This is a genomic window from Paenibacillus sp. UNC499MF (assembly GCF_900107975.1).
In the GTDB taxonomy this organism is placed as follows: Bacteria; Bacillota; Bacilli; order Paenibacillales; family NBRC-103111; genus Paenibacillus_F.
In genome coordinates this window covers 230686-288356 of sequence record NZ_FNVF01000004.1, presented here as the reverse complement: position 1 = coordinate 288356, position 57671 = coordinate 230686, and the positions used below count along the sequence as shown (strand labels likewise).

At 55.1% G+C, this 57671-nt stretch carries 49 protein-coding genes (2 of these 49 only partly in view); 13 read left to right on the top strand and 36 right to left on the bottom strand.

What is annotated here, in order from left to right; genetic code table 11:
* Both C4S74_RS12065 and C4S74_RS26985 read left to right on the top strand, forming a co-directional pair.
* Positions 1-1155 carry the 3' portion of a hypothetical protein gene (locus C4S74_RS12065; RefSeq protein WP_103995572.1) on the top strand. The gene continues 126 nt to the left of window position 1, outside the view, so only the last 1155 of its 1281 coding nucleotides appear in the window; its start codon lies off the left edge, out of view; it ends in the stop codon at positions 1153-1155.
* On the top strand, positions 1152-1682 hold the full coding sequence (locus C4S74_RS26985; protein ID WP_258042465.1) for a hypothetical protein: 531 nt from the start codon (positions 1152-1154) through the stop codon (positions 1680-1682). The genes C4S74_RS12065 and C4S74_RS26985 overlap by 4 nt, the downstream gene beginning before the upstream one ends.
* Positions 1683-1980: 298 nt before the next feature.
* On the opposite strand, the gene C4S74_RS12055 is transcribed toward C4S74_RS26985, so the two are convergent.
* Positions 1981-2745, bottom strand: coding sequence for an MBL fold metallo-hydrolase (locus C4S74_RS12055; protein WP_103995571.1), 765 nt, complete (start codon positions 2743-2745; stop codon positions 1981-1983).
* 145 nt (positions 2746-2890) lie between these two features.
* Between C4S74_RS12055 and C4S74_RS12050 the strand changes: the two genes are divergently transcribed.
* On the top strand, positions 2891-3313 hold the full coding sequence (locus C4S74_RS12050; protein ID WP_103995570.1) for an Lrp/AsnC family transcriptional regulator: 423 nt from the start codon (positions 2891-2893) through the stop codon (positions 3311-3313).
* An 80-nt stretch (positions 3314-3393) separates the two neighbouring features.
* On the opposite strand, the gene C4S74_RS12045 is transcribed toward C4S74_RS12050, so the two are convergent.
* Positions 3394-3594, bottom strand: coding sequence for a cold-shock protein (locus C4S74_RS12045; RefSeq protein ID WP_016423690.1), 201 nt, complete (start codon positions 3592-3594; stop codon positions 3394-3396).
* A gap of 311 nt (positions 3595-3905) precedes the next feature.
* Here C4S74_RS12045 and C4S74_RS12040 point away from each other — a divergent pair, with 311 nt between their 5' ends.
* The 3 genes from C4S74_RS12040 (at position 3906) to C4S74_RS12030 (ending at position 6022) form a co-directional block, all read left to right on the top strand.
* The gene (locus tag C4S74_RS12040; RefSeq protein ID WP_009675854.1) at positions 3906-4163 is read left to right on the top strand and encodes a GlsB/YeaQ/YmgE family stress response membrane protein; all 258 of its coding nucleotides are present in this window, start codon (positions 3906-3908) and stop codon (positions 4161-4163) included.
* 254 nt (positions 4164-4417) lie between these two features.
* Positions 4418-5332, top strand: coding sequence for a stalk domain-containing protein (locus tag C4S74_RS12035; protein ID WP_103995569.1), 915 nt, complete (start codon positions 4418-4420; stop codon positions 5330-5332).
* A gap of 204 nt (positions 5333-5536) precedes the next feature.
* Entirely contained in the window at positions 5537-6022 is a 486-nt protein-coding gene (locus tag C4S74_RS12030; RefSeq protein ID WP_103995568.1) for a DUF4385 domain-containing protein, read from the top strand.
* On the opposite strand, the gene C4S74_RS12025 is transcribed toward C4S74_RS12030, so the two are convergent.
* The 5 genes from C4S74_RS12025 to C4S74_RS12005 form a co-directional block, all read right to left on the bottom strand.
* A complete protein-coding gene (locus C4S74_RS12025) occupies positions 6019-8634 on the bottom strand; it encodes an ATP-dependent DNA helicase (protein WP_103995567.1) in 2616 nt (871 codons plus the stop codon). The two genes, C4S74_RS12030 and C4S74_RS12025, sit on opposite strands and share 4 nt — an antisense overlap.
* A 550-nt stretch (positions 8635-9184) precedes the next feature.
* Positions 9185-9661, bottom strand: coding sequence for a signal peptidase II (lspA, locus tag C4S74_RS12020; RefSeq protein ID WP_103995566.1), 477 nt, complete (start codon positions 9659-9661; stop codon positions 9185-9187).
* Between the two features lie 116 nt (positions 9662-9777).
* Positions 9778-11652 carry an ABC transporter ATP-binding protein gene (locus C4S74_RS12015; protein WP_103995565.1) on the bottom strand — a complete coding sequence of 625 codons (1875 nt, stop codon included), beginning with the start codon at positions 11650-11652 and terminating at the stop codon, positions 9778-9780.
* Position 11653: 1 nt separating this feature from the next.
* Positions 11654-13597, bottom strand: coding sequence for an ABC transporter ATP-binding protein (locus C4S74_RS12010; protein ID WP_103995564.1), 1944 nt, complete (start codon positions 13595-13597; stop codon positions 11654-11656).
* Between the two features lie 173 nt (positions 13598-13770).
* Positions 13771-14406 carry an NAD(P)-dependent oxidoreductase gene (locus C4S74_RS12005; protein WP_103995563.1) on the bottom strand — a complete coding sequence of 212 codons (636 nt, stop codon included), beginning with the start codon at positions 14404-14406 and terminating at the stop codon, positions 13771-13773.
* 883 nt (positions 14407-15289) lie between these two features.
* On the opposite strand from C4S74_RS12005, the gene C4S74_RS12000 reads away from it, so the two are divergent.
* Positions 15290-16420 (top strand): DUF3298 domain-containing protein, encoded by a 1131-nt coding sequence (locus C4S74_RS12000; RefSeq protein WP_103995562.1) that lies wholly within the window; start codon positions 15290-15292, stop codon positions 16418-16420.
* A gap of 203 nt (positions 16421-16623) precedes the next feature.
* Here the strand turns inward: C4S74_RS12000 and C4S74_RS11995 are convergent, their stop codons facing one another.
* The 14 genes from C4S74_RS11995 to C4S74_RS11930 all read right to left on the bottom strand — a co-directional run bounded on the left by C4S74_RS11995 (position 16624) and on the right by C4S74_RS11930 (position 28660).
* Entirely contained in the window at positions 16624-17805 is a 1182-nt protein-coding gene (locus tag C4S74_RS11995; RefSeq protein ID WP_103995561.1) for an NAD(P)/FAD-dependent oxidoreductase, read from the bottom strand.
* A gap of 36 nt (positions 17806-17841) precedes the next feature.
* A complete protein-coding gene (locus C4S74_RS11990) occupies positions 17842-18267 on the bottom strand; it encodes a DUF1641 domain-containing protein (RefSeq protein ID WP_103995560.1) in 426 nt (141 codons plus the stop codon).
* 357 nt (positions 18268-18624) lie between these two features.
* Positions 18625-19203, bottom strand: a complete 579-nt coding sequence (locus tag C4S74_RS11985) for a uracil-DNA glycosylase family protein (RefSeq protein WP_181024390.1) — start codon at positions 19201-19203, stop codon at positions 18625-18627.
* 269 nt (positions 19204-19472) lie between these two features.
* Positions 19473-19898, bottom strand: coding sequence for a threonine/serine exporter family protein (locus tag C4S74_RS11980; RefSeq protein ID WP_103995559.1), 426 nt, complete (start codon positions 19896-19898; stop codon positions 19473-19475).
* 15 nt (positions 19899-19913) lie between these two features.
* Entirely contained in the window at positions 19914-20675 is a 762-nt protein-coding gene (locus C4S74_RS11975; protein ID WP_103995558.1) for a threonine/serine exporter family protein, read from the bottom strand.
* 55 nt (positions 20676-20730) lie between these two features.
* Positions 20731-21420, bottom strand: a complete 690-nt coding sequence (rluF, locus tag C4S74_RS11970; protein ID WP_103995557.1) for a 23S rRNA pseudouridine(2604) synthase RluF — start codon at positions 21418-21420, stop codon at positions 20731-20733.
* A gap of 231 nt (positions 21421-21651) precedes the next feature.
* Positions 21652-21954 carry a hypothetical protein gene (locus C4S74_RS11965; RefSeq protein WP_258042464.1) on the bottom strand — a complete coding sequence of 101 codons (303 nt, stop codon included), beginning with the start codon at positions 21952-21954 and terminating at the stop codon, positions 21652-21654.
* 148 nt (positions 21955-22102) lie between these two features.
* The gene (locus C4S74_RS11960) at positions 22103-22999 is read right to left on the bottom strand and encodes a diacylglycerol kinase family protein (RefSeq protein WP_103995555.1); all 897 of its coding nucleotides are present in this window, start codon (positions 22997-22999) and stop codon (positions 22103-22105) included.
* A 144-nt stretch (positions 23000-23143) separates the two neighbouring features.
* A complete protein-coding gene (locus C4S74_RS11955; RefSeq protein WP_103995554.1) occupies positions 23144-24013 on the bottom strand; it encodes a DMT family transporter in 870 nt (289 codons plus the stop codon).
* 168 nt (positions 24014-24181) lie between these two features.
* Complete coding sequence (locus C4S74_RS11950) at positions 24182-24922, bottom strand: ABC transporter permease (protein ID WP_103995553.1); 741 nt, start codon at positions 24920-24922, stop codon at positions 24182-24184.
* A gap of 1 nt (position 24923) precedes the next feature.
* Positions 24924-25637, bottom strand: coding sequence for an ABC transporter permease (locus C4S74_RS11945; protein WP_103995552.1), 714 nt, complete (start codon positions 25635-25637; stop codon positions 24924-24926).
* Complete coding sequence (locus C4S74_RS11940; protein ID WP_103995551.1) at positions 25634-26548, bottom strand: ABC transporter ATP-binding protein; 915 nt, start codon at positions 26546-26548, stop codon at positions 25634-25636. Before C4S74_RS11940 ends, C4S74_RS11945 begins: the two co-directional genes overlap by 4 nt.
* 76 nt (positions 26549-26624) lie before the next feature.
* Complete coding sequence (locus C4S74_RS11935; RefSeq protein WP_103995550.1) at positions 26625-27986, bottom strand: sensor histidine kinase KdpD; 1362 nt, start codon at positions 27984-27986, stop codon at positions 26625-26627.
* Positions 27983-28660: a response regulator transcription factor gene (locus tag C4S74_RS11930; RefSeq protein WP_103995549.1), complete on the bottom strand. Its 678-nt coding sequence runs from the start codon at positions 28658-28660 to the stop codon at positions 27983-27985. The genes C4S74_RS11935 and C4S74_RS11930 overlap by 4 nt, the downstream gene beginning before the upstream one ends.
* Positions 28661-28886: 226 nt before the next feature.
* Between C4S74_RS11930 and C4S74_RS11925 the strand changes: the two genes are divergently transcribed.
* Positions 28887-29798, top strand: a complete 912-nt coding sequence (locus C4S74_RS11925) for a protein kinase (RefSeq protein ID WP_103995548.1) — start codon at positions 28887-28889, stop codon at positions 29796-29798.
* 3 nt (positions 29799-29801) lie between these two features.
* On the opposite strand, the gene C4S74_RS11920 is transcribed toward C4S74_RS11925, so the two are convergent.
* The 3 genes from C4S74_RS11920 to C4S74_RS11910 form a co-directional block, all read right to left on the bottom strand.
* A complete protein-coding gene (locus tag C4S74_RS11920) occupies positions 29802-29981 on the bottom strand; it encodes a hypothetical protein (RefSeq protein WP_103995547.1) in 180 nt (59 codons plus the stop codon).
* Between the two features lie 258 nt (positions 29982-30239).
* Entirely contained in the window at positions 30240-32660 is a 2421-nt protein-coding gene (locus C4S74_RS27195) for a TPM domain-containing protein (RefSeq protein ID WP_103995546.1), read from the bottom strand.
* A 101-nt stretch (positions 32661-32761) separates the two neighbouring features.
* Positions 32762-33634, bottom strand: a complete 873-nt coding sequence (locus tag C4S74_RS11910; RefSeq protein ID WP_103995545.1) for a LysR family transcriptional regulator — start codon at positions 33632-33634, stop codon at positions 32762-32764.
* A gap of 97 nt (positions 33635-33731) precedes the next feature.
* Here C4S74_RS11910 and C4S74_RS11905 point away from each other — a divergent pair, with 97 nt between their 5' ends.
* Positions 33732-34682: a DMT family transporter gene (locus C4S74_RS11905; protein ID WP_103995544.1), complete on the top strand. Its 951-nt coding sequence runs from the start codon at positions 33732-33734 to the stop codon at positions 34680-34682.
* A gap of 99 nt (positions 34683-34781) precedes the next feature.
* Here the strand turns inward: C4S74_RS11905 and C4S74_RS11900 are convergent, their stop codons facing one another.
* Complete coding sequence (locus tag C4S74_RS11900; protein ID WP_103995543.1) at positions 34782-39800, bottom strand: glycosyl hydrolase family 18 protein; 5019 nt, start codon at positions 39798-39800, stop codon at positions 34782-34784.
* A gap of 547 nt (positions 39801-40347) precedes the next feature.
* Positions 40348-44445 carry a bifunctional 2',3'-cyclic-nucleotide 2'-phosphodiesterase/3'-nucleotidase gene (locus tag C4S74_RS11895; protein WP_103995542.1) on the bottom strand — a complete coding sequence of 1366 codons (4098 nt, stop codon included), beginning with the start codon at positions 44443-44445 and terminating at the stop codon, positions 40348-40350.
* 266 nt (positions 44446-44711) lie between these two features.
* On the opposite strand from C4S74_RS11895, the gene C4S74_RS11890 reads away from it, so the two are divergent.
* Complete coding sequence (locus tag C4S74_RS11890) at positions 44712-46172, top strand: alpha-amylase (protein WP_103995541.1); 1461 nt, start codon at positions 44712-44714, stop codon at positions 46170-46172.
* A 159-nt stretch (positions 46173-46331) separates the two neighbouring features.
* Here the strand turns inward: C4S74_RS11890 and C4S74_RS11885 are convergent, their stop codons facing one another.
* From C4S74_RS11885 to C4S74_RS11845, 9 genes are all read right to left on the bottom strand, one after another.
* The gene (locus C4S74_RS11885; RefSeq protein ID WP_181024389.1) at positions 46332-46493 is read right to left on the bottom strand and encodes a histidine phosphatase family protein; all 162 of its coding nucleotides are present in this window, start codon (positions 46491-46493) and stop codon (positions 46332-46334) included.
* A 297-nt stretch (positions 46494-46790) separates the two neighbouring features.
* Positions 46791-47177, bottom strand: coding sequence for a helix-turn-helix transcriptional regulator (locus C4S74_RS11880; protein ID WP_103995539.1), 387 nt, complete (start codon positions 47175-47177; stop codon positions 46791-46793).
* Between the two features lies 1 nt (position 47178).
* Positions 47179-47601 (bottom strand): SRPBCC domain-containing protein, encoded by a 423-nt coding sequence (locus C4S74_RS11875; RefSeq protein ID WP_103995538.1) that lies wholly within the window; start codon positions 47599-47601, stop codon positions 47179-47181.
* A gap of 26 nt (positions 47602-47627) precedes the next feature.
* The gene (locus C4S74_RS11870) at positions 47628-48014 is read right to left on the bottom strand and encodes a hypothetical protein (RefSeq protein ID WP_103995537.1); all 387 of its coding nucleotides are present in this window, start codon (positions 48012-48014) and stop codon (positions 47628-47630) included.
* Positions 48015-48131: 117 nt separating this feature from the next.
* Positions 48132-48629, bottom strand: coding sequence for a GyrI-like domain-containing protein (locus C4S74_RS11865; RefSeq protein WP_103995536.1), 498 nt, complete (start codon positions 48627-48629; stop codon positions 48132-48134).
* A gap of 65 nt (positions 48630-48694) precedes the next feature.
* Positions 48695-49642, bottom strand: coding sequence for a YafY family protein (locus C4S74_RS11860; RefSeq protein WP_308458018.1), 948 nt, complete (start codon positions 49640-49642; stop codon positions 48695-48697).
* A 180-nt stretch (positions 49643-49822) separates the two neighbouring features.
* Complete coding sequence (hxlB, locus tag C4S74_RS11855) at positions 49823-50380, bottom strand: 6-phospho-3-hexuloisomerase (RefSeq protein ID WP_103995535.1); 558 nt, start codon at positions 50378-50380, stop codon at positions 49823-49825.
* 6 nt (positions 50381-50386) lie between these two features.
* Entirely contained in the window at positions 50387-51019 is a 633-nt protein-coding gene (gene hxlA, locus C4S74_RS11850; RefSeq protein WP_103995534.1) for a 3-hexulose-6-phosphate synthase, read from the bottom strand.
* Positions 51020-51313: 294 nt separating this feature from the next.
* A complete protein-coding gene (locus C4S74_RS11845) occupies positions 51314-51673 on the bottom strand; it encodes a helix-turn-helix domain-containing protein (protein ID WP_103995533.1) in 360 nt (119 codons plus the stop codon).
* 563 nt (positions 51674-52236) lie between these two features.
* Between C4S74_RS11845 and C4S74_RS11840 the strand changes: the two genes are divergently transcribed.
* The 3 genes from C4S74_RS11840 to C4S74_RS11825 all read left to right on the top strand — a co-directional run bounded on the left by C4S74_RS11840 (position 52237) and on the right by C4S74_RS11825 (position 56384).
* Positions 52237-53268, top strand: a complete 1032-nt coding sequence (locus C4S74_RS11840) for an LLM class flavin-dependent oxidoreductase (protein WP_103995532.1) — start codon at positions 52237-52239, stop codon at positions 53266-53268.
* Between the two features lie 318 nt (positions 53269-53586).
* On the top strand, positions 53587-54792 hold the full coding sequence (locus C4S74_RS11835; RefSeq protein WP_103995531.1) for a cytochrome P450: 1206 nt from the start codon (positions 53587-53589) through the stop codon (positions 54790-54792).
* Between the two features lie 746 nt (positions 54793-55538).
* Positions 55539-56384, top strand: coding sequence for an alpha/beta fold hydrolase (locus C4S74_RS11825; protein ID WP_103995529.1), 846 nt, complete (start codon positions 55539-55541; stop codon positions 56382-56384).
* A 252-nt stretch (positions 56385-56636) separates the two neighbouring features.
* Here C4S74_RS11825 and C4S74_RS11820 read toward each other — a convergent pair whose 3' ends face one another.
* Positions 56637-57671, bottom strand: the 3' portion of a protein-coding gene (locus C4S74_RS11820) for a DUF4179 domain-containing protein (protein WP_103995528.1). 468 nt of this gene lie beyond the right edge of the window; 1035 of the gene's 1503 nt are visible here — the last part of the coding sequence; the start codon falls outside the window, past its right edge; the stop codon is at positions 56637-56639.

Genomic DNA, 57671 nt, shown 5'->3' with positions numbered 1-57671 from the left:
CTCGCGACCGGTCCGGTGTACCTGGCCGTCACTTTCCGTCATTTCTGGGCCTACTTGTCGCTCCTTCTTATTGCTCCGGGCCTGTGGCTCATCCGGTTCTCCATCCTCACGTTAAAGGCTTATGTCTGGAAAAACCGGCACCTGGACCGCTACAGTCTGTATAAAGACGAAATCCGCTACCTGCATTATGAGTATGGCGAAAAAGAAGAAGGCTCCGTCCGCCTGGATGAAGCGGACCGGGTATACATAGCGTACTATGTCGCTCAGTACCATTACGCTTACAAAAAGACGAGGTGGTTCGAAAGCCAGTCCGTCTTCCACCTGCTTCCCATGCTGTATGTCCGTTACCGGAGAGATGCACGGGAGCGGATACTGAAAGTTCCTTTCTACGAACTGCCGGATATGAAAAAATGGCTGAAGCACCTCAAACAGCGGGGAGCTGTCGAAATTTGGGTGACGGATCTTCTGCTGGAGCGGAAGACGGAAGCCGAGCAGCTATCCGCCCTTCGGGAGCCCCTCGATACCGCTCCTTTCGACATCGAAAGAAAGGGCTTCAAGAAGCGGCTCGACAACCTGCTCTACGAGCTCGGCCGCAAGCGCGGCGAGCGGGAACGCGCGGGACAGGAAGCCGCGGCGGTAAGCCCGGGAGGCTCCGAAGCTCCACGGTCGGCAAGCACCCGGCTTCAGCCTCAGCGGCCGTTTTATCGCGGAGGAGCGGCCGTCAGAGAGAACGGCTCCGGCCAAGGGCCGGGGCGGGAAAGCTCAAGGAAGCCGCGCATGTCCACTGTCGTGATCTTCGCGCTGCTGTTCGCCGCCCTGTACGTGCTGACCGGTTTCGTTGTCGACGGCCGGGTATCCCAGGATAACATGTGGATTTGCATCGGCTGCTTCCTGGCCGCTGCGGCTTCCTACTTCGTCATGGCCGACCGCTTGACCTTCTGGCATGCCGGCCGGTTTATGATCACCGCCTTTATCGGGTGGGTGCTCATCGGCGCTGTCATGCCTCTGACGGATACCGGGGCCGGAGGAGAATTTTACAGCACGGCTATCGGCGCGACGATCCTGCTGCCCTTGACGATCTGGCTTCCCTTCGGGATGGTCTGGTGGCTCCGGAGACAGTTCGGTCTTAACGAAGAAGAGGAGGCCCCCTTATGAGCCTGTATGCCGATATGTTTATTTCAAAGTGGCATTTGATTACGCTCGGTCTTATTCTCATCGCCTGGATCGCCCTCATCGCGGGCGGTTACGACAAGCGGACGATCCTCCGCAGCGGCGGCGGAGCCGTGCTCCTTTTGTATGTCGTTTCGACCATTCCGATCGCTGCCATCACCCACGGAGCCCATAAAATCGACGAATCGATGCGTTCGGAGCTCGACCGGCATTACCAGGACCGGGTGAACAAGTCCGAGGTCCGGGAAGATATCGACCGTCTGGCCGTTGCCGCGGGCGCTTTTGAAGATGACGGCGATACCTACGATATCCGGGTGTATGCCGGGAACTATAGTTCCTCGTATACGTTCCAGGGCAGCCTGACCTTCACTACCTATGATGCCCAGGGACAAGTCGTTCATGAAAAATCCTATGACAACGTCATCCTTGCGCCGGGCGAGAAAAAAAAGCTCGACAACTACTACACATCGGGCACATTCTCCACGTACCGGTATACCTTTACAGCCCGGTAACGGGCATTAAGGATGGAATGAATGCCTGTTTCTTCAGCCCTTCAATAATTGACTCCCCCTGCAGCTCGATTTGGATTGTGGCTTAATGGGAGCGACAATGCGGTTCACGTCGTCGCGGCTTCATCCTGCTTTTCCGGCTTTTCTTGCTAAGCGTTATTCTGCCGTATTTGTAAAAAGGCATCGCCGAAGAAAAACACGCATGATGCCGATTGTCACGGCTGGCGCCTGCTGCTCGCCCTGTTCGCAAAAAACGGCAAAAACAAAGAAGGTTCCGGCCATTTAGACCGGAGCCTTCTTTTTAGTGCCTCGCCGCGATCTCAAGCCACTGCCCGTCCGCCGGAACATCGGTCCGTGCCGACAGCCCCTCCTGCTCCAGGCGCGCGAGAAGAGCCTCGCGCGTCAGGAGACAGTGGTTGATCGCCTCCATGTGCACGGCGATCACCCGCGTTTGCGGCGCCTTGCGGCAAACGGAGACCACGTCATCGGCCGTCATCGTGATCGGATCGCCGGTCGTGAAAACGGCCCCTCCCGCGTTCACGACCGTTACCGCAGGTCGATGTCTCTCCAGCGCCTCCACCACTTCGGCGCAGTAGATCGTATCGCCGGCGATGTATACCGCCGGCTCCCCTTCCGCGCGGAGCACGAAGCCCGATACGGGACCCATCGCGGCGCCGATGTCGCCGGTTCCGTGCCGGCCGGATGTGCGCGCGATGTGCAGGCCGCCCCAGGCCGTCTCCTCTTCAACGGCCGCCGCAGCCGTGAAGCCCTGCCCCGCAAGCGTCTCCGCGTCCCCCGGCTGGCAAAGGACGGGCGTTCCCTTGGGCAGCCTCGCGGCGGCTTCCCCGTCCCAGTGGTCGCGGTGCAGATGCGTGACCAGCACCAGGTCCGGCTCCAGCAGTTCTTCCGCCGGCACCGGGAGCGGCACGAGCGGATTACGCCGGTCGTTGGCCGTGTTCGGGATCGCCGGATTGGCCTCGGCCGCACTCAGCATCGGGTCCACCAGAATGTGCCGGCCTCCGTATTCCAGCCACAGCGTTGCGTTTCGTATCAACCGGATTTTCATAAAATCGCCTCCGTAATCGCCAATATCTTTTTATAGGAGCATTTGATACAATTTTATAAAAAGAGAAGCGGCTCCGGAAAGGACCCCGTGAAAGATCTGAGGTTATCCCTTTTTCACCATGAAAGTATTCGGAGGGCGGATGGACATGTTCGGCATTGATGAGACGGATCACATGATTTTGCAGTACCTGCTGGAGGACGCGACCCGCTCGAATAAAGAAATCGGCCTCAAAGTTCATTTGACAGGCCAGGCGGTAGGCGCAAGAATCCGGAAGCTGGAGGATTGGGGTATCATCGAAGGACGGACCCTCAAATGGAATCCGGAGAAGCTCGGCCTTGCGGTGCATGCCATGGTCACGGTATTTCTGAAATCCCAAAACGCTCACGGCGACCTGCAAACGTTCGCCTCCCGGGACTCCCGCATTCTGGAAGCCCACCGCGTAAGCGGGGAAGGCTGTTACTGGCTGCGTGTGCAGGTCGGAAACAACGAAGATCTCAATGCCTTTCTCGACGATTTACTCAAGTACGGCAATTATAAAGTCAGTTTGTCCATCGGCAGAATCAAATAACGTCCCAGCAATTGCCGGGATAAAACAAAGAAGCTGTCCACAACATAAGGTTGTGAACAGCTTCTCTCGTTTAGCTGATATTACAGCTTAACAACGTTCTCAGCTTGCGGTCCGCGGTTGCCTTGAACTACGTTGAACTCAACGCGTTGGCCTTCGTCCAGGGACTTGAAGCCTTCGCCTTGGATTGCGGAGAAGTGTACGAATACATCGTTGCCGCCTTCAACTTCGATAAAACCAAAGCCTTTTTCAGCGTTGAACCATTTAACTGTACCAGTTTGCATGTGTGGTACCTCCTAGAAATTTAAATTTAACATGTTCTTTTTACTCTTGAAGCAAATAAAAATTCACATATTATAAAAGGCTCCATCTCACAAATGATAACCCTTTATAATAAGTGAATTCCAGGTTTCAAATACTCGATTGACTTCATCTTACCATAGGCAATTTCCAAGTGCAAGTTATTTTCCAATTCTTTTCGGAAAACATTTTTTGAGGTAACTTTTGCAAACCTGATTAAAGAAAAAGCAATGAGGTTAATACTAAGCAACCACGTAACACAAACTAAAACATAAACATTTAGGAGGTAATCTAGATGAGTTTCTTATGGTCCTTAATTATCGGTGGTATCATCGGTTGGTTAGCCGGCATGATTATCGGTAAAGATATTCCCGGCGGCATTATCGGCAACATTATCGCAGGTTTCTTGGGTGCATGGCTCGGCGGTCTGCTGCTTGGCAACTGGGGTCCTGAAGTCGGAGGTTTCTACTTCTTCCCTGCTTTGATCGGTGGTATCGTACTGGTATTCATCGTAAGCCTCATCCTGCGTTCTATGGGAAGCAAACGGGCATAACCGTAAGCTAACCTGAATTTCAGGATAAAAAAGACTACGCGAAATATTCGCGTGGTCTTTTTTTGCGCTTGTAGGCATTATTCGACGCATAAACGGCAAACAGTTTAGTCGTTGTACGGGTTTGCATCCGTTCACTGCATGCGCGTTCTTAAATTTCGCAGCTTTTTGCGGCCCTGCTGCAACATTCAGAAATTTTCATCCGTTCTAAATATAGAGAAATCTTCCAATAGGAACCATAAGGAGAGCTGTCTGTCATGAAAAAATATGTAATCGGTTTTGCCGTCGGAGCGATTGTGTCCGTTTCTACGGTAGCTTATGCGGGCAATACGATACAAGCCGTGCTTTTTCCCGCAAAATATCAGGTAAACGGCGAGTCGAAAACATTACCTGACGACTATAAAACATTAAACGTGGACGGACACGCTTACGTGCCGATCCGCTTCGCGGCGGAAAGTCTTGGCGCCGTAGTCGCATACGAAGGCAAAACAAACACCATTTCCATCGATAACGGGTTCAACGTGACCACTATGGACAGCACCATCCGCGCCGGCCATCTGAAAGTATCCGACGCCGCCGCAAGCACGGTGGAAGGACAGCTTTACATAGGCCAGGACCACTGGGACCGCATGGCGCAAGCGCGGAACAGCATTGAGCCCGGCTCGGAAGTGGACGTGGAGGGAACTATCCTGTTTTTTGACGCTCAAGGAAAACCGCTGGGCCAAGCCCCGCTTAAGACCAAGTTTACGGCTGAAGGCGATCAAATCAAGCCCTTCAAAGCGGTTGCCGATCACAATGTAAGCGGCTATGCCTTCGCTTCGCTTCAAGCCGGACCCGTGCCGCATCCGCTCCCCGTTCCTCCGAATTTGTCGGTCTCCGACGAGAGCGGCACACTGGGAATCGGAACGCTGAAGCTGATCAAACAAGACGGTTTCACCAAAGTCAGCGGCTGGATCGGCGTGAAGAAACCGGGCACGCTCCGCTTCGACGCGACTCTCCAGTTTTATGATGCGGAAGGCCGGGAGCTGGGCACTGCCGCTGTAAAAGGCACAGGCACCGGAGCCACGGGAGACAGCGTCTCGGCCACCACGTTCGAAACGGCAGGCAAAGGCGATCTCACCGGCTATAAATCCGTCAAAGTAAAGCTTAACTCCGCCGAGCCCGCCAAGTAAATTCGGATTGTTAAGCAGCGGAAATGAATATGAGACCATGAAATTTTCGAGTTAAACAAATTATCCCCTTCAAGTGAACAGTGCCGATAAACGCGGCGCCGTAAAGTTTACTTGAAGGGGATTTTTTCGCGGCAATATGCGGCTGTCGGGGTAAGGATAAGACATATCCAATCTTTCCGAAGACCCGAAAGGAGGCTGTTTCTCATGGCTAAAAAATTTGACTATTCACTGGATTACGAGCATCTCGACCTCCGCCAGAAACCTGAGCTCTACACCGTCGGACGCGGAGAACAAGGCGTCCTGCTCGTCGAGCCCTACAAGGGCGAGATTTTGCCGCATTGGCGGTTTAAGACGCCGGAAATCGCGAAGGAATCTTCCGAAAAAATTTATGCCATGTTTCTGGATTATAAAAAATCAGGTGATTTTATCGGGATGGACATGGCGAGAAAGTTTCTCCAAATGGGTTACACGCGCGCCAGGCGCTATACGAACCATAAGGGCGGCCGGAAATATTCGAAAGAAGACGGTTCGATCCTGCCCTATCAGAACGATCCCGTAAAGGCGGAATCCGCCGCTATATTCAAAGCCCAGTGGGAAATCGCGAAGACAGACGAGGATTATATCCGCATGAAGAAAGAACATCAGGATAAATACGAGAAGGAGAACAAAGAGCAGTCTCGGGAAGATTAACGATTCCTTTCTTCGTCCTGTCCGGGAATCGTGAAATGGCGCCATTCCGGCGGGAGCAGAGACTGGTAGCGTCTCTGCAGAAACCGGTCGTCGATAAGAACAAGCGTCCCGTAATCGTTCTCCGTCCGGATCAGACGGCCGCCGGCCTGCATGACTTTGTTGATGCCGGGAAACACATACGCGTAATCGAAGCCGCTGCGGCCATCCCGGTCAAAATGGTCTTTGATAATATTCCGCTCCGGTCCCACCTGGGGCAGTCCTACCCCCACCACGACCACGCCCGTAAGCCGGTCGCCCCTCAGATCGATTCCCTCGGAGAAAATCCCGCCCATGACGGCAAAGCCGATAAGCGTATGGGGAGGGTCCGCCCGGAAGGAAGCGAGAAAGGATTCCCGCTCCTCCTCCGGCATCGACGGCTGCTGGACCAGGATGCGCAGCATCCGGCTGCCGTCCCCGCTCCCCGCTTCCTTGCCGGAGCCGCCGGGCTCAGGTTTCTCCGCCAGGCTGCCTGCGTCTTGATTCTCATCCGAAGCGGGCAGCCTATCTCGAAGCATGACTTCCACCGCTTCGAAAAGGCTTTGTCCCGCTTTGTCTGAGGCGGCTCCACCGGCAGTATTAGCGGCGAGCTCCGGGGGTGCTGCAGCAGCCGCCGGAGCTTCGCCATCCTCAAATGCCGCTGCAGCCGTTTCCGTGCCCTCCGCTCCTCCGTCAATCGGAGCGGCGGATTGCGGCCCCCTCTCCTGTTCCAGGAAAAGGGCAGCCACTTCCCTCATATATTCGTAAGAAGGAAAGAAGACGAGATAATTGCCCGGTTTCTCGCGGACGAGCTTTCCCAAAAGCCGGGAGATGGGCAGCTTCGTCTTGTCCCGGTCCTTGTAGCGGGTGGAAAGCGGCTCGATCCATACGTCGAGCTGCTCCTGCCGGAAAGGCCACGGGATCGATACCGTGAAATCGTCTTCGCCGCCGCCCAGCATATCCATGTAGTAGGAAAAGGGCGAGAGCGTCGCGGAGAAAAACACATGCGCGCGGTAGCCCTTCCCCATCTGCGCCAGCAGGGCGGAAGGGTCCAGACAGAGCAGCTTGAGCCGCACATCGCTGCGCTGCACCTCGGCGAAGGTGACATACCGCTCGTCGTAGTACTTCGCCGTGCGCAGGAAGCTCTGCGCCGCGAAGTAGGTGTCGAGCAGAAGCTGCTGCTTCTCGCCGCCCTGCCCCGGAGCGGAGAGCTCCCGTTCCGCCTGCTGCGCGAACGCCTCCAGCAGGACCGGCAGCTCTTCTGGCACTTCCCGCAGCACGAAGCTGCCTCCACCGCCCTGCTCCTTACGGAAGGCGATGAAATAGTCGTTCACGGCCTTGGCCGCGGCTTCCACGGCTGAGTTTCGCCCCTTGAAATCCCTTTTCAGCTGCAGAAAAGGGGCTTTCGTCAGCTCTGCGGAAAACATCTCTCTGCCGCGGTCCACCAGATTGTGCGCCTCGTCGATCAGGAGCGCCGTTTGCTTCTTCACTTCTTCCGGCAGCCGTTTGAGGTATACCTTCGGATCGAAAATATAATTATAATCGCAGATCACAGCGTCGGCCGCATAAGCCGCATCGAGCGAAAACTCGAACGGACAGACTTTGTGCTTGCGCGCGTATGTCTCGATGACACTCCGGTTCATCAGCTTCTCATGCGTCAGCATGTCCAGAACCGCTCCGTTCACCCGGTCGTAATACCCGTCGGCAAACTCGCACATTTCCTTCCTGCAATCCACTTCTTCACGGAAACAAATTTTGTCTTTCGCCGTCAGCGTGACGGTACGCATATGGAGCCCCCGCTCGATCATGAGGGAAAAAGCTTCTTCAGCGGCCGTACGCGTCAGCGTCTTCGCCGTCAGATAGAAGATCCGCTGAAGAAGCCCTTCACCTACCGCTTTGACGGACGGGAACAGAGTGGAAATGGTTTTCCCTGTACCGGTAGGCGCGTTCGCGAACAGCTTGTGGCCGTCTTTGATCGTTTTGTAAACCGATCCGGCGAACTGCCGCTGTCCTTCCCGGTAGGCCGGATACGGAAAAGGCAGCTCCCTGATGCTGGCGTCCCGTTCCCGGCGGTTATGCAGCTGCATCGCCGCATAAGGAGCATAAAGCCGGACGGCTTCCAGCACGGCGGCCTCCAGTTCTTCATAGGTGTATTCCCTGACGTACCGCTGCTGCTCCTCCGTCCCGACCTGGACGTACGTAAGCTGCACTTTCATGCGGTTCCGCGAGTTCTGCTTCGCGTATATATAGGCGTAACAGACCGCCTGGGCCCAGTGGACGGGATGCCGGTTTTCCTCCACTAGCCGGGGATCTCCCGTCGAAGATTTGATCTCGTCGATCGTTACCTCGTCGCCGTCAGGGCCGAAAAGCAGCCCGTCGCAGCGTCCCTCCAGCACAAAGACAATCCCTTCCCGGAGAATCTCCGTTTGCAGGAAAACTTCCTTCTGGTCGCTGTCCCCGTAAGTTTTCTGCACCTTCTGGTGAGCCTTGGTCCCTTCGGTTAAAGCCGTGGCGGTCCGGAAACCGGATTCGATGCTTCCGCTCCGGTAAGCATATTCCACCAGGGCGCGGACTGAAATTTTCACTTCGCCGGTCATTCATTCACCGCCCTTTTTTACAATACCCGCTCCGCGAACGTTCGTTCTATCCTCCGATTATATCATTCTCCGGTTTTTTTCCCAACCATAGTAAACCCGAAAGCGCCGGCAGACTTCAGCCTTAACGGCCCCTAATAACCGTCAAACCCTTCCCCACGAATCTTAACTTTACCGGCATCTCCGGAGCAAGGACCTTCAATCATGACACCGGCCGGCCGCAAAAAAGACTCCTCCGGAAATCGGAAAAGTCTGAAAGTGTTGGTTCATCATTGACCACTGTCATGTGACGCCGAGCACCGCGTGCCGGAATCTTCGCGCAGTGCGGTGCGGGAAGAGCTTCATTTTCTTATCGGAAAATGGTTCTGACCAACTGATGCCATAAGCGGCCGCCTGATAAGGACGGAGACACCACCTGCCGGTCACTATTTTGCTCCCCCTGCTTTTGAAGGATACTCTCACGCCGCACGCAGTTACTGCACCCGTATGACGCCGCCATGGGACCGTCATTCACAAGCCGTGCCATCAGAGGCTGGACCAGCGGCAGACCATGCTACCCCTGTTCTTCCCCGGCCGTAACCGGTTTTTGCCTTTTGCGGTAATAGTCCAGAACGCCCGCGATCAGGAAAAGAACAACACCGATGTTGATAGCGATATCGGCCAAATTCAGAATGCCTCCGCCGGGACGGAATTCAAGAAAGTCGGTCACTTTGCCGAACCAGAAGCGGTCGATGGCATTGCCTGCGGCACCGCCCGTCAGAAACCCCATGCTCATATTCATCAGCGGCCCTTGAACTTCCCCTTTCCGGCGATAGTAGAGCACAATAGCGATGAACACGACGGCCAGCACGGCGAATACGCGCGCGTACCCTTGGAACCTGCTTCCCGCCATCCCGCTGTTCTCGTAATGCGTAAGCGCCATATCCCCCCAGAACGGGACGGATTCCCCGACCGCCATCGTGGCGCGGATCAAAGCTTTGGCAAACTGGTCGACAGCTGCAACCAAGGCGGCGGTGAAATAAAACAGCATAGCAGCTCTCTCCTTTCCGTACGGCAAGCTTTATATCGTTAACGGCATAAATTGTTCCACAAGGAACAATTTTGCTATCTCCCCGATCGTTTCAGTCGTTGGATTCAGGCATCGTTTTAAACGGCGCCTTCTATATTTTTGAACTGATTGTAGAACATCCGGTAATAGACGCCCTGCTGTCCGATCAGTGAATCATGGGCGCCTTTTTCCACTATTTCTCCATGATCAATGACCATAATCGTATCCGCATCCCGGATCGTGTTCAGCCTGTGCGCGATAATAAAGCTGGTCCGGTCCTGCATAACCTTGAGCAGCGCGTCCTGGATATGAAGCTCCGTCCGCGTGTCGATGCTGCTTGTGGCTTCGTCCAGGATGAGAATAGACGGCTTTGCCAGAATAACCCGGGCAATCGCCAAAAGCTGCCGCTGTCCCTGGCTCAGGTTTCCGCCGTTCTCCGTCAGCATAGTCTCGTATTTCGCCGGCAGGCGGCTAATGAACACATCCGCGTTAGCCATGGCCGCTGCGGCTTCAACCTCGGCATCCGAAGCGTCCGGCCTGCCGTATTTGATATTTTCCTTGATTGTTCCGGAAAACAGATACGTATCCTGAAGCACGATACCGAACGTCTTCCGCAGGCTGTCGCGCGTATACTCCCGTATATCCCGTCCGTCGATCAGAATACGGCCCCCGGTTACGTCGTAAAACCTAGTCAAAAGGTTGACGATAGTCGTTTTGCCCGCCCCTGTGGGACCGACAAGAGCCGTGGAGCTGCCTTGAGCGGAGTCAAAGCTTACGTTTTTCAGAATAGGCACGTCCGGACGGTAGCCGAAGCTTACATTCTCAAAAACGACGTGTCCCTTCGGATGAAGAAGCTCGGCCGCCTCAGGGGAATCGGACGGCTCTTCCTTCTCGTCGATGACCTCGAACACCCGCTCCGCCCCCGCCACGCCCGACTGGAGAATGTTGAAAATGTTGGCGAGGTCGTTCAGCGGCCGGACAAACTGCCGCGAATAGCTTAAAAAGCTGGCGATAACCCCGACGGTAATATCCCCGCGAACGGCCAGAATTCCCCCGACGAGAGCCACGGCGGCAAAGCCGATGTTATTAATGACGTTAAGCAGAGGCATCAGGAAACCGGAGCGGATTTGAGCCTTGAGCCCGACCTCGCACAGTTCGGCATTCACCTTCTCGAACTCGGCGATCGCCTTTTCTTCGTGATTGAACGCTTTAACGACCTGGAGACCGGAAATGGTCTCTTCGATATGTCCGTTCAGTTTGCCGAGCTGGATCTGCTGATTCTTGAACAGGACGCTCGTTTTCTTCGTAATGGTCCGCGTCAGTATAAACAGGATCGGCACGGTAACCAGACTGGCCAGCGTCAGCGTGGGACTGAGTACGAGCATCATGACCAGAGAGCCGGCAATCGCGATGACACCGCTCATAAGCTGCGTGGTGGACTGCGAAATCGTGCTGCTCACATTGTCGATGTCGTTGGAGAGACGGCTCATCACTTCCCCGTGAGGCCGGGTATCGAAATAAGCGACCGGCAGCTTCTGAAGCTTGGCGAAAAGAGCTCCACGCAGACGCATCACAATCCGCTGGGATACGCCGGCCATAAGCCAGCTCTGGACGAAGGTGAACACCGCGTCAATCAGATACGCCAGAAGGAGTACGAGCACCATCGTCCGCAGAATGCCGAAATCGACGCCTTGCTCCGGATGAGACATCGCATCCACGGAGACCCCGATCAGATAAGGCCCTGCCAAAGTGAGCGCCGCCCCGGCCAGAATCAGGCCGAAAATGACCGTCAGCAGCTTCCGCTCGCTGCCGAAATAAGCCCAGAGCCTGCGCAGCGTTCCTTTGAAGTTCTTCGGCTTCACGACCGGTCCGCGGCCGCGCATCCCCCCGTGTCCCCGCCCTCCTCTGGGCGGAACTGTCACGGGGCTGCCGGGAGGAGTCTGCCCGCCCGGCCGTTCTTGGGAAGCTGCCATGTCAGCCTACCTCCTTTCCCATTTGCGACTGGAAGATTTCCCAGTAGACCCGGCAGCTTCCGAGCAGCTCGTCATGCGTGCCGGAGCCTACAATCTCGCCGTGATCCAGCACGACGATTTTGTCCGCGTCCATGACGGACGTGATCCGCTGGGCGATCAGCAGGCAGGTGAGCCCCTCGGCGTATTTCTTCAGCGCGTCCTTGATCCGCGCTTCCGTTGCGGCATCGACGGCGCTGGTGCAGTCGTCGAGGATGAGGATCTCCGGCTTTCTCACGATGGCCCGCGCAATCGAAAGCCGCTGTTTCTGGCCGCCGGAGAAGTTCACGCCTCCCTGCCCGAGCCTGGTTTCATAGCCTTCGGGCGAAGCGGCTATGAACTCGTGGGCCTCGGCCATCCGGGCCGCATGCTCCATCTCCTCCGGCGAGGCGTCTTCTTTGCCCCAGCGGAGATTGTCGGCCACCGTGCCGGTGAACAGCACGGTTTTCTGGGGCACGACGGCGATCTTCTCGCGCAGACGGCTTGGCTCCAGCTCCCGGACATCGGCGCCGTTCACCCTGACGGTTCCGGACACCGCGTCGTAGAAGCGCGGAATGAGGCTGACGAGCGTGCTTTTGCCGGAGCCCGTGGAGCCGATAATGCCGACCGTCTGGCCCGGCCCGCAGGAGAAGGTGATCCCTTTAAGCACCGGCTCGCCGGATGTTCCCTCGTACGAGAACGTGACGTTCTCGAACTCGACGCTGCCTCCGGCAGGCGGGGCGGACGGAGCCGCATCCGGGTTTCGGCCCGCGGCCGTGAAGCCTTCCCGACAGGCTGCCGGGTCGGCGACGGCCCCGGGTGCGGCTGCCTGACCGGCCGCTATCGTGCCGGAAAGCGGGCCGGGCTGCGTCCCCGCATGTGCGCCTCCGGGCCGGGTTCCCGCCTGCTTGCCGGATACCGGCTCATCCGCGGAGCTTGCCGTGGCACTGGCGGCTGCAGCGGAGGCCGGAATTTGCACCGTCATCGTGTTGTCCTCCGCGAAAATTTCGCCGATCCTGCCCGCGGAAGCCCGCGCGCGCACGAACATGTTGAACACCATGGAAATCAGCATGAGCGAGAACAAAATCTGCGTCATGTAATTGACGAAAGCGATAATATGGCCGGCCTGCATCTGGCCTTGGTCTACACGGAGGCCGCCAAGCCAAAGCACAGCCACAATCCCGAAATTGACCGTGAGCGTAATGGCCGGGTTGAAGGCCGACATGACCCTCATGGCCTTAACCGACCGGGAACGGTACTCCTCGTTTGCCCCGCCGAACTTGCCGACTTCGTAATCAAACCGGTTGAAAGCTTTGACGACCCGGACCCCGGACAAATATTCCCGCATAATCCCGTTAACCCGGTCGAGTGCCTGCTGCACTTTGATAAAGTAAGGAAAGCCGACCTTCATATTGATTGCGATGAGAATGCCGACAAAGGGAACGACAACCGCCAGGATGACGGAGAGAGGCGGGTTCAGACGGGCCGCCATAATCAAGCTTCCGATGCAGAGCAGCGGCGCTTTGACGAATACGCGCATCAGGCCGTTCACGAACATCTGAACCTGCGTAACGTCGTTGGTAAGCCGGGTGACCAGGGAGGCGCGGTCGAACCGGTCGATATTTTCAAAAGACAGGGACTGGATTTTCCGGAACAAATCCGATCTGAGCTCGGCCCCGAACTTCTGCGAAACATGGCTCGAAATTACGTTGCGGACCGAGGCCGATAGGGCCCCCAGCGCCGTCACCAGCAGCATGATCCCCCCGACCCGCCAGACGTAATCCATCTGCTTGCCGGCTACGCCCACATCAATGATTTTGGACATCAGCGTCGGCAGCATAAGATCGCACAAGGCTTCCAGGGTCAGAAAAGCGACGGCGGCGCTAAAGGGCTTCCAGTACTTCCTTATGTATTTTCGCGAAATGGGCATCCTGTCTCACCTGTCCGTCCTCGTAAACTGTAAGTAAACCGCTATGGAATAGTTCTATTATCCACCATACTCCGCTCCTTTTCAAAAGTCACGAGCTTCTCTTTTTTACGTGAAATCCGGCAAAAGCAAAAAAGAACCGCCGGTGCGCAGGGCACTGGCGGCTCTTCCGTATATTAAGATTCGGAAACGACGGTAAAACGCTCATTTTCATGCTTCGGCTGTTCGATCTCGTCCAAAACGGCGGCCGCAAAATCTTCATAGCTCACGTAGCTTTTACCTTTGGAGTTAACGAGCAGGTTATCTTTGCCCGTACGGTACTGCCCTGTTCTCTCGCCGATCGCGAAAATCGCGGACGGACTGACGAACGTCCATTTGATCCCCTCGGTCTTTTGCAGGATTTCGAGGTTTTTGCCCTGATTCGATGCCGTTGCAAAATAGGCGGCCGGGAAATCCGGCGTTTCCAGCACGCGCGTCGTTTTCGCTTCATCCACGAACAGGCTGCCCGCTCCCCCGACGACGATCAGTTTGGTCTCCGGTGCGCCTTTCAGTGCTTCGATCAGCACGTTGCCCGCATCAACATGGAGATGTTCCTGTCCCGGAGCCGCTCCAAAAGCGTTGACGACGATATCGAAAGCTTTCAGATCGGACGCGGTCAGAGAGAAAACGTCCTTTTCCAAAAGGGCTGTGCCTTCCGCGCTTACTTTAGACGCGTCTCTCACGATTGCGGTAACTTCATGCCCTCTGTCCTGCGCTTCTTTCAAAATTCGGCTGCCGGCTTTGCCGCTTGCCCCGATAATAGCTATTTTCATAACGGATTCCTCCCGGAAGATGATTTCGAATTAGTTTGCCCCTTACATGTAACCATTATAGTTACAGGATATCGGTTTTGTCAACAGTAGCTTGAATCGGCTATTATTCAAACTCCGCAATGCGGGAGATATTAAACATCTCGCTCAAGTCATTTTGTGCCCGCCATTAGACAATATTTTATGCGAACAATGCACCTAACCAACTTCTCCCGTTCCAAAAATTATGCTATAATGCGTATAAGGAATACGTACTTGTAGTATTCTCAATTATGTTTTATCGTATGAAGTTACTTCTTGCTATCTATACTAAAAAAGAGCCTTCACCGTTGGCGCGGTGAAAACTCTTTAGGACCCGAAAGGCTGTGGAACACCACGGCGCGCAAAGCACAACTAAATGTAATGCAAGCGAAAACCACCGATGAGGTCTCCTAACCTACTTAGCGGTGGTTTTTTCGCTTGTTCCGGAACTTACGACGCGCCCAGCGATAGAGCTTACGGATACCGAACACAAGGCTCAGTAACGTTACGATCCAGCGCAGTACGTCATAAAACGCCACAAGTGCGACCATCGGCCTCACCCCCTTTCGGGAAGCTGCGCCGCGGTCTGAAAATCCACCACTATTCCTAGTCCATGGAACCGATTATAGCATGTCCCTTCCAGCTTGCTCCATTGAACTTTTGTTTTCGGATGCCGAAAATTTCAGGAGAAAAAGACCAAAAATAATCGTATATTCGATCTTTCCGGAACCCTTCTACCCTATCCTTCAAAAGTTAAAATCCGGTTACAGTTTGCCTCCGGATGGGTAATGTTACCTCTCTGTAACCCACCTTGATGCAAAGGGTGCCTATAATAAAACCGGACAACCTAGGAGGGATACTTATTATGAAAAAATCATTCAAACTTCTGACACTCAGCCTGGCAGGCTCCTGTCTGCTTGCGGCCTCAGCCGGAACTTCTTATGCGAGTAGCGCGGTACAGCCGTCTGCAGCCGCTTCTGTATCCGCTGCGGCGGAACCGGCAGCCACTCCGGTTAAAAACGGAGCTGTACAGGTGACAACCAAAGAAATTAAGGAAGAATCCCCCGAACTGAGCGTGAATCTCCAGATTCCCGTTATACAGGGTATGAAAGATAAGCAGTATCAGGACGAGCTTAACGATATTATTTACCGGCACGCCATGAAAGATGTCGAGGCCGTACGCAAACAGGCCCAAGGTGACCTGGCAGCCGCCAACGGTTCCGCAAGCGAGCTGGCCATGCCTTATTCGGTCGATTCGGTATTTGAAGTAAGCGCATCGGGTGGTCAGAAAGACGCGAACCGCCTGTCGCTGCGGGTGGTAACTTCCGTTTTTACGGGAGGCGCTCACGGAATGCCGCGTGTGGATACCTATAACGTCCTGAATGAGGAGGAAGCTCAGCTAGTTGAGCTGAAAGATTTATTCGGGGACAACTATAAAGCGGTTATCGACAAGCAGATCGGTCAGGAAATCGCCAAACATCCGGATGATTTCTTTGAAGACGCGTTCTCCGGCATTACCGACACGCAGTCTTTCCAGATCAAGGACGGTAAAGCGGTAATCGTGTTCTCGCCTTACGAAATCGCCCCTTATGCCGCAGGTATCCAGGAGTTCTCCATCCCTATCTCCCAAGGAGGCAGCTCTTCCGCACCTTCCAGTCTCGTAGTGGGCGGCGAAGTGCTGTCGGCGAAGCAGGGCTCTCTCTACACCACGGCGGCGGGCACTACCATGGTTCCACTCCGCGTTGCGGCCGAGAAGCTGAGCTTCCAGCTTAAATGGAACCAGGAGCAATGGGCAGCCGAGTTGTCCAAAGGTGCGGTATGGACAAGCGTCTACAAGGGAAAAGATGCGTATACCATCAATAAAATGGCGCCGTTCTCCCTTGGCGAAGCGGCCGTCATTAAAGAAGACGGCAACATGTACGTGCCGGCATCCTTCTTCTCCAAGATATTGAATGCCGATGTAACCGTAAACGGCGATCAGCTTGTAATCAAATAAAGCGGGCCTTCACAGCGGCCTGCCCGGAACATTTAAATAGCCCGTTTAAAGAAGCGCTGCCGCTCTTTAAGCGGGCTTTTTTTGTGCTGCCAGCCTGTTTCTTTCTCTTATAAAAAAATAAAAAAGCCCCGCCACTCCCCCGAAGGAGAATGCCGGGACTTAGGATTGGACCGGTTGATTCCGAATGCGATTCCGGACCGCTCTTAGTAAGCCAGTGCAAACAGGCCATGAATATGAGACAGGTAACGGATGTTACTCGCTTCTTTCATGAGCGTTGCAGGCAGGCCTTTCAGGCGGGTTTGATTGCCGCCGATCGAACCGATTCCGTCTTTGCGGCCCAGACTTCCGAGCGTACCGGAGAATACCGGCGTGAAGACGTCCATCGGAGCGCCTTTCAGTGCCGCGAAGAGGTTGTAACCGACCACTTCGCCCATCTGCCAAGCCAGTTGTGCGGTTGGCGGGTACGGACGCTCTGCGCCGGCCGGGAATACAACCGCGCAGTCGCCTGCGAGGAATACGTCCGGGTGGGACGTGGACTGCATGAACTCGTTGACCGTCGCACGGCCGCGGTTCACTTCGATGCCGGAGTTAGCGACAACCGGAGTTCCTTGTACGCCGCCTGTCCAAACGAGCGTGCTGGTTTCGATTGTGCTTCCGTCTTTCAGGGAAACGACGGATTCCTGCATTTCGGTAATCGCAACGCCCGTCAGGAACGTTACGCCGCGCTTCTGCAGGCTTGTCGTAGCGCGCTCGATCAGTTCCGGATGGAAGCCCATCAGGATGGAAGGAGCCGCCTCTACGCAGTACAGGGAGACGTCGTTGAAATCGACGCCTTTGCTGCGGCACAGGCCCGGAAGCATGTCGGCGAGTTCGCCCACAAGCTCAATGCCGGTCAAGCCGCCGCCGCCGACCACGAATGTAGCGTCCGCTTTGTTCTTGGTCTGGCTGTAAGCTTCGATGCGCGCTTCCACGTGCTCGCGGATGCGGTTGGCGTCGTTAACGGATTTCAGCGTGAAGCTGTGCTCCTGGAGGCCGGGAATACCGAAGAACGCCGTTTCGCTGCCCAGGGCAACAACGAGCTTATCGTAATCGAACGATTTGCCGTTCGACAGGATGACGCGCTTGCTGTCCGCGGAAATCGTTTCGACCGTGCCGATTTCCAGGTTGATGTCTTTGCCGCGCAGGAGCTTTTCCAGAGGCAGGGCAACTGCTTTCTCGTGCAGATTACCTACGGCCAGTCTGTGCAGCTCGGTAATGATTTGGTGCGTAGGAAAACGGTTGACAACCGTAATCGTAGCTTCTTCCGCAGTCAAGTGTTGACGGGCCGTCAGTGCGCTGAGCAAGCCGCCGTAACCGCCACCTAAGATCAAAATATGCTTGGACATACTCATCCTCCATTCTTGTTTCAGCTTACCTTATGATTAACGCTGTTGCTGCCGTTCGGCTTGAACATCCAAGAATGCCTGTACGAAACGGAATGTCTTTTGTACTTGCGGGTCTTTCAGCATTTTGAGCAGTCCGAACAGACCGATTGTGGAGTGCTCCGCCTGAGCGCGGTCGTTTGCTTCGATTACGGAAGCAGCCACGCCTTTCGCTTTCTCGGTGATCGGCTTAACAAATTCGTTCATACCGCCTTTGAGGTCGTCGATCAGAACTTGGTCGCTCGCAACGCTTTGAGCCAAGTCGTAAGCTTTGGTAAGAATCGTAACCATTTCCGCCAATTTCGGCAGATTCTCCACGAGAACGGTTAAAGACTCCTGAACCTCTGGCTTCATCAACTGATCAAGGACATCCTGGGGTTCCCTTTTTTCGGTAGTGCTTGGGGTTGGATTGGATGTTTCTGACATAAGCTAACGTCCTCCTTTACTTTGAAATAGAAGCCCGTTTATTTTTCGATCCCTGCCTAGCCATCGAGACGTCTTCTGTCTTCGCATAAGTTTCCCTATTCGTGATAAATGAAACCGCGCGGCCTGATAAGATTGTAACATTTTTCACATAAAAGGAAGAAGGTTTTTCTTGGCTGCGAGTCCATTACTTGCAAGTTCGGGAAAAATGTCGAACAGGTCGAAACGGAACCCTATGTACCTCTATTATACCTCCGTCTTGCGGACATGAGAAAAACAATTTTTTACACATGTGAATAATTTGTGACAAAAATCACTTTTCTTTTCACCCCCGCACCTAAAGCAGGGATACGTGCTTGTTTATTCCAGTAATTCCTCGGATTTTATTGCCAGCAGGGACAAGTCTTCGATAAAATATTTCATCAAAACCGGCCGCCGCCGGACCGCTAAAGGATGATAGGAAAAAGCTATCGGCAGCCCCATTACGGTATGCCATCCGCCCCTTAATCCTTTGACGTCTTTCTCTTCGTCCGCAAACAAGGTTTGGACGACCGTGTTGCCGAATCCGAACAAAATTTGCGGATTTTTGGCTCCGAGCTGGGCCTTCAAATGAGGAAAGCACGCGGCCCTTGCCGCAGGCTTGTCATACGCTCTGACCGGACGGCACTTGAGCAGATACGTGACATACACGGAGCGGATATCCACCCCGGCTTCATACAGGCCGGCCTGCAGCGTTTCCCTCGTTCCGCAGAGGAACGGGTCGCCTTCCCGGTTCTCCCGGGCGCCCGGGTTGTCCAGAATCAGCACGATTTTCGCCTTCGGGTCCCCTTCTCCCCAGACGACCCGCTGCCGCTGATCCGCCAGCTCGCATAACCTGCACCCGGCTGCATGGGACGGGGCCTTTTCTTCCGGCAGGATAGAGGGTGTAAAAATCGCCATGGGCACCACACCGCCCTTTCATTCGGTTTTGGAATTAGTATGGCCCTGCCCTTCTTGCTTTACTAACCTGTCATTCTCCATGTTTGCCGCGGCAAATCGCCGGCAAGCTCATGGTGAGACAAGCGGCCCGCGTAAAAAACGATCCTTCGTCCGAAAAAACGGCCGTTTTCCAAACACCTCATCCGGCCAACAAAAAAACCACCCGTGAACTCAGCGGATGGTCGCGGGTGCGGCGGCAAAGCGCTGCACCTCCGTATTTTAAGTCCGGGCTATATCTTCGGCCTTTTAAAAAGCTGGTTCATCACCTCGGAGAAAATAAGACCGGCGGCAATCGAACCGGAAATCATAAACGCTTTGGCGGCGAGCTGGACGGCAAGATTATAGTCGTTTTCCACGAAAGAGCGCATCGCGTCATAGGCCATGCCTCCCGGAACGAGGGGGATGATCCCCGCCACGCTGAAAACGATAATCGGGGTTTTGTAGAGACGGGCAAATACCCGGGATATGACCGTTACGAAGAAAGCCGCGGCCAAGGTGGCCACGATGGCGTTGGTATCGCTCCGCACGAGGGCGATATACACGAGCCAGCCCATCATTCCGACGAAACCGCACTGGATCAAGGTATTCCGGGGAACATTAAAAATAATGCCGAAGGCGGCGGAGGCAATATAACTCGTCACGAGCTGTGCAATCATTGAGGGATTCCTCCGTTAATAAAATGAAAAGACGACCGCGATACCGGCCCCGATGGCAAACGCCGTCAAAAAAGCTTCCGCGCCCTTGGACAAGCCGGACACGAGATGCCCCGCTATCAAATCCCTCACGGCATTCGTGATCAGCAGACCCGGTACAAGCGGCATGACGGAGCCGATAATAATTTTGTCCAGCTCCTGTCCGAGCCCTGTCCATATAAACAGAGAAGCCAGCATGCCGATAATGAAGGAAGCCAGAAACTCGGCTACGAACTTGAACAGCACATAGCGGTGAAAAATAAGAAACCCGATAAAACCAAGCCCGCCCGTGACGACGGCCGGAATAAAATCGAGCCACCCGCCGTTGAACATGATCGTAAAACAGCCGCTGGACACGGCCGCCGCCGCAATCTGCAGGGCCACGGGATAGGCCAGATTGGCTTTATCCACCTTAAGAAGCAGCCGGTGGGCTTCCTGAAGGTCAAGCTGCCCGTCGCTTATTTTGCGGGAGAGCCCGTTGACCAGCGTCACTTTGTGCAAGTCGGTGGACCGCGTAGAAATCCGGACCAGCTTGGTCGGATCGCTGCCGTCCACGGAGAAGATGATGCCCGTCGGGGTCACGAAGCTGTGGGTATGATGAAGGCCGTAGGAGGCCGCGATGCGGGTCATCGTATCTTCCACCCGATACGTTTCCGCTCCGTTCTGGAGCATGATTTTACCCGCCAGCAGGCACACATCTACGATTTTATAAGTCTGACCGGGACTGGACGCCTGTTCCATCGCGCACCTCTTCCTGTGGATGTAGATAAGACGCTGCCCTTCACTGCCGCCGTTTTCAATCCAGCAGCTCCATGAGCCGGCTAAACTCGGATTCGCTCAGGTCTCTCCATTTTCCTTTGGGAAGCCCGTCCAGCTTGACATTCATGATGCGCACCCGCTGCAGCCGGTGCACCTGATACCCGAACGCCTGGCACATGCGCCGGATTTGCCGGTTCAATCCCTGCGTCAGGATGATCCGGAAAGTATGGTCGTTGATCCGGGTCACCTTGCACGGTTTCGTCTTCGTTCCCAGAATGCGGACGCCCGTGGACATGCCCTGCACAAAGGAGTTTGTGATCGGCTGATTCACGGTGACGATATATTCTTTCTCATGATTATTTTCCGCACGCAAAATTTTATTGACGATATCCCCGTCATTGGTCATGAGGATAAGGCCTTCCGAATCTTTATCCAGACGTCCGATCGGGAAAATTCTCTCCGGGTGGCGCACAAAATCGACGATATTGCCTTGAATGTGGCGTTCCGTCGTGCACGTGATGCCAACCGGTTTATTCAACGCTATATAGACGGGCTTCTTCTTAGTACCCAGGGGCTTGCCGTCGATTCTCACATCGTCCCCCGGCTCGGCCGTACTGCCCAGCTCCGCCGGAGCCCCGTTAATGGTCACACGTCCGGCTTGTACAAGCTCGTCCGCTTTTCGTCTGGAGCAAATGCCCGTTTCGCTAATGAATTTATTGATCCGCATGAAGCTGCTGTCCCCTTCTTTTGCCTGTTAGGTTGTGAGTTCCCACCGATTTATATGCCTGTATTGTACCATAACCGGAGGCAATTCGCGCCGCCGCTCTTTCACAAAAACGGACCTTCGGGGGAGATGCTTATTCCGTTAGGAAGGAAACGGGTATCAAGATGGAAGGGGACCGCCGGAAATGCCATATAGCAGGGAACAGCAAAGGACTTGAGAAAATAGCGGACTAAACTAGGGCTCCCGGAACCCGGCAAAAACCGTCAGCAGCAGAGCCCCAATCAAAGCCCCGGCGACCAGGAAGATGCTTCCCGCTGCTACAAATTTCAGAAAGCCCCGCTCCTCTTTCAGCATGCCCGCATAACCCAGCACAAGACTGGCGGCAAGCGAACCGATGGCGGTATAAAAAAGCAGCCGAATGCCCGCCGATTCGCTACCGGCAGGATTCTCCGAGATCAGGTAGCTCCCGACAAGCATCAGAACGCCCAAAATGCTTAACAGCGTTGAGCCGGTTCCGACCTTCTTTTTCGATTTCATGGCAGCCTCCGTAATCATGAGTTTTCTTCCCTATACACCATTCATACGAAACGGAACGAAGAAGTTGCCGGATGCCTGCCAAAAAAAAGGAACGCCCGTCTCTTTGGAGGAGATACGGGCGTTTCGGTCTTCCGGCTGCCGCTTGTTTTCACGGCTGTTCTTCCCCGACGAGGAAGGTCAGCTTTTTCCCGAGAACCGAGATATCCGCCGGAGTCTGCACATAAATTTCCCCGTCCATATCCGCCTGCATAGGCTGATCCGTAGTCAGCTTCAAAGAAGTCGTGCGGATAAACTCGAAGCTGCTTTTCTCCGAATCCCACTCCTGGAAATTTTTGATTTTGAAAAGCTCCTTCAGAAGCGGAAGACCCGCCTCACGGATGATCGCCACATCCAGGACGCCGTCGTAAAGAGCATCCGAAGCCAAGGGCAGCGGCCTCGTGCCGAGAAACCGGCCGTTGGCGACGAAAAGCATAACTGCTTCCCCGCCCGTCTGCCCGCTGTCGTGCTCCAGCGTAAAGCGGAAAGGATTTGCGGACGTTACCGTCTGGAGCGTGCTTATAAAATAACTCAGCTTGCCGATCGTTCCTTTCAGCTGCGGGTTGATGTTGACCGAAGCGTCGGTAATAAGGCCGATACCGAAAAAGTTCGAGAAGTACCGGTCGTTCGCCCGTCCGATATCTACCGCCTGTGTCTTCCCCCGCATAAGAGTCTCTGCGGCCCGTTCCAGCTCTTGGGGAATTTGGAGCGCCCGGGAGAAGTCGTTGCATGTCCCGCCGGGCAGAATGCCGACGACGGGCGGATCTTCCAGCGGCGCCAGCCCGTTCACGCATTCATGGACAGTTCCGTCGCCGCCCAGCACGAGGAGAAGATCCGTCTCCCCGCCGCGTTCCCGGCAAATCCGCTCCGCATCTCCCGGTTCCTTCGTCTGTACCAGCGTGAGTTCTTCAATCCCGGCTGCAAGCGGACCGATCACCGCTCCAAGCCTGCTGCCCGTCTCCGCCTGTCCGGCGCTGCCGTTATGAATCAGAATCGCTTTTTTGAACATGCCCACCGCCTCCTCCGCTTACGCCAATTTCCATCTCTAGCCTGTACTTACCCCGCTAGAGAAATTCAGATCACCTTTTCTGAAAACCCCTATCCGGTTTTCGCCATCCCGCATGCCCGGGGTTGCCCCGTGTGCACGCGGCCCTTATCCTGCCGCACGTTCTTCCTTGCGGATTGGCTTTTTTGAATTGACGAACCAGATGCCGATCAGTACGAAGACGATGCCCGTCACCGTGCCCTCCCTCAAGGTTTCACCCAGGAAAAGAACGCCCGACAGAACGCCTATGACCGGCACCAGCAGCAGGGAAACCGACGCTTTGCCCGCCTCGGCACGCGATAAAATATGGAACCACAGGACGAAAGCGAACGCGGAAGCGACAATCCCGGCAAAGCCGACATAAACCGCGGGCATAAGTCCCCAGTGGCTCTCCCCGTGTTCAAAAACGGCCGAATACAGAAACAGACCCGCCGCTCCCGCTACCATCTGCCAGGTCGTAAACTGCAGGTTGTCGCAGTGGGCCAGCTTGCGCTTGATGATGACGTTGGAGACGGCCCAGGCAAGTCCAGACGACAGAGCCAGCAGCATGGCCCAGAAGCTTCCTCCGAGACGCACGTCCAAAGCGAAGAACATGCCGATGATTCCCGCGATCAGTCCGATCGTTTTGCGGGTCGTAAGCTTTTCGCCCGGAATGAGAAAGTGCGCCATCAGCGTCAACCAGAGCGGCATACTGTACGTTAGCACGGAGGTAAGCCCCGCGCTGATATCCTCCAGCGAGATCTGGATCGCGAGATTGAAATAAGCCGTCTGAAGAATTCCGCACAGGATGAACCATTTCAAATCTTTCCGTGACGGAAGCGGGACCTTTTTGAACAGACAGAACAGCAGCAGAGCGGCCGCCCCTACTCCGAAACGGTATCCGGCAAACAGCACCGGAGGAAATACACCGTTTGCGAGCTTCATAATGACCCAGTTGTAGCCCCAAATGAGGCATAAAAGTCCGATTAACCCGTTCAACTGCCAACACCTCTTTAATCGAATCACACCTTACGGAGCTTTTCCGAAAATTTTTTGCCCCGTGCACCTCCGCCTCCCTAAACGAAAAAAAGAGAAGATGCACCTTTGAGGCACCTTCTCTCATTCTATCATTTATCCAGAAAATGGGGAGAAATCCGTAAAATCTCATCAAATTTCTTTTCTTTGAAAATAGCGTAATCCTGACAGGAAGAAAACGACGAAACCTCCCAGAATGACATAGATCAGCGTTTCGAAAGAAACGTGGAGAGACCCCAAGCTGTCTTCCGTCGCCGGGAGCATCGCCAGGAACGGCTGCGCCCACGGGTAGAACGGGCCGTACGTTTCGGAATTGGCCACCAGAATGTTCGGCAGCGTGAAGATAACGTTGAGCGCAAGCGGAGCGGCGAAGCTCACCCAGGCTACGGATACCGAGAGCTGCAGAGCCGCCAGCGGCAGAGTAGCGAGCCAGCCGCCGAAGACGGGCCACAGCAGGTGGCTCCAGGGAATGCTGGCGCCGAGCCCTTTGACGAAGCCCGCTCCGAGCAAGCCGCCGAGGAACAGCAGCTGAGTGACGGCGAGCAGTCCGGTGACGAGCAGGAGCTTGGCGATGAACAGGTGCGAACGCGACACCGGCAGGGCCAGCACCTGCTTCCAGCCTCCGCCCGTATGCTCGTAGCGGCATACGTAAGCCGCAAAGACGCCCGTCAGCAGCGGGAGAAACAGCATCGCATGTATGACGGCCATCGTGCTGAGCAGAAGCGCCCATGCGATCAGGGGTTCATTCGCCGGCACTGTCATAGCAAGCCCGGCCGCGAAAGCGAGCAGCGGAGAGATGAAAATCAGCAGCCAAATGTTCGTTTTGCGCAGCTTCAGCCATTCGGCACCCAGTATGTTAAAGAAAGCGGCCATCTCAGTTCACATCCTGTCTTGTAAAATGAGTCAGCCCGATCAGGAACACGACGATGCCCGTGGCGATTCCAAGCCACACGTTAAGCTCGGGCCGTCCGGCTTCGTTCACGAGCAGGGGCCATTTCCACAGGAACCAGTCCGGCAGCCGGATCGAAAAGAGGCTCAGGACGGTTCCCAAAATTCCGGCCGTCAGCGGGATGGCCTGATTCCGGACCGCTACGGACAACCACAGCTGAACGGCCAGGATGGGGGTGCCGGCGAGAAGCGGGAACAGGCTGATGCGGATGACGTGCATAACGGGAACGTTCATCCCGAAGCCGAGCAGGAAGCCGAGCAGCACGGACCCCGCCGCCAGCAAGAGGCACGACACGAGCAGCAGGATGAGCACGAGCAGCAGTTTTGACGTGAAGACGCTGAAGCGGGAAACCGGCAGGGCCAGCAGCTGCTTCCAGGAATTTCTCTGATGCTCGTAGCCCGCGATCATCGACGTCAGCAGCGTCATGCCGAGCAGCAGGGCCGGGGCCGCGAGAAACTGGACGTTCGAGAGCAGCCCGTACCAGAGATCGTTCGCGTACGCCTTGATCAGGTAATCGTAACGCAGCCCGAAGTTGACGGCCTGGAGACCGACCACGCCTACGGGACCCAGCAGCACGAGGAACCAGACAAGCGTCCGGCGGATTTTCAGGAAATCCGCGGCAAGTACTCTGCCGGTCATAAGCTGTCTCCCTCCCCTACCAGGTCCAGGAAGAAATCCTCCAGCGATTTCTTCTTCTCTTCTACCCGGTAGACGGAATGTCCCGCCTGGACCAGACCGGCCACAACCTGCGCGATCTTCTCATCGGGAGCTTCCTCGAGAAGAAGCGAAGACTCGTCGGCCACCGCGAAGCAGCCGGACGAAGCGGCGGTGCGCAGCGCCTGCTGGGGCGCGTCCACCGCAATGCGGATTTGGCCGCCCGCCTTTCTTCGAAGACTCTCGATCGTGTCTTCGAAGATCATCGAGCCTCCACGGATAATGCCCACGCGGCTGGCCATCTGATCCACCTCACTCAGCAGGTGGCTCGATACGAGAACCGTCACGCCGTACTGCTGCGGCATGCTTTTGATCAGCTCCCGGATCTCCAGGATGCCGGACGGGTCGAGCCCGTTCGTGGGCTCGTCGAGCACGAGCAGCTCCGGGCTGCCCAGCAGCGCGGCGGCGATGCCCAGACGCTGCTTCATGCCGAGCGAGTAGCCCTTCACCGGGCGCTTCGCTTCCTTCGTCAGGCGGACAATCGCCAGCACTTCGTCGATCCGCTGTTTCGGCACGTCGAGAATGCGGCGGATCGCCTCCAGATTTTCGTAAGCCGTCAGATGACCGTAATAGGAAGGGTACTCCACCAGGGAGCCGACCTTGCGCAGGATCGCCAGCTTTTCCTTGCGCAGATCTTTGCCGAACAGCTGAACCGTCCCTTTCGTCGGGCGGATCAGGCCGAGCAGCATTCGGATGGTCGTCGTTTTCCCCGCCCCGTTGGGCCCCAGAAAGCCGTAAATATCTCCTTTGCGGATTTGGAGATTCACGTTGTCCACGGCAGATCTCAATTTGTATTGTTTGGACAACCCGAAGGTTTGAATAATCATTTCGTTCATGGAAAATCACCTCGCCCCTTATATTAAAGAGCGAAGGTTAATCCCAGGGTGCGGATTGTTTAAGATTCGTTTAAAATCACCGGTCACGCGGGAACAAATAGATCGCCGTTCCTTCCGGCGAGCTGACGACCTCCCAGCCCAGTTGCATGTCTTTCACCATCAGCGCAACGATCGTGAGCCCGATTCCCGCCCCCTTCTCCGCCGACGGCGCCTTCATGCCAGGGCCCTTGTCCTCGATCACAAGAGCGGTCCGGCCGTCTCTTTCTTCGATGCGCAGGCCGATATATCCACCCGACTTGGCATGCCGGAGCACGTTCTGGAACAGATTGTCCAGAATCCGGTTCATCCACTGGGGATCGGCCTTCCAATATACGGGGTACTCCGGCACGCCGACGTCCATGAATATGCCTTCTTCCTCGAACACGGGATACCAGGCGGCGGCGGAAGTCCGGGCGAGCCGGGCCACGTCGATTTCGGTCCGCTGGAGCGGGTACTTCCCGGCGGAAAGCAGCGTGTACGACAGCAGGTTGTCGATGAGCCGGTTCAGATCGTCGGACTTCGCCTCGATCAGCGTCAGCGAAGTTTTGCCTGACGCAGAAATCGGCTCCTTCTGCAAAGAATAAGCATGGCTGCGGATAATCGTCAGCGGCGTGCGCAGATCGTGGGACAGGTTCGCGATCAGCTGCTTTCGCAGGCCCTCCTCTTTGCGCTCCCGCTGGCGGCTCGTCGTCAGCTCCTCGATCATCCGGTTGAAGGCCAGCTCCAGCTGTCCGATTTCGTCCTTCTTGCTGACGGCTATCGGATGGGGAATATCCCGGCCCTCCGGCAGCGCCATCGCCTCTTCCAGGTGAACGAGCCGCTTCCGGATGCGGTAGAAGAACAGCCACGACATGAACAGGAACAAGCCGAAGGCCAGCAGGACGAGGCCGATGACATACCTGTCGCTGTAGATAGGCCGTTCCTCCTTCATCAGCGCCCGCGGAATCTGCATCACCATAAACCCTTGCGCAGCGTCCTCACCCACAAAAGCGACCGTTGTAAAAGGATCGCCGTTGTAGCTCTTTTTCATAAAAGAGATCGTATCGGCCGCTTCCCACATGGCAGGAAGGTCCTGCCTTTCCGGCAGGGCTAAGCGCGTTTTGCCGCTGCCGTCAACCCAGAAAAGATCCGCCTTCGGATACTCCTTCTTCAGCTCCCGCATCCGCTTGTCGATCCCCTCGTCTCCGGCGCCCAGCAGCTTCTTGGCTTCCCCATGCCAGAACTTCTCGATATCATTTCCCCTCGCATAGGGGTTGGTCTTCCGGTTCTCTTCCTGGGTTTTGAACGAATGCGGCAAATAATACAGAACAGCGGCCATCGGAAAAACAACCGGCCAAATCAGCATCGCGAACACCACGATGCACAAATATTTGACCAGCAGCGAGTGGCGCCACTTCATGCTCTCACCCGGTAACCGATGCCGCGGATCGTTTCCACGATTTCGGGCTGGCTGGGATCCCGTTCGATTTTTTCGCGGAGATAACGGATATGAACCATCAGCGTTTTGTCCCCGTCGATGTAAGGGTCTCCCCAGACCCCTTCGTACAGCTGTTCTTTTGTAAGAATCTGATTCGGATGACGCAGAAAATACATGAAAATCTGAAATTGTTTTCCCGTCAAAATAATTTCTTCCCCGGTCCGCGTATCCACGATCCGGTTCTCCTCCATATTCACCTGCAAATGATGCAGCGTGAGCTCCGCCTGCGCCGGTTTACCTGTACGCCGCAGCAGCACTTCGACACGGGCCGCCAGCTCATCCGGATGAAACGGCTTCGTCACGTAATCGTCCGCGAACTGAAGACCCTGCAATTTATCGTCGATAGAGGTCCGGGCGGAGAGCATCAGAACGGGCGTATCCGGGTAATTCTTTTTCATCCGCTGCCCGATCGAAAAGCCGTCAAGTCCCGGAAGCATCACGTCCAGAATGACCAGGTCGCTGTTCTCCCAGTATTCGGCCGCCTTCTCTCCGGATTGCAGCCAGTTCACTTCATAGCCCCGCTCGATCAAGTGGCTGTTTACCCATTTGCCGATTTCGGGATCGTCCTCAATATACAAAATTTGTTTAACGGCCATGCTTCTAACTCCTTCCGGTCTCGCTACCGTTACTTTACAAAGACACCCGCCGGATTGTCAAAAGGGGGCTGCTACTTCGGACGGCGTTTTTGCGTATAACATGCTTATGAATAGGCGGCAGCGTTGCTGACGATAAAAAATGACGCACTCCGCCCGATGATCGTTATTCTGCCCGTCTTGATTATGATCGGAAGCCGTACTACCGGCCGGAAAAGGAGAACTTGCCATGAGGATGTTCAAACGCTTCAAGCACCTGCATACCTATCTCCATCGATGCTTCGGCAAAAGCCTCCGCTCTATACGCGGTCTGCCTTTTCGAAAAGGCACTGTAGTTGCCGGCACCTACAAAATCGCGAAAAAACTCGGAGCCGGCAGTTTCGGCGTCGCCTATCTGGCCCTGAATACGGTTAACGGACAGCAGGTAGTGCTGAAAAGGGTATCGCCCGTGAGAGGCGGAAAAAAGCGGGCGGAAGACATCTTCGCGCAGGAAACCGCCATGCTCCGGAAGCTTCGGCATCCGGATATTCCCGCATTCTATGAGGCTTTCACCTGGCGGGGCGAGTTCTGTTTTACGATGGAATATGTACGGGGGAGCTCGCTGGACGTCCTGCTGTTCCGTGAGGACAGGGCTTTCTCCGAGAAGGAAGCTTTGCGGCTTGTCCGGCGGCTGCTGGAGCTTGCCGGGATGCTGCACGCTCAGGGAATCGTCCACCGGGACTTTTCGATCGCCAACGTGCTGCTGGACGGAGACCGGGTGAAGCTGATCGACTTCGGGCTTGCCCGTGCGGTTGATTCCGGCGGTTCCGCTTCGGACAGCCCTCACGAAAAGCAATTATCCCGGTGGGATGCGGAGGTGGACAACGACGATCCGTCGGAGAAGAAATACCGGAGGGCCGTCCATGTGACCAGCGATTTCTACGCAACCGGCCATCTGCTTTTATTTTTGCTGTACAGCACTTATTCCCCGGAAGACGAAAATACGGCAAAAGACGCCGGATTAAGCTGGGAAAAAGAGCTGCCGCTTCATCCCGGAACGAAAAAACTGCTCCGCCGGTTGCTTTTGACGGAACAGCCTTATGAACGTGCGGACGAGATACAAAACGAAATCGATGGAATTCTGGCGAAACTTGAAGGATGAGGATTAACTGCTGTAGGAGCTGGAAGAACGTTTTTTCTTGTAGTGATTGTGACCGTAGTTATTGTGGCCGTTGTAATTCTTGTGGGAATGTCTGCGGAAATTGTCGCTGCTGCTGTGGGGGCGGTAGTGGGAGCCTTTGTGCTTGTCGGCACCAAGAAGTTTAGTCAGCAATTTTTTTAGCATGGCCATACCTCCTTTTGGGTGTACTATACGGCGGGGCAGCGGAAACGTTTCAGATCGGGCAGAATATCCCCCTTGGGCAGCTTTTACCGCTGCGACGCTGCGCGTTGGTCGGTCTAGTCCCCGAGAAGTCAAAGGGCAAGGGGCCGCGGCGAATTCACACCTTCGTTAATATGCAAAAAAAGAAGGAGGACTCGTGGGTTCCTCCTTCTTTTCGTTTATCCCCGCGACTTGTCTGCGCTTCTCATGCCGCGCGGCACCCTACCATTTGGACGATCCCGAGGATCGCCCTCCGGAAGAGCCGCCGCCCCAGCCGGAGCTGCCTGAGGAACGTCCTCCGCCTCCGCTTCCCCAGCCGGAACTCCCCGAGGAGTAGCCTCCTCCCCCGGGTCCGCCTGGACCTCTGCGGCGGAGCTGCTCCTCGTACATCCGGCGCTGATAGTCCCGGTCCATCTGCTCCAGCAGCTGCTGGCCGGACGAGATGCGCTGCATCGCTTCCGCGAAAAGTCCCCGGGCGATAAGCCCCCGGCTTTCCTCCATCAGCGTCTCGTAGCCGGAGGAATAGGGCGACAGGCTTATGCTGCCGCCGTACCGGGAATGCCGGCTCCGGTACTCTCCTTCGAGCTGCCTGACCGAGCGCAGCGTCTCTTCCTTCTCCCGCAGCAGCTGCTGCACCCGCTCCGCGGCCTGCCCCGCCTGGACGGCGAGCCCCCGCTGGCGCTCTTCCAGCAGGCCCACGTCCAGCACCGGCGCTTGCGCGAGCTGCTCCAGCTGCGCCAGCCTGCTTTCGCCGTCGCCAATCATCGCGGACAGCTCCGGCGATTCCACCTGGAGCTCCCGGAACGCGGAAGCCGCCTGCCGCAGCCGCCCGCGTTCCTCGTCCAGCGCAAGCTTTACGGCCCGTGCCCGCGAGTTCAAGCTGTCGTGATACCCGAGAATCCGTGCGCGAAGCTCCCGAATCTCGGTCATCAGCGCTTGAGCCTCCGTACCGGCCTCCCGGGCCGAGCGGTACTTCTGGACGTCCGGGGCGAGCCCGGACCGGATCTCCGTCAGCCGCCGGTCAAGCTCTTCGCGCGCCCGCATCAGGCGGTCGTAGTCGGCCTGCAGCTCCTGACGGTGCACCTCCGCGTAATCGCGGGCGACTTTAAGGGACTCCTCCCGGTAAGCGCGGCCGAAATCGCCGAGTTCGCCCGTCAGCTCCCCGATGTCCCCGGCCGTCTTCCGCGCAGACTCCCGGTCGGCGATCATCGCCTCCACAAGGCTGCGGGTGGCCTTCATGCTCTCGTCTATGGCAGCCGCGCTGCGGCCGCCCTCTTCGGTATCGCCCGCTTCCAGCAGAGTCTCCAGGCGTGCGGCTTCCTCCCTTGCCTGCCGGAGCAGGGCGTAGGGATCGCCATCGGTGAGCAGAAGGCTCTCCCGCCGGACTATTTCCCGGAGTTCTTTTTCCAGCACTTCAACCGCGGGCAAAATTCCGGGCTGCCTTGCCGACAACGCGTCGAACTCCCCCATCGCTTTCCGGATGAAATCCAGCTCCCCGAGCGCGGTCTGTACCGACGTTTCCGCCTGCATGAAGTCGAATTCATCCAGCTCGTCGGCCTTGGCATAAGCCGTCTTGGCCTGCTCCGCATGCTTCCTCAGCACGGTAAGCGGATAACCCGTCCGGCGGGCGAGCGCTTCGACGGCTTCCTCTGCCTCGGCGATGCCGTTCTTTGCCCGGTCCACGGATTTTCTGACTTCCGTGGACTGCTTTTCGATTTCCGCAAGCTGCGTCCCATACGGTGCTATCTTTTGGACAAATTCCTGTACGGCTTGAAGAAGCTTTCTTGTCTCAGCCTCCGCTTTGGCGTTAATGAGCAAGGGAATCTTCTGTGCCGCCAGGCGTCCGCCCAGTTCTTCGGCTTCCCCCTGCAGCCGCACTACCGCATTTTCCAGCTCGGCGGCTTTTTCTTTCGTTTCTCCCTGTAAAAACTGTTTCTCCAGGTCCTGAAAAACTTCCGAAAACAGCATTCCGTTCAGCACCGGCTGCGTTCCGTCCAGCAGCTGCTTCGCTTCTGCCAGCCGTTTCCGGGCCGCGGCTCTTCTTTTGTACTGCCAGAAGGCCCAAATTCCCGCTCCGATCACGGCCAGTCCCAGCACAACCGGGAGAATGGAAGCCATACCGGAGCCGCGGGAATCACTTACGCCCGAATCGCCGCTGTTCCCGGAAGATGCTCCCGCTCCGGCAATCGAGTTCACATAGCCGCTGACTGCCAGGATACCTCCTCCAATTCTGCCTTCTCCCGCCGCCGGTACGAACTTAAGATCCACGATCCCCTTGGCATTTTTCGCTTTGCTCCGCGCAACGGCCGCGTCCAGCTGCTCATTTTCGTAAACCAAATGGACATAGTTCGGCTGAGTCGTAATGACCAGCATCAGCTGATTCCGGTTCAGCCCCCATTGATCGTAAGCTTCATTCGCGAGCCGTTCTCCTTCACTCTCGGACAAACCCTTAGCGGTAAGTACAAACACTTCGTAATCTCTGTTCTTCAGTCCGCTTTCCACTTGTCGGGCCTCGGATTGCGTAAGCAGTCCGGCGGGATCGGTCACGATTCCGTCTTTCCGGGGCACGGCGGCGGCGAACACGGCCGTACAGGTAAGAAATAGGAGGAGCAGGGCGATCCCTATCACGCGTATTTTCTTCATGTTGTTCCCCTTTCGCTCGAATGATCCGTTACTTGTTCCTTACCCGAAAATATCGGTTCTGCTTCTTTTCCGTCCTATAAACCTCTGCCGCTGCCTCCCCGTCATTCCCGCGGAAAAAGCTCTCTGGCCGTTTGAATAAATAAATGGACCGCCAGCGAAGCTTCTTTCAATGAAGGCACGGCTACGGATATATCCCGGCAGACGCGAGGCTCCAGATCGAGCGTAACGAGGCCCGGAGGCAGGGCGGATAAGGACAAGCGGGACAAGATGGCAAGTCCCAGTCCTTCCCGGATCATATTCAGCACCGTCGCGACATTGGACGCCGCAAAAGCGAGCTGGAGGTCCGCACCCGATTTTTGAAACAAATCGATAATCGGCGCTTCGTATCCTCCTCTGCACAAAATCATCGGTTCCCCGCTCAAATCGGAGATCGTAAGTGAGCCCCTGCCGCCCAGCGGATGAGTCTCGGGAAGTACGGCCACCATCTTGTCTCTAAAAAGAGGAACGATCTCCATATCCGCATCGGGAAAAATAACGAGACCCACATCGATAAACCTCGTCGAAAGCCACTCCTTCACCTCGGCAATCGTGCCTTCATGGATCACCAGCTGGAGATTCGGATATTTCCGCTTGAACGTGCTCATGATTTTCGGCAAAAAATGAGCAGCGGCCGTAGGAAAAGCGCCGATGCGGACGGTTCCGACCTCCAGCCCTTTCTCCGCCGCGATTTCCTGCTCGATGTTCTCGACACGCTGCAAAATCTCGCGCATTTGGATCAGCACTCTTTTGCCAACATGGGTCAGGGTAATGCCGTTCTTCCGGTCCCGGATCATTAAATGAATGCCGAGATCGGCCTCAAGACTTGAGATGGCGTGGCTCACGGCAGGCTGCGTCATATTGAGCTCCAGGCCCGCTTTGGTGAAGCTTCCCGTCTCCGCTATCTTCACAAAAACCTGAAATTGAGTAATAGTCATAACCTTTCGCTTATGCTCCTCATAAAAATTATTCATTTTATTTATCTTATAGCCCATCGTATCATAAGAAAGCAGTTCTAACCAAGGAGTGATTCATATGGAACGTTCTTCCCGTAAACGAACGGCTTTCCTGCTCGCGTTTCTGGTCTTGATGTGGGGGATCAACTGGCCTCTGACCAAACACGCGCTCATTTATACACCGCCCCTGCTATTCGCGGGCATTCGTACGCTGATCGGCGGCTTCCTGATGCTGCTCGTCGCCATCCCGCGGTACAAAAAGCTTAATTTCAAGCGGACATGGCACATTTATCTGATTTCCGCCGTGCTGAACATCATGTTGTTCTACGGCCTTCAAACCGTCGGCCTCGGCTATCTGCCCTCAGGGCTGTTCTCCGCTATCGTGTTTTTCCAGCCGGTGCTGCTCGGGATTCTGTCCTGGCTGTGGCTGGGAGAGTCCATGTACGGGCTTAAAATGTTCGGTCTGCTCCTGGGCTTCGCCGGAGTGGCGACCATTACATCCGCCGGGCTTAGCGGGCATATCTCTATAACCGGCATTCTGCTGGCGCTCGGGTCTGCGGTAAGCTGGGCTTTCGGTACCGTTTATATGAAAAGAACAGGCGAACGCGTCGACTCCATCTGGATGGTCACGATGCAGCTGCTGATGGGCGGTGTCGTTCTGACGGGCACCGGCCTCTCCACGGAAAGCGTCTCGGACATCGCATGGACCGGCCCTTTCATCTTCAGCCTGCTGTTCATTTCGGTCTTCGTCATTGCACTGGGCTGGCTGACGTTCTTCACGCTGGTCGGTTCGGGCGAAGCGAGTAAAGTCGCCTCTTTCACCTTCCTCATTCCGCTGATCTCGATCACCGCCAGCGCCATTTTCATGAACGAAGCGATTACGATTAACCTGCTGGCGGGACTCGTCCTCATCGTGGTTAGCATCGTGCTTGTCAACGTGCCTCGCCGTTCTTTATTAGCCGCCAGAGCGAAAAAGTCGAAAGATCTTCCCCCTTGCGCGAGTCTGGCCCAAGCAAGGGATTATAAATAACGGTTCGGAAACAAGAAAAACCGGCGGAAAGGCTAAGCCTTCCGCCGGTTTCTTTTTTTATACGCCTATCCGTTCATTCCGCATCCTTGCGAGCCGCGATTACTTAACGGGAATCACATTGATCAATGCATCGAGAAGAACGCCCGATTTGTCCATGCTGTATTCCCAGAACATCGCACCGCCCAACCCCTGATCCTGTACATACTGAGCTTTCGCCGCTATGGATTCGGGATCGTCGTAGGAAAGCCACGTGCTGCCGTCAAAGAGGTACGGTGCCTTGGCTGCATCGTCCCAGTAACGGGTATAGCCATTGGCCGTGTTGTATTTCTCCAAAATTTCGTTGTAGGTCGGAGTTGCGCCGCTTCCTTTGGCGGCTTGCCCCAGACCGTTATTGGCAGTCGACTGCACATCGGTCCATAGGTGGCTGTAGAAAGCGATGCCGACGACGATTTTGTTAGCGGGCACTTTCGCGTCTTTAAACCGTTTAACCACGGTATCCATGCTGAGTCCAGGTCCGTAAACGTTCGTGTGATGCTCCGTCTTCTGAACCCAACCGCCTGAATAGTCGTAGGTCATGATGTTGAAATTATCCAGATATTTGGAAATCTCCTCGGCTTCGAGAGCTTTCAGGTGGCTTGGACCGGCTCCTGCCGCCATGGATAATTCATAATACTTGTTATCGGCAAGTCCCAGTTGATTCAGCTTGTCCCTCAGCATTTGCAGGAACAAGGTGTAGTTATGCTTGTCTTCCGGTCTTGCTTTCATTAAACCGTCCGCGCTGATCGTCGGATATTCCCAGTCGATATCCACGCCGTCCAGCTTGTACTTCTTGATGTAGTCGATAATGCTGTTCGAGAAGGTGTCGCGGGCTTCGTTAGTCAAAACCGCATCGGAGAAGCCGTCCGCTCCCCAGCCGCCTACGGCAAACAGCACTTTAAGGTTAGGATTCTGTGCTTTCAGGCTGTGAATGTATTGGTAGTTCTGATCGTCCTTTTGTTCCGGACGCGTAATGATTTTGTTGTCTTTTACCAGTGTAAAGGAATAGTTCAGGTGCGTCAGTTTGTTGGCGTAAACCGAATTCGTGACGGACCAGTCTTCCCAGCCGGCGATATAAGCGATGACTTTCTTTCTAGGATCTACTTTGAAATTCACGGTCGTAGAAGCCGTTTTGCCGCTTTTGCCGTGAACAGCCGTGACAACCAGGGTATAGTTGCCCGCTTCCGTAATCCCTGTTCCTTTGATGTATTCCGCTCCGTTCAGCGTAGCCACACCGACTGTTCCCGGTGCATCCGTCCAGTTGGGCAGCACACCCGTCGTGTAGGTCTCTCCGGCCGTTACGTTGGCGATCTGCGGTGCGGCAGGTACGGAAGTGGTGTCCGGCGTGTAAGGGTTGCCTTTCAGCCCGTCAACCAGCGCATCCAGCAGGGCACCCGTTTCGTCCTGGCTGTACTCCCAGAACATAGCTCCGCCGAGCTTCTCTTTCAGCGTGTAAGCCGCTTTCTCGGCCATGGACTCAGGATCGTCGAACGAGATGAAGATTCCTGTCTGTGCGTTATACAGGTATGGTGCTTTAGAATCCTTATCCCAATAACGCGTATACCCGTTAGCTTCGCTGTAAGTCGCGAGCGTTACGCTGTAGGTTGGGGTCGCCGGAGTGCCTACGGCCTTTTGACCGAGCCCGTTATTGGCGGAAGATTCCACGTTCGTCCACAAGTGGCTGTAGAACGCGGCACCGATGACGATTTTACTCGAAGGTACACCGTTGTTCTTATAAAGCTGTACGGATTGATCGACACTATTGGCTCCGGTTCCGTACAGATTGGTGTGGTGCTCCGTCTTCTGAACCCATCCGCCTGAAAAATCATATGTCATCAGGTTGATGTTATCCAGCACCGGAATAATTTTATCGATTTCAACGCCCTTCAGATAACCGCTTCCCGCACCGACCGCGATAGTCAGCTCGTAATAGCGGTTATTTTCCAGACCAAGCGCGTTAAGCTTGTCGCGCATCAATTGCAGCAGGGAAGTAAAGTTCTGTTTATCCTCCGGACGCGCCTTCATGACACCGTCGGCGCTTTGCGTCGGATACTCCCAGTCCAGATCGACGCCGTCCAGGTTGTATTTCTTCACATACTCGATGATGCTGTCGGTAAACGTTTGGCGGGAGGCTTCTGTTAATGCCGCGTCCGAGAAGCCGTCCGCTCCCCATCCCCCTACGGAGATTAGCGTTTTGAGATCCGCATTCTGTGCTTTCAGGCTGTGCAGGTAAGCGTAGTTCGCTTCGTCGTTCTGTCCTTCGATCGGCACGATCTTGTTGTCTTTGACATGCGTAAACGCGTAGTTGATATGCGTCAGCTTGGCTGCGTCGACCGGCTTGACGTCGGACCAGTTCTTCCATCCGGCCACGTAGGCGATGACCTTCGTTTCCGGCTCGACCTTGAACTTCACGGTCGTCGAAGCCGTTTTGCCGCTTTTTCCGTGAGCTGCGGTAACGACGAGCGTGTATTCGCCCGCTTCGATAATGCCGGTTCCCTTGGTGTAAGGGGCTCCGTTCAGCGTAGCGCCGCTTGCGGTACCCGCCGCGTCTTTCCAGTTAGGCAGTACGCCCGTCTTGTAAGTCTGCCCTTCGCTTACGCCCGTAACTGCAGGCGCGGCAGGAACGGTTGTATTGTCAGGGTTCAGCGCTTGGCCCTTAACGCCTTTAACCAGCGCGTCCAGCAAAGCTCCCGTCTGATCCTGGCTGTATTCCCAGAACATCGCTCCGCCCAGTTTCTGGCTCAGTACATAGTTTCCTTTTTCATGAAGGGATTGCGGGTCGTCATAAGAAAGGAATACTTTCGTTTGCTCGCTATACAAGTAAGGTGCTTTGGCCTCATTATCCCAATAGCGCTTATAGCCGAGAGCTTCATTATAATTCGAAATGATTTCATTATAAGTCGGTGTTGCACCGTTGCCGACGGCTTTTTGGCCCACGATCTTACCGCCAGCCGCTTCTACATCGGTCCACAGGTGACTGTAGAAGGCTCCGCCGATTACGATTTTGCTTGCCGGAACTTTATTGGCCAGATAGAGCTTAACGGATGAATCTACGCTCAGATCACCGGCATACAAATTCGTATGATGAGCGGTTTTGGTATCCCATCCGCCGTGGAAATCGTAGGTCATCAGATTAATATTGTCGAGCAGCGGGGTAATCTTCTCGATTTCAACCCCGTCGAGGTATTTCTTCGTAGCGCCGACAGCGATCGTCAGCTCGTAATATTTGCCGTCCTGGCTTCCCAGATCGTTCAGCTTCTCACGAATCGTCTGAAGCATCAGCGTGAAATTCTGTTTATCCTCCGGCCGCGCCTTCATGACGCCATCGGCGCTTTGCGTCGGATACTCCCAATCCAGGTCGACACCGTCCAGCTTGTATTTCTTGACATACTCGATGATGCTGTCCGCAAATGTATTACGGGAGCTGTCGGTCAGCGCCGCATCCGAGAAGCCGTCCGCTCCCCATCCGCCGACGGAAGGAAGGATTTTCAGCTTCGGATTGTCTTTCTTCAAGCTTTGCAGATAAGCATAGTTCGCATCGTCGTTTTGTCCCGGAAGAGCGACGATTTTATTGTCTTTTACATGGGTGAACGCGTAGTTGATATGCGTCAGCTTGGCTGCGTCGATCGGGTTGGAGGCCGACCAGTTTTTCCAGCCCGGCACATACGCGATGACCTTCTTGGCTGCATCCGTGGAGCCTCCTCCGCCGGAGCCGCCGCCACCGACCCAGCCACCGCCGCCGCCGATCGGCGATCCTGTCGTGATGGAGTCTTTCTGCGGGCCGTCTACCTTGACGGGAGCTTTCTCGAAGGAAGAGCCTTTGCCGCCTTCGTTGACCGTCGCGTTTTCAACGGAGCCGTAGCCGGTAATTTTGGCCAAGGCGTTCAGCACGAGAGAAACGATGCTGGCGTCATTGCCTACCGCCAGTGTCGTGTCCTTTCCGTCCACGGTTACTTTGGCGATGGAACCTTTGGAAAGATCGATTTTGATGCCGGAAGCCAGCACGTTAAGGGAGTTGAATGCTCCGATCAGCTGGACCGTAGAACCGGCAGGCAGTTCTTTCGGAAGGATCACATCGATAAACCCGGCTCCCGTCAAAGAGCTTTCCTCTAATTTAACGGAAGATTGGACAAACGTTTGCTGAACGGAGGAGTTTCCTTGGGCCACGAGACGGACCACGCCGGTTTCCTTATCGACAACAACCTTGATCAGAACCGTATCTACGAGGTGGATGGAATTTTCTCCGCCGCCGTTGACCGTAACGGTTCCCGACACTTTCACGTTCTTCAAGGTGACATCCCCGTTTTCGATGCCTTTACCGAGAAGGAGGTTGCCTTGAATGACGGTGTTTTGCAGGGTAACGCCCGATACGTTAACGGCAACGTTCCCGTTCACCGTTTCGGTTCCCGCAGCAGGCCCGAACGTACCGGCCTTATCGTAGGAAACGGTTTGTAGCGACGGGGCGCGGCCCAGCAGGACTACCGTCTCGGCGCGGGTCAGCTTGCCTTCGGGACGGAAGGTGCCGTCTTCGTAGCCTTCGATGACTCCTTTGGCTACCATGGCGCTTACCGCGCCTTTGCTCCAGTCGGCAATCGATGCCGCGTCTTTGATGCTCTTCAGCGGGTCTTCGGAAGCCGCATCCAGCTTGAGCAGCTTGGAGAGCATGACCGCGGACTCCTGTCTGCTGACCGGCTGATCCGGACGGATGCTTCCGTCGCTGTAGCCGTCCACATAACCGGCCGCAACCGCTTTGCTGATTTGTTCATACTGCCACTGCTCCGCCGTAACGTCCGTAAACTGGATCGAAGCGGAAGCCGTTAATTTATAGTACCGGTTAATAAGCGCCATAAGCTCTGCGCGCGTAATGGCATTATCCGGCTTAAGAGAACCGTCCGAATAGCCTTCGATCAGGCCTTTATCCTGCCATTCGCCAAGCTCTTTCTCTGCCCAATGCCCCTTGATATCGGCCGGCCGGGTGCTTTCTTGTCCCGAAACAACAGTCAGATAAGTTGAAAAGACCATGCTTGTACATATAAGTAAAACAAGCCATCTCCAGACAAATGATTGCTTAAGCGCTTTCATATTACACCCCAATTTCATCAAATTTATACAATGCCATTCCAAAGAGGAATCCCTCTCACCTCCATTACGTTCTCTTCGCAGGCACTGCTTCTAAATTCAGCCGCTTGGCATGAACTTAAAACAAACTCGTAAAGATAGATAAAGCTCATCCGAAAACTTGGTAAACGGTTACATAATGCCATTGAAAGGATACACGTGTGCTGCTCGATGAGAGACTGAAGTGAATGAATTTTACGACAAAATTAATGACCTGTTATGAATGACGACAAGCCGAAAATGGGGAAAAACTGAGGATATATTTGCGGAAGTTATTATGCAAGTTACTAATAATTATAATGGTTTTACAAAAGGTTAACAGGGATGTTTTTATCCACTGGAAGGGGATAATTCTCTATCCGGCTATTAAATTCACGGATTTTTTATACTTATTAACGATAATAAAAAGCCCGTTTATAGTGCAAAAATGAACAATAAAAAACCGCCGGGGAATTATCTTCCCCGGCGGCTTTTCCGGACGGCTCGGCGCCATGCCGCAAACGCGATCCGGTTACTTCGTAATGCCGTTATAAATGACTTGCGCCGCTTCCGCGCGCGTGGCTTTCGCACGAGGTGCGAATACGCCATCGGCACGTCCGGTCATCAAGCCCTTCTCGGCGGCTGTTTCCACAGCCGTTTTGGCCCAGGCGCTGATTTCCCCGCCATCCGTAAAGACAGCTTTAGGCGTACCTGTCGTGCCTTGAAGCTGTGCATACATACGCGTAATCATAACCGCCATCTCTTCACGCGTGATCTTCTGATCCGGCGCGAAGGTATCCGCGGAGCTACCTTCCACGATGCCCTTCTCGGATGCGGCCGCTACGGCTTCCGCATACCAGCTTCCGGACGGCACGTCTTTAAACGCGGACGGCTTGGAAGAAACAAGCTTCATCTGTTTCACGATCATGTTCACGAACTGGGCGCGGGTTACATCCTGCTCCGGCTCGAAACGGTTGTCGGCTACGCCGTCAATGATCTGCTTGCCGGAAAGCTCTTGAATGACTTTATAAGCCCAGTGCGTCTGCGGAACGTCCGAGAACGACTTCAGGTTCACGATACGGCCGTCGAGAGCCGCCGTGATTTTGCCGCCTTTGAACGTTTTCGTGATGTAGTTGTAGAACACATCGAGATCGATCAGGCCGGCTTGAGAATTTTTGCCTTCAACCAGCACTTTATAGTTGTCTCCACCCGCAGCCATGAAGTTATTCACGGTTACGGTATACTCGGCGGCATCCTCGATCGGAGTGCCGTCCGCTTTCGTCAGCTTCACGATACGCTCGGCTGCCGGCTTGCTAAAGTCGGCCGTATACTTCAGACCGGAAATTTGCAGCGTTTTGGTATCTGCGGAACCGTCGGATTTCTTGCCCCACTGCTGCTGCAGAAGCGTTTTGATCTGCGAGCCTGTCAGCGTCATTTTAACGAGCGTGTTGCCGAACGGCTGAATTTTTGCGAGATCGGAGAATTTGATGTCTCCTTTAGGCAGATCGGCGCGGATACCGCCCGGGTTCATGAAAGCGAAGTCCGTGTTCATGCCGTCACGCATAGCGTCCGCAATCAGGTTGCCCAGCGGAGCTTCTTCGTTGTAGGCGTTGTTTCTGGAAATCACGGAATCCGTCGTACCGACCGGCTGCTTCAGAACCGGATATTTGTCCAGGTATTTGTTGATCAGAGCGACCGTATCCGCGTCAGGAGTTACGCCTTCCTGCTTCACATCAACGATTTCCGCCGTTTTCTTCACGATATCGCCGGTAGCCGGATCGATTTCGAGGTCGACGTCGGCAAAAGCCGTGCCATAGGAATAAGCTTGAACGATCAGCTTGTTGTCTACGACCGTATTGACTTTGGCATGGTTGTCACCGGCGAAAATAACGTCGACTTCATCGTCGATCGCGTTAGCCAGATCAACCGCCTCGCCGGAAGCCACGTTGTCTTTCACGCTGGCCGGATCGTGCGCCAGAACGACGATCGCTTTTACGCCTTTGGCTTTCAGTTCTTGTACGGCTTTGTTTACAACGGGAGCCTGCTCGACGAACTTAACGCCTTTCAGGCCGTCCGGAGATACTTTGGACGGAGTGGAGTTGGTCGCCACGCCGATAAATCCGACTTTCTGGCCGCCCACTTCTTTGATTACGTAAGAAGGCAGGATATTCTCGCCCGTCTTCTCGTCCACTACGTTGGCGTTTACGTACGGGAAGTTCAATTTATCGAAGGTCACGTCTTTGTTCTTCGTATCGGTGCCGCCGTTGATTTGAGCGAGCATAGCGCCTACGCCCTGGTCAAACTCGTGGTTGCCCAGCGTGCCTACGTCGAATTTCAGCATGTTCATGAATTCCAGGGTCGGTTTGTCGCGCTCCATCGAGGAGACCGGTGCGGTCGCGCCTACGGAATCACCTGCATGAACGAGCAGTGTGTTCGGGTTCGTTTTCTTTCTTTCCTTCAAGTAAGTCGCCAGATAAGGAGCGCTGCCCACTTTGCCCGCCGCGGTTTCCGTCGTCGTATCGAGCTGACCGTGGAAATCGTTAATGCCGAGGAGCTGGACTTTGACGTTCTTGTTGTCCGGCTGAGGCTGGCCTTTTCCGCTCAGGTCGATGGAATAGACGCTGAAGCCTTTGTCCGTCGTTGCCCCCGTGCTCTTGATATGCGGGTTCTCCGGCAGGTACGTAACGGCGCTCGGAGAGCTTGTGAACGTGACTTTCACATTGCCGGCAACCGGTGCGATGGACCAGTTTTTGTCCGCAGCCGGGTTGATCGTTTTCTGTTCGGAAATGTAATCCATCAGCGCCTCGCGGTTCTCATCCGCGGAATCTACGATCAGCTCCGCGTTCTTGAGGCCGGGGAAGTTGCCGCCCCCGCTTGCGCGGTAGTTGTTCGTCACCACGATGAACTCCTGGTTCGGGTCGATCGGCTTGCCGTTAAACTGGAGATTCACAATCCGGCTGGAGGAAGCGTCGTTAACGGCTCCGTCCACTTTGTATTTCGCCGGTTTCGTTACGTCCACCTGGTAAGTCACTCCGTCGATCACGTCAAAGTTGAACACCTGGAAGGAGGAGTTAAGCAGCTGCTGCTCGTCCGTTTTGGCCGGGTCGATCTGATTGAACATGCCCGCGGACATTTCCAGCCATTCTTTCACGCCGGAGCCTTTGACTTTGACGGCTTTCAGCGTGTTGTCGTACAGATAGAGATCGCTCGCGCTCTTGATCGCGATAGGACCTTTGGCGATATCCGTGTACTCCGACGGGCCGTTGCGTCCCGCTTTGAACGGAGCGCCCACGGAGAGAATCGGAAGATCTTTATACTGCGGCAGAGTCGTCGAAATGTATTTGCTCACATATTCCTTCTGAGCGTTCGTGACGATCTGGACCGAAGGGTCGTCCTGCACAAGCGCGAAATAGCTGTGGATCGGAGCCGTCGTTTCGCCGATCGGCTGGTTCGCGTATTTCTTCGTGCCTTCATGCTCGGCCGCAACCGCTTGTACGATAGCCGGATCGGTATCCACAAGCGCTTTTTTGGCCGTGCTGTCATAGATATACCGGGTCGAGGACTGGGAATTCGAAACTTTCCACTTGCCGCCCTCCTGCACGAGCTTCAGGTCGATAAGACCGAGGTTCGAGCCGCCGTAGCCGGATTGCACGGCGGCAACGCCGTTGATTGTGCCTTTGGCGTTGTCTACGCCGGCAACCGGGTTGCCGTTCGCGTCTTTAAACAGCGCGTCAAGCTTCTTTACGTCAGGTGTAGGGAACACCTTATGAGAGTGCGAGAATGTAATCGCGTCGATGCCGGGCACCTTGCTGAGAGGCAGAACCGCGTTCTCGGCCAGCTGGTCATTCGCCGCAGCCGTACCGTCAAAACCGGAGTGCGCCATCGCGATCACGATATCCGCGCCTTTGGCTCTCATTTCAGGCACGAATTTCTTGGCTGTCGCGACGATGTCTTTGGCTACGACTTTGCCGGTAAGGTTAACCTTGTCCCACTCCATGATTTGCGGAGTCACGAGTCCGATGACGCCGATTTTGATTTTCTGGTCGTTGCCGTTCTCGTCTTTGAACGTCTTGTCCATAATCAGATACGGCGTGAATTTGTTGACGTCGTTGTCCGGATTGTTATCTTTGTCATCTATGTAGACGTTTGCGTTAATGTACGGGAATTTGGCCCCTTTGATCGATTTGTCGAGAAAATCAAGGCCATAATTGAATTCATGATTGCCGAAGGTAGCCGCATCGTAATCCAAGAGATTCATAGCTTTGTAGACAGGATGAACGGCACCGGAGTCTTTGAGCTGGTTAATCTGGGCCATGTACGTTCCGAGCGGAGTCCCCTGGATCAAGTCTCCGTTGTCGACCAGGAAAGTGTTGGGGTTTTCCTTACGCGCTTCCTTGATCAGCGTGGCGGTTTTGGCCAAACCTACGCTTGCCGCCGCAGCGTCCTTGTAATAATCATAGTCTACAAGATTCGTATGCAAATCCGTCGTTTCCATGATACGAAGATTAACGGTCGGGGAAGCGGATGTTTGCGCTTGCACAATGCCTCCTAGAGACTGGGATGAAATGATGCCGAATGCTAGGGAAGCGGTCGCGAGCTTCTTCATTCTTCTGAACTTCCTGGATCCCATTGCGAGAATTCCACCTTCCTGTAAATAGTTACTTACCGATTTTAGCAGGTTAGGAATTAACCGTGTGTAAAATATTTAATAATTTTAATGAAAACGCTTAAAATGATTCTTAAGTCCCGTATTTAACCGCCGGTCAATCCCGGTATCCGCCTATTTAAAATACGCGGGTTTAGACAGGACGTCCACTTGGGTAACCATTCCTTAGACCAAAAGAGATGAGCGACCCTTTGCTACAAAAGGCCCATAGTCGATTAGGAGGAAAAGGAATGACAAGGAATCACACGATGATGCAGTTTTTCGAGTGGCACGTCCCAGCGGACGGCTCCCACTGGAAACGGCTTAAGGAGCTGGCTCCCGAGCTGAAAAAGAAGGGGTTCGACTCCGTCTGGATTCCCCCGGTTACCAAAGGACAGTCTGACCAGGATACGGGCTATGGCGTGTATGATCTGTACGATCTGGGCGAGTTCGACCAGAAAGGGACGGTCCGGACCAAATACGGAACGAAGGAAGAACTGCTGGAGGCGATCAAAGCGTGCCAGGACAACGAGATTTGCGTTTACGTGGATCTCGTGATGAATCATAAAGCGGGCGCGGACGAGAAAGAGCTGTTCAAGGTGGTCCAGGTGAACGACCAGAACCGCAACGAGGTGATTTCCGAGCCTTTCGATATCGAAGGCTGGACGAAATTCACTTTTCCGGGGCGCGGCGACAAATACTCGGCTTTCAAATGGGATTTCGGGCATTTTAACGGCACCGATTACGATGCCAAAGAGGATAAAACGGGTATCTTCCGCATCCTCGGGGAAAATAAGAGCTGGAACGACAACGTCGACGACGAATTCGGCAACTACGACTACCTCATGTTCGCCAACATCGATTACAGCCATCCAGGCGTGAGAAAAGAGATGATCACCTGGGGCAAATGGCTCGTCGACACTTTGCAGTGCGACGGATACCGGCTGGATGCCATCAAGCATATCAACCACGATTTCATCCGGGAATTCGCAAGCGAGATGATCAAGAAAAGCGGAGAAAACTTCTACATCGTGGGAGAATTTTGGAACCCCGAGGTAGCGGCCTGCCGCGAATTTCTCGATAACGTCGATTACAAAATCGATCTGTTCGACGTCGCCCTCCATTACAAGCTCCACGCCGCCTCGCAGGCCGGCAAAGATTTTGACCTCACGACCGTGTTCGAGGACACTCTCGTTCAAACCCATCCGCTGCATGCCGTCACCTTTGTGGACAATCACGACTCCCAGCCTAACGAATCGCTGGAATCGTGGATCGAGGACTGGTTCAAGCAGAGCGCGTATGCACTGGTCCTGCTCCGTAAGGACGGTTACCCGTGCGTCTTCTACGGAGATTATTTCGGCATAGGCGGAGAGGCTCCCGCGGAAGGCAAAGCGGCGGCCATCGATCCGCTGCTTTATGCCCGCCAGCATAAAGCCTACGGCGAGCAGGAGGACTACTTCGATCACCCGAACACGATCGGCTGGGTCCGCCGGGGAATCGCGGAAATCGGGCGCTCCGGCTGCGCGGTCGTCATCTCCAACGGCGACAACGGCGAGAAGCGCATGTTCGTCGGCGAAGAACGGGCCGGCCAGGTGTGGCTCGATATGACCGGCACGCGGGAAGATGAGATCACCATCGGCGAGGACGGTTTTGCCGCCTTCCCGGTGAACGGGGGAAGCGTGTCCGTCTGGGCACAGCCGGACGAGGATTGATCGGCGCATGAGCACCGGGTGAAGGGTTTTATAAAACTAAAGGACATAACGTATTGGTTATCCGGTACGTTATGTCCTTTGTTATTGGTCCCCCATGTTCGGGCATATAATTTCTTTAGTTTGTAAAGTCTGACCAACCAACGGGCTCGAAATGATTTCCTATTCTTTAAGCTCGCCAATTACGGTTTTTATAACTTGGATATAATTTTTCACTTGTTCGATTCCTTCTAAAATTAAAGGGGAATCAAGCTCTCCTTGGTATCTCCCTTGTGTATTTAAAATGGTTTCCCCATGTCTGCTTAAATAAATGGTTTGCGCCAAATTGCCGCTCCCCAATAAGTTTTTTTGCGGGAACCGCTTAGTCAGCTGCCTTTCCGATCCGTTTCGCCGTTCCGCTCCCTTCTCCGGTTAATTCGACATGTTTCCCGTGAAACATTTTAGCGGCATCCCTCGGAATCGCCTTAACCGGTCATGGCGCTGAACGGCCTTCGCGATACCATGCTTTTTGCAGTCCTTCTGCTAAGCTGAAAAAAAGCCCGGCCCCCTCGGTAGAGGGTTCCGGGCTTTCGCGCATGCGCCGTACGGGGCCGGCGCGCGCCTGAACTCTACGCGGGAGGGCTAAAGCCTGCTTCCCGGCTCAACGGCCTTGAGCCCGGGAGCCGGACTGCCGCCGCCTTCGCCGGGTTCGTCCGCTTCCACGAGCTGCTTGAGAACGGAGAGCCGGTTCTCCCAGAACCGCTCGTAGTACGCCAGCCACCGCTTCAGCTCCTGCAGAGGCTCGGGCTGAAGCCGGTACCGCTTCTCGCGGCCGACCTTCCGCTCCTGGACAAGGCCGGCATCGGCGAGAATGCGCAGATGCTTCGAAACGGCCGTCCGGCTCATCGGAAAGTGGCCGCTGATCGCGTTGACGGGCATCTCCTGCCCGGCAAGCAGACTCAGGACCTTGCGGCGGGTCGGGTCCGCAATGGCCTGAAATACGTCCTGCTTCGGTTCGGCCGCGCCCATATCAGGCCTCGACGTGCTTGCGCAGCGCCTCGACCAGACCTGTCCAGCCGCCGGACATACGCTCGCGCACCTCGGCATGAGACTGTCCGAATTCGGTCACCTTCTCCGGATCCCATCCCCCATGAATCAGGGTGAATTCGGTTTTGCCGTCCAGGTCGGCCAGCTCGAAGGTGAGCGTCCAGTCTTTGCCCCACCGGAAAGAAAGCCGGTTCGGCGGATCAAGCTCGGTCACTTTGCAGGGTGACTTCCCGAAAGGCCCCGCTTCAAGGTGGAATTCATAGCCGAGTTCGGGCTGAAAATCATTGGGCATAAACCATGCGGCGATTCCTTCGGATGTCGCCACGGTGTTCCATACCTTCTGGATCGGGGCGTTAAAAAGCTGAGTCTGGCGGATATCCGGCAGACGGTTCGGTGTGTCAGTCATCTATAATTCCTCCTGTAGGCAGGTATTTATTTCTTGGATTTTACCAGGTCCGAGCGGCGAAAACGCAAAGCCGACCACTTGTCGTCGACGGCCACATTGCTGACGGGCCGGTATTCCGTGTTATTTTGTACCTTCGCGGCTAAAGTATCCCGGTTAATGTCCGTCTTGACCTTGGAACTCTGCTTGGGATACGTGATCCAGAAAACGGCGTCCTCCCGAAGCATGGGGATTACCTTCGGCACCCACTCGTCGGCCTCCTGCCCGTCGTTTACGAATAATTGGACGAAGTCGGCCTTATCTTCCGGCGGGCTTCCGGTTTCCGCTTCTACACCGAGGCGGTATCCTTCAGGCGCGTTAAGGACGAGAGCCCGTCCTTCTTTATAGCGAAGTTTTTTGAGCAATTCTTCTGACATGGTTCCATTCCTCCGTAATATTAGGAAACGTTTTGGTTTCATATTCGATTATAGGAAACCTTATGGTTTCATGTCAAGACAAAGAAAAACACCGGCTTGGATGCCGGCGTTTTCCTTTTATCGGATAGCGATATAAATCTGCACGATACCGTTTTCGGGATTAAAGCCGCGGCCGTCGTACACCTCGAAATCTCCCGTGTACGTGCGCTGTTCCTCCGCGTTTTGGAAATAGCCCCAAATTTCCTGCCATAACTGCGGTACCACTTCTTGTACCGGACCTTGCCTGGTTTCGAAAACCATGTATTTGGCTGCGGGAACTTCCGCAAGCTGAAGACCGGAAGAATCGGCAAGGGTTGCGGACGCTTCTCCGCTGATTTCGTGGCCCAGCAGCGCCGTATATTCTCCCGACGCGTCGCTCTCGTAATCCGTGTACAAGCCGTAAATCAGATGGGGGTTCACAACGCCCGGCCTGGACGCGATATCGCTCCCGAAAAACTGCTGCCAGAGCTGCGAAAGCTTTCCTTCCGGTCCCGCCTCTGCGGCGTTCGTGGTTCGGACACTCACGCCCGCCAGTCTGAAGGATGGTTTGTTTGCCAGAACGGATTTCATATTCATAGATTCATTCTCCTCTTTTCCCTGTTTAAAAGTAGTGTAGCCGGGAAAAGTGGACACCTGTATGTCTAGTTTTCGTAGCGGAGCAAAATTTTGCGGGCCCGCTCCCGGATTTCGCCGGCCAGGCTGGGCGGATGCTCGATCTTTAGGCTGTCGCCGAAGCTGAGCAGCATCCCGTAAAACCATTCGTCCAGCGCGAAAACTCCCTGGACACACAAGCTTCCGTCCGGCAGCAAATTCACCAGGCCGGGCGGGAAAGCGTCTCCCACGCGGTGCCGGACCTCCGCACGGAAGTGGAGCGTCATCTCCACTTCCTTGTGGGCAAGCCACTCCGAGTTCCAGCTGTATCCTTCCAGCGGAGGAACCTCACGCGGCTCCGAAGCCTGGGAAAGAACGGATAAATCCGCGATCCGGGAGAGACGGAATATACGAAATTCTTTTCTCAGCGTGCAGTACGCGTGCAGGTACCAGACGGACCCCTTCAGGATAAGAGCCGCGGGTTCAACGATTCTTTCGGTCTCCGTCCCGTTCGTGTTTACGTAAGTGATTGCGGCCCTCCGGCCATCTTCAATCGCTCCTTTCAAGGCTGAGACTTTGTTTTTCGCCGCCGCTCCCTGCCCCCACGGATGGAAATCGAAAACGAGGTCGTCTTTGCGCCGCTCCCAATCCGCGGTATCCGTCCGCAATAGAAGCCCCTCTACCTTTTCCGCCAGATTAGCGTAGGTCTGATCGTCAAGAGCCGTGCTTACGCCTTTAACGGCCGCAAGCAGGGATGAAATCTCTTTAAGCGAGACAAGCTGCCTGGCCAGCGTATACGGCTCCATAATCTCGAATCCGCCGGATACGCCCTGATGGGCGACAACCGGAATTCCCGCCCGGCTGAGCGTCTCCATGTCGCGGTAGACGGTTTTCGTCGTCACCTCGAACCGTTCGGCCAGCTCCTTGGCGCTTATCCGCCCCCGGTTGAGCATGAGCACCGTCATTGCAAGCAGTCGGTCTATCTTCACTACCGTCATCCTTTCCGGAATTGCGCCGTTCTCTGCCCCCCTCCTATAGGTTGTGCGTGTAAGGGGGCTGCATCTATAATCATTGTATTCCAGAATGCCAGACAAAAAAAAGCCGCTGCGCTTCCATGAGGAAACGCAGCGGCTTTCGCTTTAAAGTTTAAACCGTTCCGGCACCAGGCCCGGCGCGGTTTACTCCAGATTGGCATGGCGCCCGAACATCGTCTCGGACGTGTACCCCTTCTTTTCCATCAGGCGGAGAATAATCGCATCGCAGAACAACAGCAGCGTCTGCTCGAAAAGGGAACCCATCGGCTGAATCGTCGGATACGGGTTGTCCGACTTGTCTTTTGGCGAGCCCGGGAGCCTAACCGCGATATCCGACAACCGGCCGAGAGCCGATTCCGGAAAAATCGTGATGACGGCGACGGAAGCGCCCAAATTTTTCGCTTTCTCCGCCATCGAGACGAGGCTCTTCGTCTCACCTGAACCCGAACCGACGATGAACACATCGTCCTTGGTCAGATTCGGCGTAACGGTTTCGCCGACGACGTATGCGTCGAAGCCGAGGTGCATCATGCGCATGGCAAAAGCTTTCATCATCAGTCCGGAGCGGCCCGCTCCGGCTGCGAAAATTTTGCCGGCATTCAGAATGGCATCCGCCAGTTCCTCCGCTTCGCGGCTCGCGACAGCTTCGGCCGTGCGGTGCAGCTCCTCCCGGATCTCCGCCAAATATTGAGTCGTCTGCATAAGAGCTTACCCCTGCTTGATCAGCTTCTGCATTTCGGCCGCGGCCGCTTTGCGGTCGTCCTGTCCGGTAATGCCCCCGCCTACGATAACGAGATCCGGCTGCGCCTTAATCACTTCCGGCAGTGTGCTGAGCTTGATGCCGCCGGCGATTGCCGTTTTTGCCCGCTTAACGGCCCGTTTGATCGTTTGAAGATCTTCGAACGAATTTTTACCGACAGCCTGCAGATCATATCCGGTATGAACGCAGATGTAATCGACACCGAACGCATCGACTTCTTTCGCGCGTTCTTCCAGGTTTTTCACGCTGATCATATCGACCAGAACTTTTTTATTCTGCTTTCTTGCTTCCTCGACTGCCCCTTTGATGCTCATATCTTCCGCCGCGCCCAGAATCGTAATGATGTCGGCGCCCGCTTCGGATGCTTTCATAACCTCATAACCCGCCGCGTCCATGATTTTGAGATCGGCAAGGACTTTCAGATTAGGGAAAGCCTGCTTCATTTCCTTGACTGCTTTTAAGCCTTCATTGATGATGACCGGTGTTCCGATCTCGACGATATCGATGTAAGGCTCCAACTCTTTAACCAGCTCAATCCCTTCCGGGATGTTAACAAGATCAAGCGCCAATTGTAATTCCATGTATGATTACCTCCTATGATGTCAGTTGGAATTTGTCGATTGCCATGCGTTTATTCTAGATCCCCGGCAGCAGAAAAGAAAGTACGCACTATTAGGGAACGTAGTCACCAAAAGGATACTAAAGCTTATAAAAATCCCGGCAATCGGGTTCCCACGGAAGCAAAAAAAGCCCCTGCGAAGAGGAGCTTTCTATAAGCTGAACCGCCCGATAAATCGTTCCGTCCCCCGTTAAAAAGAACGCGGGCCTCCGGCGCTCGTTCCAGCTCTGAATCGCCGGCCGGATGCGAATAAGCATCAAGTCTCGTTCGCTTCTTTATGCGGACCGTCGGGAGTCAAGTGCATTTTCTTCTGATGGTTGGCTCCCCACACGGACATGACATTCAATACTTCCTTGATGGTCAGCCCGTAAGGCGTAAGAGAATACTCCACTTTGGGCGGGACTTGTTTGTATACCTTGCGGTGAATAATCTCGTCCTGTTCAAGCTCACGTAGCTGCTGGGTAAGCATTTTCTGGGTAATCTCCGGCATTTCCCGCTTTAATTCCCCGAAACGGTGCGTACCTTCCGTCAAATGACAAAGAATGACCGGCTTCCACTTGCCTCCGACTACCTTTAGCGTCAATTCCACGGATTGTTTAAACTGTTGATCTCCCATAGGTCTGCTCCTTTAGTATCCTTAAAGTACCTATATCACTTAAAAGTAGGTACTTGCATTCGTATATGTGCTCTTTCATAATAACAGGTACCGCCTGTTTATTCTTTAACCATTTTGTTTTCCTCATCCTTTCACGGCTCCGGGGGGTTTATGCCGTCTGGAATCGTTTCTGTATTCCGTATGCTCCTCCTCTAATTGGAGGATTCTATAGGAGAGATGTTTCCCGGGAGCTTTTTGTTACCGTTAAAGTGCTCGAAGGAAAAACGAAAGAACCGAAATACTCACCGGCGAAAAAAGGAAAAAAAGCGACCGGGCGGTTTCCTGATGTCCTGACACGGAGTCCGGCCAAGTCTTTATTTTATCGCGGACAGTTTCAATAAAATAATTACGGCAAGCAAGGCTGCCTGTATTCCGATCCGGAAAACGGGCAGCACAAGCTTGAGGCATTTCGCCAAAAAACACGAACATGAACCCCTACCTGTATCCGAAGGCGGGGGTTTCCTTATCCGGCACCGATGGCAGCGATATCCGGTCCGGCATTTTAATTCAGGAGGCTGATTCCGATGGCTGACACCAACCAACCGGCAAAAAACATCACCCGTATCCCGCTCTCCATTCTGGATCTGGCTCCGGTCGTCCTCGGCGCAACACCCGCGGATTCGTTAAAAAATACACTCGATCTCGCTCAGCACGCCGAACAGTGGGGATATCACCGCTACTGGCTGGCCGAGCATCACAATATGCCGGGCATCGCAAGCTCGGCGACCTCAATCGTGATCGGCCACGTCGCCGGCGGCACGAAGAAAATCCGCGTCGGCTCAGGCGGCATCATGCTGCCGAACCACGCGCCGCTCGTCATCGCCGAGCAGTTCGGCACGCTGGAGTCGCTCTTCCCGGGCCGCATCGACATGGGCCTCGGACGGGCGCCCGGCTCCGACCAGCTGACGGCACGGGCTCTTCGCCGCGGTCCCGAGAGCGACGGCCAGCACTTCCCGCAGCAGCTCGAAGAGCTGCGGGGCTATTTGAACCCCGGACCCGGCGCTTCCGCAGGCCGTGTAAGAGCCGTGCCCGGCGAAGGGCTGAACATTCCGGTCTGGCTGCTCGGTTCCAGCGGCTTCAGCGCGCAGCTGGCCGGCCAGCTCGGCCTTCCGTTCGCCTTCGCCAGCCACTTCGCGCCGGATTACCTGATCGCGGCGCTGGAGCTGTACCGCAGCTCCTTCCGCCCGTCCGGGGCGCTGAAGGAGCCTTACGCCATGATCGGCGTCAATGTATTCGCCGCCGATACCGAGGAGGAGGCGCGCAGGCTGGCGACCTCCCACGAGCAGCAGTTCCTGAAGCTCATCCGCGGTCAGACCGGCCTGCTTAATCCGCCGGTGGACAACATGGATGAGCTGTGGAGTCCGCACGAGAAAGCCGTCGTCCGGAAGCAGCTCAGCATTACGGCGGCCGGAACGAAAGAGACCGTGCGGGAGAGGCTCGACTACCTGCTGGCGGAGACGCAGGCGGACGAGCTCATCATCACCTCTCAGATCTACGATCACGGGGCTCGGCTGCGTTCCTACGAGCTTCTGGCGGAAGCCGCCAGGGAGCAGTAAACGGCCGATTTTCCGCCGATTGCTTTATTCGAAACGGATCTCCCTTCGAGACTCACTTGAACACCGCAGCGGCATCGTTTTATGCGAACGCATGGCCCTCAGCCCGCGAGCATACGGACCTGCCGACCACGGCTTCAATCCCCATTTTTCTTCAAACCGCTTTGCCTTTCCGGGCAGGCGGTTTTTTTCACGTGGAACATGTATAACAAGCCCCCTACGCTCATAAAAATTAACATTTGTTTCCTTTTAACCAAAAAAGGGTAAAAATCAAAATGGCCTGTACACCATACTATCCATTCTTATGAGGGAGGCTTTATTATGGCGGTTAAAGAGCAGCTGTTCATTCATGAAATTACCGGCTTCAAAACGAAGGACGAGTTCTGGAATCCCTATCCCTGGTACAAAAAAATGCGCGAAGAATCGCCGGTTTTCTACGATGAGCGGCAGGATACGTGGAATGTGTTTCTTTATGACCATGCCAAGCAAGTTCTAAGCGACTACAAACTTTTTCCCAGCAAAAGAGACCGGAGCCTGATTCCGGTTCCCCTCAGCGACAATAAAGTGAATCTGATTTTCTCCGATCCGCCCGATCACCGCAAACGCAGAGGACTGCTGGCCAAGGCTTTCACTCCCCGCAGTCTGGAAGACTGGAAACCGCGGATTCAAACTATCGTGGACGAGCTTGTGGCCAGCGTGGCGGAAAAAAAATCCGTCGATCTCGTAAAAGAACTGGCCATTCCTCTGCCTGTCACGGTCATCGCCGACCTGCTGGGAGTGCCTTCGAAAGATTGGCAGCAGATTAAAGACTGGTCGGACATTTTGTTCATGCCCCACGATTTTCAGCATATCGAAGAGATGCAGGCCGCCAAAGCCCGGGCCAGCAAGGAGTTTATCGAATATTTGCTCCCGATTGTCGGGCAGAAGCGGACGCAGCTCCGGGACGACATCATCTCGGATTTGATTCTCGCGGAATACGAAGGAGCCTTTTTCACGGATGCCGAGGTCGCTCAGACCGCCATGGGCCTGCTCGGCGCAGGGAACGAAACCACGACCACGCTGCTGACGAACATGTTCTACAGCCTGGTCAAGGACCAGCCCGGTGCTTACGGGCATCTGCGTGAAGACCGGAGTCTGGTGCCGCAGGCGGTTGAAGAAACGCTGCGCTACCGGTTTGCGGCTTCCCTGGACCGGAGAATCGGGGAAGACACGGACGTATTCGGCCCGAAGATGAAGAAAGACCAGTTGATCATCGCCTGGGTTTCATCCGCCAACCGGGATGAGAACCAGTTTCCGCACGGTGAATCGTTCGACGTGCAGCGCAAGGATATCAAGCACCTGACGTTCGGCAGCGGCCAGCATTTCTGCCTGGGGGCTCCGCTCGCCAGAATGGAAGCGGTGAAGGCGCTGGAAACGTTCGTGGACCGCTTCTCGGGATACTCCATCCCGGACGACTTCCGGCCGCAGGATCATCTGGCTCCGAACAGCCACAACCTGACTTCGCTGCCGGTCACTGTCGAAGAGTAAGCCGCCGGAGGAGTGGAGGCTGGACCCTCCTGCATGTGGGCGCCAGGCAGACCGCCTATCGGGCCGAAATCAGGCGGATGAGGAATCGCCGTCCAGAGAACCCGAAAAAGACACAGCTTAAGGCCAGATTCTGCATGAAATGCAGAATTTCATCTCCCTGCCGGTGCCTGGCTTTCCCATCCGGTGTATTCCGTTCTTGCCCTCACTCCGGCGAAATGGTAAAATGTGCTTATCTTATAAAGAACGGAGGGTTATGTGTGGGAACAGTTAATTTCGATCGACTTTACGCAGCTAACTAAGTAGCGCTTAAAGGCCCTGCCCTGTGCAGGGTGATCGGGATTGGTCTGCCTGCTTCATAACCCAAATTAGCCATAGGCTATAGAGGGCGGGACTTCTCCGCCCTCTTTTTCTATGCCCTCTGCCGCCGATAGCAACCTCTTTCGTTGCGGCCCGCCCTCCGGCATCCCTTCGGTGCACCGGTAACGGAAATGCTGATCAGCCGCATGTTCCGTACCGCCGCACCGTTTGGCCGGACGCTTCCGCGGCAAAAGCCGCTGCTCGCTTCGGTCCGCGGTTTTTCCTCCGGACGGATGCTGCATGCGGTGTACGCGGGGGTATCAGGCTGTCGAGCAGCCTGGGGGACACACACGCGTAAGGGCTTCGGGCACTCGCGTTCCTTTCCGGTCACCCGACACAGGCAGCGCCTGTGTTTTTTATTTTTTCTAAGAATCGGAGGGTGTATAAACATGAGTGAACGAATGATACGCGTCAAGGATATTGAACTCTGCACGGAAAGTTTCGGGAATCCTGCACATCCGGCCGTCCTGCTCATTATGGGGGCAACGGCTTCCATGCTGTGGTGGGAAGAAGATTTCTGCAGGCTGCTGGCCGAAAAAGGGTTCTTCGTGATCCGCTACGATAACCGCGACACCGGTCGCTCCGTAAGCTATGAACCCGGCCATCCCGGGTATACGTTCGAGGATATGGCGGACGATGCTATCGCCGTTCTGGACGCCTACGGGGTGGAAAAAGCCCATTTCGCGGGAATGTCCATGGGAGGCATGCTTATCCAGATCATCGCCCTCAGGCATCCCGAACGCGTGCAGGGCATCTCGCTTCTGAGCACGATGTATTTCGGCCCGGGATGGGAGGATCTGCCTCCGATGGAAGCGAAGGTTGAGACTTTCTTCAATTCCATGGGAGAGATGGACTGGTCCGATCCCCAGACGCTCCTTCGGAACGCCGTTGACAAATGGCGCATCCTTGTCGGGTCGAAGCATCCGCTTGACGAGGAAAGAGTAACCGCCCTGGCCGAGCGAGACATTGCGAGGGCCCTTAACTACGCGAGCTCTTTCAACCACAGCTATGTGACAGGCGGAGAAGCCTATCTGGGCCGGAGCGGCGAGATTCAGGCTCCTGCCCTTGTAATTCACGGCACGGAAGATCCTATCATCCCTTACGGACACGGGGAAGCGCTGCGCGACTCGATTCCGGGTGCAGAGCTGTTAACGCTCCAGGGCATAGGGCACGAGCTTCCGCGGGCCGAATGGCCGGCCATTGTCGGCGGTATCGCCAAGTATGCCGCTTTGTAGCCTGTAACGCCAAAAAAGCCTTCGGAGCCGCTTTTACAAGCGGTTCCGAAGGCTTTCTTTTGCAATCCGGTGCCTAATGCCCGAAGTCGGTCCTCCCGGCGGCCCTCCGGCTCCGGCTCAAAACTGCCGCAGACAATCCCGGAGAAGACTTACGGTACCTCCTAAGCTCTTCGTCCGGTTTCTCCTCTCCCATGAAGGCTTCCCGTCGCCGCAGGTGCAGGTGCAGCGAGCATCTGCCCCGGGACCAGCCTCTTACGGCTTTAAGTCGATCGGCAGATCCTGATCCACGATCACTTCCGCGTTGGAGCGGACAAGCGAGAGCTCGTAGCTGTCTTTTTTCTCCGCCAGCAGATACACATTGAACGAAGAGCTTTGCTCGTTATCCTCCAATTTTCCGTAACCGGGGATGCCCAAGGCTTCGCGGATAGATTCCTCCTGCCGCATAAACTCTTGATACTCTTCCACCGATTTTTCCGGCAGGCTCTCCCCTATGAAGAGGGCCTCCTTTTCCAGCTTTTTGTCCAGCGTGTCTTTTCTTATTTTTAGCTGAAGGTAGCCCTCTTTATGGTATTCCACGCTCTCTATGACGACATCCCGACCCTTAAAACGGACCGTTTTGGGGAACTTTTCGTTCATGGAAAGCTTAAACGCCGCTTCGGGCTTGTGCTCGGTTATGGTTACTTTGCCGATGTGCAGAAGCAGCTTCCGCACGTCATTGTCGAAGAAAACCGAGTTCGAGAAAGGAAGCTGCAGGTAGCCGTCCTTCAGTACAAGTCCCGGGCCGGCGGGATCGTAGGGATACACTCTGCCCTTATCGTCTTTGAGGTAAGGCGCTCCCTCTTCATCCTCTCTCGGGAAATTGTATCCCCAGCCTTCGCGGCCTTTAAGAATAACATTCATGGTGGTCGGCTGAATGGTAAGTTTATCGACTTTCAGTTCCTTCCAATCCCTATCCTGAACGGATGCCGCTATTTCCGGACGGAACACTTTGTTGTGCAAAATTTTACTGGAATCGAAGGGAACGCCGATTTTTCCGATTTCGTCTATATCCATTTTACGGAGAGCCGCGTCGGACGTATGTTTTTGCACAGTGAATTGAATCTCGTTGCCGTAATCAAGAAGCCCTCCTGCCGAATGCTCCCCCGGAGAAAGCTGAAACTTGTATGTCTCCTGCCGAACCGGCTTGTTTCCTTCGGTTGTAACGGAGGCCGATGTCCTCGAACCTCCGGCAGGCAAATCACGGGGAGTTACCCAGATGTCCAAGTTCCTGTCTTCTTCGGATATATC

What these genes read in the sequence shown, in the direction of transcription:
- C4S74_RS26985 (WP_258042465.1), top strand. Translation starts at nt 1,152, where the DNA reads ATGAGCCTGTATGCCGATATGTTTATTTCAAAGTGGCATTTGATTACG.
- C4S74_RS12055 (WP_103995571.1), bottom strand. Translation starts at nt 2,745, where the DNA reads ATGAAAATCCGGTTGATACGAAACGCAACGCTGTGGCTGGAATACGGA.
- C4S74_RS12050 (WP_103995570.1), top strand. Translation starts at nt 2,891, where the DNA reads ATGTTCGGCATTGATGAGACGGATCACATGATTTTGCAGTACCTGCTG.
- C4S74_RS12045 (WP_016423690.1), bottom strand. Translation starts at nt 3,594, where the DNA reads ATGCAAACTGGTACAGTTAAATGGTTCAACGCTGAAAAAGGCTTTGGT.
- C4S74_RS12040 (WP_009675854.1), top strand. Translation starts at nt 3,906, where the DNA reads ATGAGTTTCTTATGGTCCTTAATTATCGGTGGTATCATCGGTTGGTTA.
- C4S74_RS12035 (WP_103995569.1), top strand. Translation starts at nt 4,418, where the DNA reads ATGAAAAAATATGTAATCGGTTTTGCCGTCGGAGCGATTGTGTCCGTT.
- C4S74_RS12030 (WP_103995568.1), top strand. Translation starts at nt 5,537, where the DNA reads ATGGCTAAAAAATTTGACTATTCACTGGATTACGAGCATCTCGACCTC.
- C4S74_RS12025 (WP_103995567.1), bottom strand. Translation starts at nt 8,634, where the DNA reads ATGACCGGCGAAGTGAAAATTTCAGTCCGCGCCCTGGTGGAATATGCT.
- lspA (WP_103995566.1), bottom strand. Translation starts at nt 9,661, where the DNA reads ATGCTGTTTTATTTCACCGCCGCCTTGGTTGCAGCTGTCGACCAGTTT.
- C4S74_RS12015 (WP_103995565.1), bottom strand. Translation starts at nt 11,652, where the DNA reads ATGGCAGCTTCCCAAGAACGGCCGGGCGGGCAGACTCCTCCCGGCAGC.
- C4S74_RS12010 (WP_103995564.1), bottom strand. Translation starts at nt 13,597, where the DNA reads ATGCCCATTTCGCGAAAATACATAAGGAAGTACTGGAAGCCCTTTAGC.
- C4S74_RS12005 (WP_103995563.1), bottom strand. Translation starts at nt 14,406, where the DNA reads ATGAAAATAGCTATTATCGGGGCAAGCGGCAAAGCCGGCAGCCGAATT.
- C4S74_RS12000 (WP_103995562.1), top strand. Translation starts at nt 15,290, where the DNA reads ATGAAAAAATCATTCAAACTTCTGACACTCAGCCTGGCAGGCTCCTGT.
- C4S74_RS11995 (WP_103995561.1), bottom strand. Translation starts at nt 17,805, where the DNA reads ATGTCCAAGCATATTTTGATCTTAGGTGGCGGTTACGGCGGCTTGCTC.
- C4S74_RS11990 (WP_103995560.1), bottom strand. Translation starts at nt 18,267, where the DNA reads ATGTCAGAAACATCCAATCCAACCCCAAGCACTACCGAAAAAAGGGAA.
- C4S74_RS11985 (WP_181024390.1), bottom strand. Translation starts at nt 19,203, where the DNA reads ATGGCGATTTTTACACCCTCTATCCTGCCGGAAGAAAAGGCCCCGTCC.
- C4S74_RS11980 (WP_103995559.1), bottom strand. Translation starts at nt 19,898, where the DNA reads ATGATTGCACAGCTCGTGACGAGTTATATTGCCTCCGCCGCCTTCGGC.
- C4S74_RS11975 (WP_103995558.1), bottom strand. Translation starts at nt 20,675, where the DNA reads ATGGAACAGGCGTCCAGTCCCGGTCAGACTTATAAAATCGTAGATGTG.
- rluF (WP_103995557.1), bottom strand. Translation starts at nt 21,420, where the DNA reads ATGCGGATCAATAAATTCATTAGCGAAACGGGCATTTGCTCCAGACGA.
- C4S74_RS11965 (WP_258042464.1), bottom strand. Translation starts at nt 21,954, where the DNA reads ATGAAATCGAAAAAGAAGGTCGGAACCGGCTCAACGCTGTTAAGCATT.
- C4S74_RS11960 (WP_103995555.1), bottom strand. Translation starts at nt 22,999, where the DNA reads ATGTTCAAAAAAGCGATTCTGATTCATAACGGCAGCGCCGGACAGGCG.
- C4S74_RS11950 (WP_103995553.1), bottom strand. Translation starts at nt 24,922, where the DNA reads ATGGCCGCTTTCTTTAACATACTGGGTGCCGAATGGCTGAAGCTGCGC.
- C4S74_RS11945 (WP_103995552.1), bottom strand. Translation starts at nt 25,637, where the DNA reads ATGACCGGCAGAGTACTTGCCGCGGATTTCCTGAAAATCCGCCGGACG.
- C4S74_RS11940 (WP_103995551.1), bottom strand. Translation starts at nt 26,548, where the DNA reads ATGAACGAAATGATTATTCAAACCTTCGGGTTGTCCAAACAATACAAA.
- C4S74_RS11935 (WP_103995550.1), bottom strand. Translation starts at nt 27,986, where the DNA reads ATGAAGTGGCGCCACTCGCTGCTGGTCAAATATTTGTGCATCGTGGTG.
- C4S74_RS11930 (WP_103995549.1), bottom strand. Translation starts at nt 28,660, where the DNA reads ATGGCCGTTAAACAAATTTTGTATATTGAGGACGATCCCGAAATCGGC.
- C4S74_RS11925 (WP_103995548.1), top strand. Translation starts at nt 28,887, where the DNA reads ATGAGGATGTTCAAACGCTTCAAGCACCTGCATACCTATCTCCATCGA.
- C4S74_RS11920 (WP_103995547.1), bottom strand. Translation starts at nt 29,981, where the DNA reads ATGCTAAAAAAATTGCTGACTAAACTTCTTGGTGCCGACAAGCACAAA.
- C4S74_RS27195 (WP_103995546.1), bottom strand. Translation starts at nt 32,660, where the DNA reads ATGAAGAAAATACGCGTGATAGGGATCGCCCTGCTCCTCCTATTTCTT.
- C4S74_RS11910 (WP_103995545.1), bottom strand. Translation starts at nt 33,634, where the DNA reads ATGACTATTACTCAATTTCAGGTTTTTGTGAAGATAGCGGAGACGGGA.
- C4S74_RS11905 (WP_103995544.1), top strand. Translation starts at nt 33,732, where the DNA reads ATGGAACGTTCTTCCCGTAAACGAACGGCTTTCCTGCTCGCGTTTCTG.
- C4S74_RS11900 (WP_103995543.1), bottom strand. Translation starts at nt 39,800, where the DNA reads ATGAAAGCGCTTAAGCAATCATTTGTCTGGAGATGGCTTGTTTTACTT.
- C4S74_RS11895 (WP_103995542.1), bottom strand. Translation starts at nt 44,445, where the DNA reads ATGGGATCCAGGAAGTTCAGAAGAATGAAGAAGCTCGCGACCGCTTCC.
- C4S74_RS11890 (WP_103995541.1), top strand. Translation starts at nt 44,712, where the DNA reads ATGACAAGGAATCACACGATGATGCAGTTTTTCGAGTGGCACGTCCCA.
- C4S74_RS11880 (WP_103995539.1), bottom strand. Translation starts at nt 47,177, where the DNA reads ATGGGCGCGGCCGAACCGAAGCAGGACGTATTTCAGGCCATTGCGGAC.
- C4S74_RS11875 (WP_103995538.1), bottom strand. Translation starts at nt 47,601, where the DNA reads ATGACTGACACACCGAACCGTCTGCCGGATATCCGCCAGACTCAGCTT.
- C4S74_RS11870 (WP_103995537.1), bottom strand. Translation starts at nt 48,014, where the DNA reads ATGTCAGAAGAATTGCTCAAAAAACTTCGCTATAAAGAAGGACGGGCT.
- C4S74_RS11865 (WP_103995536.1), bottom strand. Translation starts at nt 48,629, where the DNA reads ATGAATATGAAATCCGTTCTGGCAAACAAACCATCCTTCAGACTGGCG.
- C4S74_RS11860 (WP_308458018.1), bottom strand. Translation starts at nt 49,642, where the DNA reads ATGACGGTAGTGAAGATAGACCGACTGCTTGCAATGACGGTGCTCATG.
- hxlB (WP_103995535.1), bottom strand. Translation starts at nt 50,380, where the DNA reads ATGCAGACGACTCAATATTTGGCGGAGATCCGGGAGGAGCTGCACCGC.
- hxlA (WP_103995534.1), bottom strand. Translation starts at nt 51,019, where the DNA reads ATGGAATTACAATTGGCGCTTGATCTTGTTAACATCCCGGAAGGGATT.
- C4S74_RS11845 (WP_103995533.1), bottom strand. Translation starts at nt 51,673, where the DNA reads ATGGGAGATCAACAGTTTAAACAATCCGTGGAATTGACGCTAAAGGTA.
- C4S74_RS11840 (WP_103995532.1), top strand. Translation starts at nt 52,237, where the DNA reads ATGGCTGACACCAACCAACCGGCAAAAAACATCACCCGTATCCCGCTC.
- C4S74_RS11835 (WP_103995531.1), top strand. Translation starts at nt 53,587, where the DNA reads ATGGCGGTTAAAGAGCAGCTGTTCATTCATGAAATTACCGGCTTCAAA.
- C4S74_RS11825 (WP_103995529.1), top strand. Translation starts at nt 55,539, where the DNA reads ATGAGTGAACGAATGATACGCGTCAAGGATATTGAACTCTGCACGGAA.